Annotated in this window: 54 protein-coding genes and 1 tRNA gene; 26 read left to right on the forward strand and 29 right to left on the reverse strand. The window is 63.2% G+C overall.

Annotation, left to right across the window (positions count from 1 at the left end; all coding sequences use genetic code 11):
• Nucleotides 1–1294 (forward strand): terminase large subunit domain-containing protein (locus BZL41_RS13090; protein ID WP_218224511.1); only part of this gene is annotated, 1294 nt, incomplete at its 5' end.
• Nucleotides 1206–2051 (forward strand): phage portal protein, encoded by an 846-nt coding sequence (locus BZL41_RS29075; RefSeq protein ID WP_256578153.1) that lies wholly within the window; start codon nucleotides 1206–1208, stop codon nucleotides 2049–2051. The genes BZL41_RS13090 and BZL41_RS29075, both read left to right, overlap by 89 nt.
• A gap of 21 nt (nucleotides 2052–2072) precedes the next feature.
• On the opposite strand, the gene BZL41_RS13100 is transcribed toward BZL41_RS29075, so the two are convergent.
• A complete protein-coding gene (locus BZL41_RS13100) occupies nucleotides 2073–2339 on the reverse strand; it encodes a hypothetical protein (protein WP_095599702.1) in 267 nt (88 codons plus the stop codon).
• Nucleotides 2340–2541: 202 nt separating this feature from the next.
• Here BZL41_RS13100 and BZL41_RS13105 point away from each other — a divergent pair, with 202 nt between their 5' ends.
• Nucleotides 2542–2802 (forward strand): ogr/Delta-like zinc finger family protein, encoded by a 261-nt coding sequence (locus BZL41_RS13105; RefSeq protein WP_095599703.1) that lies wholly within the window; start codon nucleotides 2542–2544, stop codon nucleotides 2800–2802.
• 643 nt (nucleotides 2803–3445) lie between these two features.
• Here BZL41_RS13105 and BZL41_RS13110 read toward each other — a convergent pair.
• From BZL41_RS13110 to BZL41_RS13145, 8 genes are all read right to left on the reverse strand, one after another.
• On the reverse strand, nucleotides 3446–3661 hold the full coding sequence (locus tag BZL41_RS13110; protein ID WP_174706166.1) for a hypothetical protein: 216 nt from the start codon (nucleotides 3659–3661) through the stop codon (nucleotides 3446–3448).
• A gap of 97 nt (nucleotides 3662–3758) precedes the next feature.
• The gene (locus tag BZL41_RS13115; protein ID WP_095599704.1) at nucleotides 3759–3965 is read right to left on the reverse strand and encodes a hypothetical protein; all 207 of its coding nucleotides are present in this window, start codon (nucleotides 3963–3965) and stop codon (nucleotides 3759–3761) included.
• Nucleotides 3966–3977: 12 nt separating this feature from the next.
• Nucleotides 3978–4292 (reverse strand): hypothetical protein, encoded by a 315-nt coding sequence (locus BZL41_RS13120; protein WP_143518079.1) that lies wholly within the window; start codon nucleotides 4290–4292, stop codon nucleotides 3978–3980.
• The gene (locus BZL41_RS13125) at nucleotides 4289–4642 is read right to left on the reverse strand and encodes a hypothetical protein (RefSeq protein ID WP_095599706.1); all 354 of its coding nucleotides are present in this window, start codon (nucleotides 4640–4642) and stop codon (nucleotides 4289–4291) included. Before BZL41_RS13125 ends, BZL41_RS13120 begins: the two co-directional genes overlap by 4 nt.
• Before the next feature lie 13 nt (nucleotides 4643–4655).
• A complete protein-coding gene (locus BZL41_RS13130; protein WP_095599707.1) occupies nucleotides 4656–5042 on the reverse strand; it encodes a hypothetical protein in 387 nt (128 codons plus the stop codon).
• Nucleotides 5039–5218: a hypothetical protein gene (locus tag BZL41_RS27995; protein ID WP_143518080.1), complete on the reverse strand. Its 180-nt coding sequence runs from the start codon at nucleotides 5216–5218 to the stop codon at nucleotides 5039–5041. The genes BZL41_RS13130 and BZL41_RS27995 overlap by 4 nt, the downstream gene beginning before the upstream one ends.
• Nucleotides 5219–5681: 463 nt before the next feature.
• Nucleotides 5682–8336: a toprim domain-containing protein gene (locus BZL41_RS13140; RefSeq protein WP_095599709.1), complete on the reverse strand. Its 2655-nt coding sequence runs from the start codon at nucleotides 8334–8336 to the stop codon at nucleotides 5682–5684.
• Nucleotides 8337–8347: 11 nt separating this feature from the next.
• On the reverse strand, nucleotides 8348–8584 hold the full coding sequence (locus BZL41_RS13145; RefSeq protein WP_095599757.1) for a hypothetical protein: 237 nt from the start codon (nucleotides 8582–8584) through the stop codon (nucleotides 8348–8350).
• A gap of 89 nt (nucleotides 8585–8673) precedes the next feature.
• On the opposite strand from BZL41_RS13145, the gene BZL41_RS13150 reads away from it, so the two are divergent.
• Genes BZL41_RS13150 through BZL41_RS13160 form a run of 3 tightly spaced genes read left to right on the forward strand, consistent with a single transcriptional unit; the run spans nucleotide 8674 to nucleotide 10581 of the window.
• A complete protein-coding gene (locus BZL41_RS13150) occupies nucleotides 8674–8913 on the forward strand; it encodes a helix-turn-helix domain-containing protein (protein WP_095599758.1) in 240 nt (79 codons plus the stop codon).
• 5 nt (nucleotides 8914–8918) lie between these two features.
• Nucleotides 8919–9977 carry a tyrosine-type recombinase/integrase gene (locus tag BZL41_RS13155; RefSeq protein ID WP_095599710.1) on the forward strand — a complete coding sequence of 353 codons (1059 nt, stop codon included), beginning with the start codon at nucleotides 8919–8921 and terminating at the stop codon, nucleotides 9975–9977.
• The gene (locus BZL41_RS13160) at nucleotides 9970–10581 is read left to right on the forward strand and encodes a hypothetical protein (protein WP_095599711.1); all 612 of its coding nucleotides are present in this window, start codon (nucleotides 9970–9972) and stop codon (nucleotides 10579–10581) included. The genes BZL41_RS13155 and BZL41_RS13160 overlap by 8 nt, the downstream gene beginning before the upstream one ends.
• A 35-nt stretch (nucleotides 10582–10616) precedes the next feature.
• On the opposite strand, the gene BZL41_RS13165 is transcribed toward BZL41_RS13160, so the two are convergent.
• The 5 genes from BZL41_RS13165 to rpsU form a co-directional block, all read right to left on the reverse strand.
• A tRNA-Ile gene (locus BZL41_RS13165) sits at nucleotides 10617–10693 on the reverse strand.
• Between the two features lie 16 nt (nucleotides 10694–10709).
• On the reverse strand, nucleotides 10710–14444 hold the full coding sequence (locus tag BZL41_RS13170; protein ID WP_095599712.1) for a bifunctional diguanylate cyclase/phosphodiesterase: 3735 nt from the start codon (nucleotides 14442–14444) through the stop codon (nucleotides 10710–10712).
• Nucleotides 14445–14594: 150 nt separating this feature from the next.
• Nucleotides 14595–16448 carry an RNA polymerase sigma factor RpoD gene (gene rpoD / locus BZL41_RS13175; RefSeq protein ID WP_095599713.1) on the reverse strand — a complete coding sequence of 618 codons (1854 nt, stop codon included), beginning with the start codon at nucleotides 16446–16448 and terminating at the stop codon, nucleotides 14595–14597.
• 67 nt (nucleotides 16449–16515) lie between these two features.
• Nucleotides 16516–18465: a DNA primase gene (gene dnaG / locus BZL41_RS13180; protein WP_095599714.1), complete on the reverse strand. Its 1950-nt coding sequence runs from the start codon at nucleotides 18463–18465 to the stop codon at nucleotides 16516–16518.
• A gap of 359 nt (nucleotides 18466–18824) precedes the next feature.
• Nucleotides 18825–19040, reverse strand: coding sequence for a 30S ribosomal protein S21 (gene rpsU, locus BZL41_RS13185; RefSeq protein WP_003085057.1), 216 nt, complete (start codon nucleotides 19038–19040; stop codon nucleotides 18825–18827).
• Between the two features lie 204 nt (nucleotides 19041–19244).
• Between rpsU and tsaD the strand changes: the two genes are divergently transcribed.
• Nucleotides 19245–20270: a tRNA (adenosine(37)-N6)-threonylcarbamoyltransferase complex transferase subunit TsaD gene (gene tsaD, locus BZL41_RS13190; protein WP_095599715.1), complete on the forward strand. Its 1026-nt coding sequence runs from the start codon at nucleotides 19245–19247 to the stop codon at nucleotides 20268–20270.
• Between the two features lie 15 nt (nucleotides 20271–20285).
• Here the strand turns inward: tsaD and plsY are convergent, their stop codons facing one another.
• The gene (gene plsY / locus BZL41_RS13195; RefSeq protein ID WP_095599716.1) at nucleotides 20286–20855 is read right to left on the reverse strand and encodes a glycerol-3-phosphate 1-O-acyltransferase PlsY; all 570 of its coding nucleotides are present in this window, start codon (nucleotides 20853–20855) and stop codon (nucleotides 20286–20288) included.
• Between the two features lie 75 nt (nucleotides 20856–20930).
• On the opposite strand from plsY, the gene folB reads away from it, so the two are divergent.
• Both folB and folK read left to right on the forward strand, forming a co-directional pair.
• A complete protein-coding gene (gene folB, locus BZL41_RS13200) occupies nucleotides 20931–21284 on the forward strand; it encodes a dihydroneopterin aldolase (RefSeq protein ID WP_095599717.1) in 354 nt (117 codons plus the stop codon).
• Nucleotides 21275–21817: a 2-amino-4-hydroxy-6-hydroxymethyldihydropteridine diphosphokinase gene (gene folK, locus BZL41_RS13205; protein WP_095599718.1), complete on the forward strand. Its 543-nt coding sequence runs from the start codon at nucleotides 21275–21277 to the stop codon at nucleotides 21815–21817. Before folB ends, folK begins: the two co-directional genes overlap by 10 nt.
• A gap of 10 nt (nucleotides 21818–21827) precedes the next feature.
• Here folK and BZL41_RS13210 read toward each other — a convergent pair whose 3' ends face one another.
• The 12 genes from BZL41_RS13210 to BZL41_RS13265 all read right to left on the reverse strand — a co-directional run bounded on the left by BZL41_RS13210 (nucleotide 21828) and on the right by BZL41_RS13265 (nucleotide 36414).
• A complete protein-coding gene (locus BZL41_RS13210) occupies nucleotides 21828–23063 on the reverse strand; it encodes a multifunctional CCA addition/repair protein (RefSeq protein WP_095599719.1) in 1236 nt (411 codons plus the stop codon).
• Nucleotides 23064–23125: 62 nt separating this feature from the next.
• Nucleotides 23126–23635, reverse strand: coding sequence for a DUF4136 domain-containing protein (locus BZL41_RS13215; RefSeq protein WP_095599720.1), 510 nt, complete (start codon nucleotides 23633–23635; stop codon nucleotides 23126–23128).
• Between the two features lie 61 nt (nucleotides 23636–23696).
• Nucleotides 23697–25262 carry a SpoVR family protein gene (locus BZL41_RS13220; RefSeq protein WP_095599721.1) on the reverse strand — a complete coding sequence of 522 codons (1566 nt, stop codon included), beginning with the start codon at nucleotides 25260–25262 and terminating at the stop codon, nucleotides 23697–23699.
• Entirely contained in the window at nucleotides 25259–26530 is a 1272-nt protein-coding gene (locus BZL41_RS13225; protein ID WP_095599722.1) for a YeaH/YhbH family protein, read from the reverse strand. The genes BZL41_RS13220 and BZL41_RS13225 overlap by 4 nt, the downstream gene beginning before the upstream one ends.
• A gap of 109 nt (nucleotides 26531–26639) precedes the next feature.
• A complete protein-coding gene (locus BZL41_RS13230; protein WP_095599723.1) occupies nucleotides 26640–28562 on the reverse strand; it encodes a PrkA family serine protein kinase in 1923 nt (640 codons plus the stop codon).
• 269 nt (nucleotides 28563–28831) lie between these two features.
• The gene (gene glpE, locus BZL41_RS13235; protein WP_095599724.1) at nucleotides 28832–29161 is read right to left on the reverse strand and encodes a thiosulfate sulfurtransferase GlpE; all 330 of its coding nucleotides are present in this window, start codon (nucleotides 29159–29161) and stop codon (nucleotides 28832–28834) included.
• 48 nt (nucleotides 29162–29209) lie between these two features.
• Complete coding sequence (locus tag BZL41_RS13240) at nucleotides 29210–30031, reverse strand: symmetrical bis(5'-nucleosyl)-tetraphosphatase (protein ID WP_095599725.1); 822 nt, start codon at nucleotides 30029–30031, stop codon at nucleotides 29210–29212.
• Nucleotides 30031–30411: a Co2+/Mg2+ efflux protein ApaG gene (gene apaG, locus BZL41_RS13245; protein ID WP_084335977.1), complete on the reverse strand. Its 381-nt coding sequence runs from the start codon at nucleotides 30409–30411 to the stop codon at nucleotides 30031–30033. The genes BZL41_RS13240 and apaG overlap by 1 nt, the downstream gene beginning before the upstream one ends.
• Before the next feature lie 40 nt (nucleotides 30412–30451).
• Complete coding sequence (gene rsmA, locus BZL41_RS13250) at nucleotides 30452–31258, reverse strand: 16S rRNA (adenine(1518)-N(6)/adenine(1519)-N(6))-dimethyltransferase RsmA (protein ID WP_095599726.1); 807 nt, start codon at nucleotides 31256–31258, stop codon at nucleotides 30452–30454.
• Nucleotides 31259–31374: 116 nt separating this feature from the next.
• Entirely contained in the window at nucleotides 31375–32364 is a 990-nt protein-coding gene (gene pdxA, locus BZL41_RS13255) for a 4-hydroxythreonine-4-phosphate dehydrogenase PdxA (protein ID WP_095599727.1), read from the reverse strand.
• On the reverse strand, nucleotides 32361–33668 hold the full coding sequence (locus BZL41_RS13260; RefSeq protein ID WP_168190994.1) for a peptidylprolyl isomerase: 1308 nt from the start codon (nucleotides 33666–33668) through the stop codon (nucleotides 32361–32363). Before BZL41_RS13260 ends, pdxA begins: the two co-directional genes overlap by 4 nt.
• Nucleotides 33649–36414: an LPS-assembly protein LptD gene (locus BZL41_RS13265; RefSeq protein ID WP_095599729.1), complete on the reverse strand. Its 2766-nt coding sequence runs from the start codon at nucleotides 36412–36414 to the stop codon at nucleotides 33649–33651. Before BZL41_RS13265 ends, BZL41_RS13260 begins: the two co-directional genes overlap by 20 nt.
• A gap of 126 nt (nucleotides 36415–36540) precedes the next feature.
• On the opposite strand from BZL41_RS13265, the gene BZL41_RS13270 reads away from it, so the two are divergent.
• From BZL41_RS13270 to BZL41_RS13280, 3 genes are read left to right on the forward strand one after another with little or no spacing between them, the layout of a single operon-like run.
• A complete protein-coding gene (locus tag BZL41_RS13270; RefSeq protein WP_095599730.1) occupies nucleotides 36541–37566 on the forward strand; it encodes an aminoglycoside phosphotransferase family protein in 1026 nt (341 codons plus the stop codon).
• Nucleotides 37563–38234: an N-acetylmuramate alpha-1-phosphate uridylyltransferase MurU gene (gene murU / locus BZL41_RS13275; RefSeq protein ID WP_095599731.1), complete on the forward strand. Its 672-nt coding sequence runs from the start codon at nucleotides 37563–37565 to the stop codon at nucleotides 38232–38234. The genes BZL41_RS13270 and murU overlap by 4 nt, the downstream gene beginning before the upstream one ends.
• Nucleotides 38235–39002, forward strand: a complete 768-nt coding sequence (locus BZL41_RS13280) for a TerB family tellurite resistance protein (protein ID WP_095599732.1) — start codon at nucleotides 38235–38237, stop codon at nucleotides 39000–39002. It abuts the gene before it with no gap.
• Between the two features lie 109 nt (nucleotides 39003–39111).
• Here the strand turns inward: BZL41_RS13280 and BZL41_RS13285 are convergent, their stop codons facing one another.
• Nucleotides 39112–40158, reverse strand: coding sequence for an alpha/beta hydrolase family protein (locus tag BZL41_RS13285; protein WP_095599733.1), 1047 nt, complete (start codon nucleotides 40156–40158; stop codon nucleotides 39112–39114).
• A 132-nt stretch (nucleotides 40159–40290) separates the two neighbouring features.
• Here BZL41_RS13285 and BZL41_RS13290 point away from each other — a divergent pair, with 132 nt between their 5' ends.
• The 13 genes from BZL41_RS13290 to trpC all read left to right on the forward strand — a co-directional run bounded on the left by BZL41_RS13290 (nucleotide 40291) and on the right by trpC (nucleotide 54721).
• Nucleotides 40291–42687 carry a PAS domain S-box protein gene (locus BZL41_RS13290; RefSeq protein ID WP_095599759.1) on the forward strand — a complete coding sequence of 799 codons (2397 nt, stop codon included), beginning with the start codon at nucleotides 40291–40293 and terminating at the stop codon, nucleotides 42685–42687.
• Entirely contained in the window at nucleotides 42684–43313 is a 630-nt protein-coding gene (locus BZL41_RS13295) for a response regulator transcription factor (RefSeq protein WP_084335968.1), read from the forward strand. Before BZL41_RS13290 ends, BZL41_RS13295 begins: the two co-directional genes overlap by 4 nt.
• A 241-nt stretch (nucleotides 43314–43554) precedes the next feature.
• Entirely contained in the window at nucleotides 43555–44673 is a 1119-nt protein-coding gene (locus BZL41_RS13300) for an ABC transporter ATP-binding protein (protein ID WP_084335967.1), read from the forward strand.
• 41 nt (nucleotides 44674–44714) lie between these two features.
• Entirely contained in the window at nucleotides 44715–45746 is a 1032-nt protein-coding gene (locus tag BZL41_RS13305) for an ABC transporter substrate-binding protein (RefSeq protein ID WP_095599734.1), read from the forward strand.
• Between the two features lie 91 nt (nucleotides 45747–45837).
• Nucleotides 45838–47085, forward strand: coding sequence for an ABC transporter permease (locus BZL41_RS13310; protein WP_095599735.1), 1248 nt, complete (start codon nucleotides 45838–45840; stop codon nucleotides 47083–47085).
• Between the two features lie 76 nt (nucleotides 47086–47161).
• Entirely contained in the window at nucleotides 47162–47989 is an 828-nt protein-coding gene (locus BZL41_RS13315) for an ABC transporter permease (RefSeq protein WP_084335964.1), read from the forward strand.
• Nucleotides 47990–48061: 72 nt separating this feature from the next.
• Nucleotides 48062–49102: an ABC transporter substrate-binding protein gene (locus tag BZL41_RS13320; protein WP_095599736.1), complete on the forward strand. Its 1041-nt coding sequence runs from the start codon at nucleotides 48062–48064 to the stop codon at nucleotides 49100–49102.
• 84 nt (nucleotides 49103–49186) lie between these two features.
• Nucleotides 49187–49861, forward strand: a complete 675-nt coding sequence (gene rpe, locus BZL41_RS13325) for a ribulose-phosphate 3-epimerase (protein ID WP_095599737.1) — start codon at nucleotides 49187–49189, stop codon at nucleotides 49859–49861.
• A complete protein-coding gene (locus BZL41_RS13330) occupies nucleotides 49858–50547 on the forward strand; it encodes a phosphoglycolate phosphatase (RefSeq protein WP_174706167.1) in 690 nt (229 codons plus the stop codon). The genes rpe and BZL41_RS13330 overlap by 4 nt, the downstream gene beginning before the upstream one ends.
• Before the next feature lie 198 nt (nucleotides 50548–50745).
• Nucleotides 50746–52227, forward strand: a complete 1482-nt coding sequence (gene trpE, locus BZL41_RS13335) for an anthranilate synthase component I (RefSeq protein ID WP_095599738.1) — start codon at nucleotides 50746–50748, stop codon at nucleotides 52225–52227.
• Nucleotides 52228–52238: 11 nt separating this feature from the next.
• Nucleotides 52239–52832 carry an aminodeoxychorismate/anthranilate synthase component II gene (locus BZL41_RS13340; protein ID WP_095599739.1) on the forward strand — a complete coding sequence of 198 codons (594 nt, stop codon included), beginning with the start codon at nucleotides 52239–52241 and terminating at the stop codon, nucleotides 52830–52832.
• Nucleotides 52833–52841: 9 nt separating this feature from the next.
• Nucleotides 52842–53888 (forward strand): anthranilate phosphoribosyltransferase, encoded by a 1047-nt coding sequence (trpD, locus tag BZL41_RS13345; RefSeq protein WP_095599740.1) that lies wholly within the window; start codon nucleotides 52842–52844, stop codon nucleotides 53886–53888.
• Nucleotides 53885–54721 (forward strand): indole-3-glycerol phosphate synthase TrpC, encoded by an 837-nt coding sequence (gene trpC, locus BZL41_RS13350; protein WP_095599741.1) that lies wholly within the window; start codon nucleotides 53885–53887, stop codon nucleotides 54719–54721. Before trpD ends, trpC begins: the two co-directional genes overlap by 4 nt.
• Before the next feature lie 60 nt (nucleotides 54722–54781).
• Here the strand turns inward: trpC and crp are convergent, their stop codons facing one another.
• Nucleotides 54782–55426, reverse strand: coding sequence for a cAMP-activated global transcriptional regulator CRP (crp, locus tag BZL41_RS13355; protein ID WP_084335956.1), 645 nt, complete (start codon nucleotides 55424–55426; stop codon nucleotides 54782–54784).
• A 238-nt stretch (nucleotides 55427–55664) separates the two neighbouring features.
• Between crp and BZL41_RS13360 the strand changes: the two genes are divergently transcribed.
• Nucleotides 55665–56087, forward strand: a complete 423-nt coding sequence (locus tag BZL41_RS13360) for an OsmC family protein (protein ID WP_084335955.1) — start codon at nucleotides 55665–55667, stop codon at nucleotides 56085–56087.
• The last annotated feature ends 149 nt before the right edge of the window (nucleotides 56088–56236 follow it).

A 56236-nucleotide genomic window follows, 5' to 3' on the forward strand; every position in this document is an offset into this window, starting at 1 on the left:
CAGCAGCACCGCCCAGGGCCACCATGGGCACGTCTACATCGACGAGTATTTCTGGATCCGCGACTTCGAAAAGCTGAACAACCTGGCCGGCGCCATGGCATCGCATGCGAAGTGGCGCAAGACCTACTTTTCCACGCCGAGCGCCGTCACCCACCAGGCCTATCCGTTCTGGACGGGCGAAGAGTTCCGCAACAGCAAGCGCGGGAAGAAGACGGCCCAGGATTGGCCGAGCGAGGCCGCCATTCACCAGGGCGCGCTGTGCCCGGATGGGCAGTGGCGCAAGGTGATCACCGTCGAGGACGCGGCGGCGGGCGGGTGCGACCTGTTCGATATCGACCGCTTGCGCCTGGAGAACGACGAGGACCGCTTCGACCAGCTCTATATGTGCAAATTCATCGACAGCACACAGAGCGTTTTCACCCTGGCCGACCTTGAGCGCTGTTACTCCGACCAGACCCTATGGAAGGACTTCGACCCGGACCCGAAGGCCCTGCGTCCCTTCGGCAACAGCCCGGTCTGGTTGGGCTACGACCCGAGCCGGACCCGCGACGACGCCACCTGCGTGGTGCTCGCCCCACCCCTGGAGCAGGGTGGCCGGTTCAGAATCCTGGAGAAGCATTCCTGGCGGGGCCACTCGTTCACCTACCAGGCCGCCCAGGTGAAGAAGCTCTGCGAGCGCTTCAACGTCCAGCACATCGGGATCGACGTCACCGGCGTGGGCTATGGCGTCTTCGATCTGGTGCGCGACTTCTTCCCCCGGGCGACGCCGATCCACTACAGCCTGGAAACCAAGAACGCCTTGGTGCTCAAAGCCCAGGACACGATCCAGGCGGGCCGCATCGAATGGGACGCGGGCTGGAACGACATCGCCGCCGCCTTCCTGACTATCAAGCGCGGCGCTACTGCCAGCGGACAGATCACCTACAGCGCGTCCCGTACCGACGCCACCGGCCACGCCGACGTGGCCTGGGCCGTGATGCACGCGCTGGCAAACGAACCCCTCAACACCAACAAGAAGCGGCGCAGCCGCTGGTCGACACTCCCACAAGGTAGCTATGGCAACGCACGCACCGGAAACAGCACCGCAGCAATCACCGCGAACTCGGGTCTTTTCGTTCGGGGCGCCAGAGTCCGTCCTGACCGGCAACATGGGCGAGTACCTGGGCGTGTTCGCCAGCGACGACGGCAGCATCTACACGCCGCCGGTGTCCCGCACCGGGCTGGCCAAGCTGCTGCGCGCCAACCCGCACCACGGCACCATCCCGCGCTTCAAGCGCAACCTGCTGTTGCGTGACTTCCGCCCCTCCAGCGGCTGCAGCGCCCACACCATGGGGCGGGCAGCCTTGGATTTCATGGTGTTCGGCGAGGCCTACCTGCAGCGGCTGCGCAACATCATCGGGCAGGTGGTCGAGCTGCGGCACCTGCCGGCCATCAACATGCGCCGCAAGGTCGGCGGCGGGTTCGTCATGCTGCTGCCGAAGGGGCAAGAGCTTCACTTTGCCGAGGACGAGGTGGAGCACATCATGGAGTACGACGTGGAACAGGATATCTACGGCGTGCCGGACTACCTGGGCGGCATGCACTCGCTGTTGCTCAACGAGTCGGCCACGCTGTTCCGGCGCCGCTACTACAACAACGGCGCCCACGCCGGCTATGTGTTCTACACGAACGACCCGGACCTGACGGAAGAGGACGAAGAGGCCCTGAAAGCCCAGATCAGTGCGAGCAAGGGGGTGGGCAATTTCCGGTCGATGTTCGTCAACATCCCGGGCGGCAGCGAGAAGGCGATTCAGATCATCCCGGTGGGGGACATTGCCACCAAGGACGAGTTCGAGCGGGTGAAGAACATCACCCGGGCGGACGTGATCGCGGCGTGGCGCATGAACCCGGCCCTGGCCGGGATCATGCCGGAGAATGCCGGCGGCTTCGGCGATATCGAGAAGATCGACCGGGTGTACACCAACAACGAAATCCGGCCGATCTGCCAGCTATTCCTGCAGGTGAACGCGACGCTGCGCGGGGATCGCCAGATAGCGTTCAACCTGGCGTGACGCCGGGAAGAAATCACCTGATCACATTTCACACAGCGCCATGCAGCCGGACAGATTCTGGATGAAGTCCAGGCGGTCAGCGGGGGGAAGACCTTGAATCAGCTGCTCTTGTTTCGCTGTGACTTCCACGACCCACCAGCGGACTGGGCGGGCCGGATCCGTGCGATGGATCAGGATGCGGCGATTGGGTGGGCTGAATTGAGCGGCGGCGAAGTGTTCGTTATGAGCGTCGCAGAAGCGAACGAAAAGACCGGAGCAGACGACGTAACGCCTTGTTGGCAAGTGCATGGCTTCCATTCCATCGGGGTAAGACAGAGGGCACCGTATCAGGCAGGCCACGGGACTACTGCGAAACCTCTGGCTTCCAGAGGGTGACATTGATCTAGAAATGGGACTTTCCAATCAAGCCGGATCGGGGCTGCGCTTCCTCGGCGGCACAAGATGTTGTGGCAAAATAGGTGTACGTTCGGACACCTTGGAGAAAGCAACAGTGCGGATTTACTGCAAGGAGTGTGGCGGCAAGGCCCGGATCGGTTCGCGTGATGAGCTGTCGGTGGAGTTCGCCCGGCTGTATTGCCAGTGCCTGGATCCTCGGTGCGGCCACACGTTCGTCATGAACCTGACCTATTCGCATCCGCTTCGGCCAGCGGCGGGGGCAATCGATCAGCTGCTGTTCGACCGCCTCCGCGAACTCCCCGTGGCGAAACAGCGTCAGCTGTTCGATCAACTGGGATCGTTGCCGTCAGCGTAACTTCGTAACTTTTCCTCCACAGCGATAATTCGCTGTTGGCTGTAATGACCAAACTCTAACAGGCCAACTTGCCCGCGCTCGGATAGTGTAATCCCGGAGCCTATGACATCCACCAGCAGCGCTAGCGAATTCGCGAACTCTTGAATCTCTCCCCGTAACTCGGTTACGTCAATTGCAATTGCAGCCATAACTACGTACCTCCCTATCTGGCCGTTACAACGGGGCGGGAGTTTAGGTAGTGGCATTTTGATTCGTCAAGTGCCTTTCCGACGAAAAGTTTTGAGACACGTTTTTGAGAAAAACCCCCTTGGCACAAGGCTGTCCGTAAACTAAGACGTTTTACGGACCGATCCTGTCTCTGTATTCAGAGAATGTGGGTTTACTCATTTCTTTAAATGAAGAATTCTTTAACACCGCTTTATTCCACAAAAACCAACAGGTACTTAGGAACAAAACTCCTTTTGTACAAAAGTACCATTGCGAGGCGATTAGCTTAATAACCAGACTTGTGATATATCTCATGGACAAATGCATATCTAAGTTAGATGAAAGGCATTGTGATTGGATATAAATTGGATTCGTTTTTCATATGAAAACGGTGTAAAAAAGGGCGCCGAAGCGCCCTTTGTTTCGTATCAAATTTTCAGTTTTGAGCCCATCCCTCCGAATCGGGCAATCCTTCAAAGCGGACGACGCCGTACCGACGAACGCCGACCGAATCCTGCAGCGCTACCAGGAATTCGCCCGGCGGCAGCGCCACCTGGACCACCCCGAAACCGGTATAGAGGTCCAGGGCCTGGGAGGCTTCGAACAACTGAAATGCCGAGCCCAGCCCCAACTGCTCACGGATCTGGCGCATCCGCTCGGCGCTAGCCGGTATGGGTGGGCTGGTTGGTCGGCCCGCCTCGCGGCACAGTTGGCAGAAATCGCAGCTGTCCGAGCCGCAGAAAAAGCACTTATCCATGGGTTTGGATCTCCACGCCCAGTCTCCGCCCGTGGTGAGTATTGCGGGCCGCCAGGCCGACCAGGTGCAAAAAGGCAGCGCGGATTTGCTGGCCCAGGAGGCCCCACATAGAATGCGTGCGGGGCCGGCGCATCAGTTGGCAATGCAGCAGGATCAGTGCTTCGGAGCGCCGCAGGCGCTGCTGTTGGTAATGGTTCATGTTGTGCTCCTCTTAGTTGCTCTCTGGTGCCGTAGGGAGGGTGGCCGGCAAGCTCACTCCCTCGGCCCCACCTTTCCCGGCCTGCCCCAGCAGGGTGGCCGTGAAGACTGGGCGCATATCGCGCCGTACCTCGAAAATTCCCAGGTCCGCCCCGTCCACGTCCTGCAGGTGGATAAGCGTCATCAGCGACGGGGTTTCGGTGGGGCGATGGCGCCAGAAATCGCTGGCAACCAGCTCCGCCAGATCCTCGGCGCGGCAATCCTCGACAAAGCTGGACGGCAGCGACAACTGGCCGCTGATACCGTTGGCGCTGTAGTACAGGATCATTTCGTCACCGCCGCCGGTGCCCACAGGGCGATCAGCCGCTGCCAAATCGCAGTGCCATTCGGAACGCGCTCATGCACGTTCACTTCGGGGCTGTAATCCAGCATCAACACCCGCAGGCTGTCCTCGAACAGTTCCAGGTCCAGCAGACGAAGCTCGGTCAGGTCGAACGGGTAAGCGCTTCCGTCGTAGAGGTTCAGCAAAAGGCGACCGATAACCCTGCTCTGACCGCTGTCCCGCAGGGCGACGGGGATAAGTCGGTGCAGCGCCTGCTCGCCGGCAATGACGATGGCAGGGCGTTGCAGTTGGTAGGCCAGGGCCTTGGCCAGTGTTGCGCTAATGGATCTGCCCATGGTTGCTCTCCTTTCAGTTGCTTGGGGTTTCGCGGTAGCTGGCCAACAGCCCCACCACCACGGTGAAAATCTCATCGCCCAGGTGCGTCGCGCAGAAGTGGCCGTAATGCAGGCCGAACTCACGCTGCAGCCAAGTTGCCCAACCCGGGTTGGCGAGGCAGGCCATGGTCAGCAGAAGGGTCCGGCGCTGGACATCCAGGACGTGCATGGCTTTCAGCAGGTGCGGCATGCTCGCCAGTTGCAGGTCCGCCCAGGTGTTGGCGGTTGGCGACAGCATGGGGAAGGCCACCGCGCCGATCAGCTCGGCGCCTTGCCGCCACCAGTCCAGAAAGTCGGCGGATTGGCCCGTAATCCCGGGGGCGTCTGCCGGTGGGGTGTGGGGTTGGTAATAGCTGGTCACTGTCGTTTCTCCTGTGTTTTCAATCGGTTCAGGCGGCCCCGCATGTCTTCGCGGAAGGCTTCACCATGCTTCGGGTTGTTCAACCACTCGACGATGTCTGTTCGGCACCAGTTGCTCAGCAGGTGGCGCGCCAGGCAGTCGCGGCGGCTGGCTTCGGCGGGGCTCAGCTCGGCCATGGCCGGCACCTCGGCGGCTGGCAGATGGACGCGGAAAACCAAAAAACCGCGTACCCCGTCGAAACGTCCAGAACATTCGGAACAGCCGGCCAAGCGCATGGCTGGAGGCCGCGTATTCCGGGGCTTGCAGCGGTTTGAAAGTGTTCCGGTGCAGGCGGAACATTCTGGACGGGCTTTTTCTGCGAGCGCCTTGTAACCCGCGTGGCACTAGGGCGACGGCGATTTGCCGAGTGTTCCGGTAAAAGCGGAATGGCAAGAACAAGGGCGCCCGAATCTGTTCCTGTGCTGGCGGGTTTGTTCCGGCTCAGGGGGAACGCTTTTTCTGTTGTAACCTTCTGTATTTCTTGATGTTTTTCTTCACTATTCTCAATGTTCCGAATGTTCTGGACAGATTGAGGCAGTACACGCAAAACATCCCGGACATAGCCAGGCCTACCCAGGCCCACTTTCACCCCGCTGTTCATCACTCCAGCCCCCGCTTGGCGAACACCCAGCAGTTGAGGGGGCGCTTCTCCAGCCTGGAGCGCACCTTGCGCACTTCGATAAAGCGGTGGGTGGTGCTCTGCGGCAGCACGCGGCGCAGGGTCACGGCGGGGATCACCTCCAAACCGGCCTGGCGGCAGGCCTGCTGGAAGTGCTCCAGGTTGATGGCGATCAGGTCACGGTCGTTGCTGTGATTCAGGCGCTCGCGGATCTCTTCGCGGGTGCCGTCGCTGTCAGTGATGGTCACCACGTCCTCGTTCAGGAAGTGGTAGCTCTGCCAGAACTGGGCGGCGCTGCGGTTCTCCGCGCTGATGCTTTGCTGGCGCTCCAGGGCGCAGCCTTCCAGATGCTTGGCCAGGGCCTCCAGGTCGTTGTCCGTCCAGGCCGGGAACAGCGCCTGGGTGGCCCGGGCGGCGGCCATTACCTGGGCATGGCATTGCACGATGCGGCTGTGCTCCAGCCCGTTCAGCGCCTGAAAGCGCTGCTCGTAGCGTTCGTAGGCGGCGAAGTAGCGTTCCAGCCAGCCTCGCTCGTCGCACAGTATGGCGCGCAAGAAGCCGGCCAAGCCCTCCACTGCCATACCGCGCAAGCGCTGAGCCAGCGGCTGGAGCGCGGGGCGATGGTGAGCGCGGGTCATGTGCAGGTAGACGATACGGGTGATGATCGACTCATGCCCTTCTACCTTGGTGTTCTGGGAAATGCAGATCGCCCCGCGAAACAACAGCGCCTCGGTGTCGCTGTTGGTGCTCTTGACGCCGGTCACACGCAGCTTGGCGTTGTAGTCGAACAGTGACTTGATCTCTTCCCAGTTGTACTGCACCACCACCTCGCGGCCCAAGGCGTCGGTGGTGGTCTTGTCCGACTCCAGCAGCACAACCGGCAGGTTGCTGACGGCCGCCATGGCACGCAGCAGGCCGATAGCCGAGGCGCCGCCGCCGCTGGGCTTGATGCCTTCTTCGTTACGCCGGCCGACCAGCATCCATAAAAAGCGCAGCAGGGTGGACTTGCCCGCGCCGGCAGTTCCGGTCAGCTCCAGGAATGGCCAGGACGCCTGCGCGGCGCGGATCTGCTGGGCGAACAATGAGCCCGACCACCAGGCCAGTGCCGCCAGGCCGTTGAGGTCGAACACGGCGCGGAAGTCGGCGAACCATTCTGGGTCGAAGTCGCCACCTCGTGTCACTGGCAGGGTACGGATGGAGGTTTTCAGGCCTTCGCCGTTGATGTCCAAGTAGCCGTGTTCGTTGCTTATCAGTTCTTTCCCTTTGTGGAAGCCGAAGGTCGGATAGCAATAGGTCGCGGTGTCGTCGTCGTAGCCGATGAAAGGCAAGGTGCGCACGGTACGGGCGTCGCGCTGCCATTCCTTGCGCAGCATCGACAACACCTTTTCGCCGCCGTCGAAGGTGCCGAAGGGGGTTTTCTCGATCAGGGCCTTGGCGAAGTTGCGCGGGTCGTTGACGGAACTGGGCGGTAACGCCTCGCGGCAGCTGCGTCGGGCATTGGGGAACTCGAAGCTGAAAAAGAACCGCTGTTCGCCGGTGACGGCATCGCGCTCGATGTATTCGAAGCGCGGCACACAGTTGGCCACCTCCACGATGGTGGTGTGCTTGGCGAACGCGGGCTGATGCCCTTCGATGTCGTCGCCCTCGATGTCCTTCTGCAGCTCGGTGAGGTTCACCCGCGCCGCGTACAGGCAACTGCCGAACTCCAGCAGGTAGAACCCGGTGCGCTTTTTCAGATAGACCAGATAGGCCTTCTTCATCGGCGTGGTGGCGCAGAACAGGCGGCCCTGATAGCAGGCTTCCTGCAGGTAGGCGTCGTCCAGCTGGCCGTCGCGATACACGTCATCCCAGTCTCGGTCGGGATCACCCAGCGCTACCCAGCCGATTTCCTTCATCTTGCGGATCTGTGCCAGATACTTGGCCACCACGGCGCGCCCGGCTGTGTCGTTGTCCAGGGCGATCACCCAGGTGATCAGCTTCCCTTTGTTGGCCTCGATGATCTGCCACGGGAAGTTGTTGCAACTGATGGCGGCGATGGCCTTGTAGCCCGCCAGATGTAGGGCGATGGCGTGGAATATCCCTTCCACGATGTACACCCGATCGTTCGTCTCGAAGGTTTGCCCTGGCGGCTCCCAGCCCTGGCCCTTGTAGCTCATGCCGTACTTGATGCCAGCTTTATCGCCGTTGTTGCGAGCCACCGCTCGGGCATCGATCAGGCGCTCCCAGTAGCCGTTGCATACCGGGAAGCGCACGGTGTCACCCCAACTGTCATCGGCCAGTTGGCGACGCCCCTGGGAATACCAGCCTTGCATCTTGCTGATGTCGAAGCCGCGGTTGCGTTGCAGGTAGGCGTCAGCGGTAGCGGTAGGGTTGGCCTCTGTGCGCGGGAAGCGCTCGCTCAGGTTCTCGAACAGGTAGCTGTAGCGCTCGCGGGTTTTCTCGGTGTGCCGGCACTCGTTCAGCCGGTTGCAGGCCAGCTGATAGGGCTGCTTGCGGCTGATGTACAGGGTGCGGTGGCCGCACTTCGGGCAAACGCCCTTCTGCAGGTAGGTGTCGCCAACGTCCTTAAAGTCCAGGTCCCGGTCGTGCTCCAGGGCCTGGAGCACGTCCAGCCGGTAGATGTCCTCGAAGTTCATGCCGCCGTCCCTTAGCGCTGGGCGGCGGAGTTGTTGCCGTTCTGGCCGCGCACGCGCTCGGCTTGTTCGGCAGCCTCTATGGCCAAGTGGATCATGTTGATGAAGACCGTGCCCTTCTCCCCGGCCGTCTTCTCCCGAACCAGAATCACCCCCTGTTCAATCTTGTGGCGGACGGACCGCTCACTGAGCCCTGCCCGGCGCGCAAACTCGTTCGGCGTTACATAGGGCGTGTCGATGGTGATCTGCATTTTGATAAGCTCCCCGTAAATATTTTCGGAAAAGGTGTACATACGCGACTAAGGTTATGGTCGCGTTCGTACACCTGTCAAGGGGGCATATGGAACTGTTCGAGAAGCTGAAAGCGATCCGTTTGTGCGAAAAGCTCACGCAGGCTGAGCTGTGTGAAGCAACGGGTATCAATCTGTCGACCTGGAAGAGCTATGAGCTGATGCGAAGGAAGGAAGTCAGTTCGCTGGAGCTGCTGAAGCTCACCATGCACCCCCGCTTCATGAAGTACGCCTTGTGGCTTGTCACTGACACAACTGCGCCGGAGTGCGGGCAGATCAGCCCTGTTTAATCACTATGACGATCAAGAAACTAGACGATGGCCAGTGGCTGGTGGACTGCCGGCCGGAGGGGCGCAACGGCCCGCGAATCCGGAAGAAGTTCCGTACCAAGAACGAGGCAATGGTTTACCAAAACCGGATCATGGGGGATGGTGCCAAGGGCGAGTTTGAGAAGAAGCCGAAGCGAGATGAGCGTCGGCTCAGCCAACTAATTGACCTCTGGTACAAGCTCCATGGGCAAAACTTAAAAACGGGAGAGCAACGCCTAGCATTGTTGCTTGCTATGGCGGAGCGAATGGGCGATCCGGTGGCCCACCGTTTTACGGCGAACCACTTTGCCACCTACCGGGCCGAGCGTGCCGAGGGAAAACACACCAGGGCTAAGCCAGGCCGTGGCCGCAGCAAGGGCGACGAGAAGCCCAAGCCGATCAGCGCCAATATGCTGAACCATGAACTGGCCTACCTGCGGGCGGTATTCAACGAGCTGGAACGCCTGGGCGAGTGGGCAGGCGACAACCCGCTGGCCAAGGTGCGCGCGCTGAAGTTTGACGAAGCCGAGATGGCTTACCTGTCGGCCGAGCAGATCCAGGATCTGTTGCAGGCCCTGGCCGCAGAGGATTCGGACGCCGCGTTGATCGCCGAGGTGTGCCTTGCCACCGGTGCCCGCTGGGGTGAGGCCGAGGCGCTGCAGTCGCGCCAGGTGCGCAACTGCCTGATTCACTACAGCAAGACGAAATCCAGCAAGAACCGCACGGTGCCGATCAGCGCCGACCTGCAGGCGCGTCTCGACAAAGCCCTGCCATTCCGGCCTGGCTACAACCTGTTTCGCAAGGTGGTGGAGAAAATCGGCCTGGAGCTGCCGGACGGCCAGCTGACGCACGTCCTGCGCCACACCTTCGCCAGTCACTACATGATGAACGGCGGCGACATCCTGACCTTACAGCGCGTCCTGGGCCACGCCACCCTGGCGATGACTCAGAAGTACGCCCACTTCAGCCCCGGCCACCTGGCTGATGTGGTGAACCTGAACCCTATGGCCGTTGCTGGCCCAGCTGTGAGTGCAGACGATGATTGATGCGGTGGATTGGACTGCTGTAATCACGGGCGTGGATTGGACAACCGTTCTTGTGGCCCTGGTAACGGGTCTAACAGCTGCTGGCGGCCCTTATCTTATATGGCTCAAACAGGCAAAAAGCGAGCGCCGCAGCGTTCGCGCTGCGCTACTTGCCGAGGTGTCGGCACTGATTGAGATAGTGGAAATTAGGGGTTACTTGCGGGATCTGCGGGCTGCAGAGGCTACCCTGTCGAACCTCGAGCAATGGCAGCTCGACACGCTTTCCTCGGACGACTTTCAATTCCAGGTGCCCATTGGTGAACACTACAACCGGGTGTACCAGTCGAATGTAAATCGCTTGGGTTCGTTGAGTGCTCGGGAAGCGCGGATGGTTGTTCGCTTCTACCAGTTGGCAGATAGCGTTAAGGCGGATATCAGTGAGGGCGGCGTGCTGTTCAGTGGGTCGCTGGGCGCCGAAGATTTCAAGGATGCCGCAGACATTCTGGAGACTGCGATGGAGCTGGGGAGGCAGTTCGTAGACTCCACGCCATGGTGGCAATTCTGGCACCGTGGACATTTTGTGGACGCTGGTAGTGATGTGAAGTCGGGTGGTTCTAGCCAGTAGAAATGAAAAAGCCGCGCAGTGCGCGGCTTTGAAGGTGGTGGGCCCGCAGGGACTCGAACCCTGGACCAAAGGATTATGAGTCCTCTGCTCTAACCGACTGAGCTACAGGCCCCCAGAAGGCCGGCGGATTATAGCGAGGTGGTTTCCGCAGCGCCAACGGTCTGGCGCGGTTCGAGGAAGCGGTTGGCAAATGCGTCGGCGGGCAGGGGGCGGCTGAAGACGTAGCCCTGGATCTGTTCGCAGCCCTGGAGGGCGAGAAATTGTTCCTGGGCCTTGGTTTCCACGCCTTCGGCGATGACGGTGAGTTGCATGCTGCGGCCCAGGGCGATGATGGCGCGGGCGATGGCGACGTCGTGCGGGTCGTCGGGCAGGCCGCGGACGAAGGAGCGGTCGATCTTCAGGGTGTCGAGGGGCAGGCGCTTGAGGTAGCTCAGGGAGGAGTAGCCGGTGCCGAAGTCGTCGATGGCCAGTTGTACGCCCAGGCGCTTGAGTTGATGGAGGATGGCCAGGGCTTCTTCCGTCTGGCTCATGATGAAGTTTTCGGTGATTTCCAGTTGCAGCCGCGCCGGCTCCAGGCCGGACTCTTCGAAGAGTTGTTCGATGCGGGCGAGCAGTTGCGGTTGGCGTAGTTGCGCGCCGGCGAGGTTCACCGAGAGCGGGCCGAAGGGGGCGTGGTGGTCCTGCCAGGCGCGCATTTGCCGGCACGCTTCCTGGAGGACCCAGTCGCCCAGCGGGAGGATCAGGCCGTTCTCTTCGGCCAGGGGAATGAAACGGTCCGGAGGGATTTCGCCGTAGATCGGGTGGTTCCAGCGGATCAGCGCTTCGGCGCCGGCCAGCCGGCGTTCGGTGAGGCTGAATTTCGGCTGGTAGCAGAGGCTCAGTTCCTGCCGTTCCAGGGCCCGGCGCAGTTCGTGTTCCAGGGCGACGCGTTCGGTGGCTTCGAAGGTCAGGTCGCGGGTGTAGAACTCTGCGCGGTTACGTCCCTTGGCTTTGGAGCGGTACATGGCGGCGTCGGCATTTTTCACCAAGGTGGCGACGTCTTCGCCGTGCTCCGGGAACAGGCTGATGCCGATGCTGGCGCTGATGAAGAAATCATGGTCGGCGGTGTGGAAGGGGGCTTCGAAGCAGGCGAGCAGTTTGTCGGCCACGTGTCCGGCGTCGCTTGGTTGCTGCAGGCCGGGGAGCAGGATGATGAATTCGTCGCCACCCAGGCGGGCCACGGTGTCGATGTCCCGAAGTTGTTCCTTGAGACGCAGGGCGATGCTCTTCAGCAGCAGATCGCCGACCGGGTGGCCGAGGCTGTCGTTGATGTGTTTGAAGCGATCCAGGTCGAGGAAGAGTACGGCGCCGCGCCGGCCTTCGTCCTGTGCATCGGTGATGGCGGTGTGCAGGCGGTTTTCGAACAGCAGCCGGTTCGGCAGGCCGGTGAGCGGGTCGTGGTGCGCCTGGTAGTCGAGCCGGGCCTGGGCGTGCTTGAGGCTGGAAATGTCGGCGAACACTCCGACGAAGTGAGTGATCGGGCCATCCGGGGCATGTACGGCGCTGATGGTCAGCCAGCTCGGGTAAAGCTCGCCGCTCTTCCTCCGGTTCCAGATCTCGCCCTGCCAGTGGCCCTGCGCGGCCAGTTGTTGCCACATGGCGGTGTAGAACGCCATGTCGTGCTGGCCCGAGGAGAGTATGCGCGGCGATTGGCCCAGGGCCTCTTCCTCGCTGAAGCCGGTGATCTCGCTGAAGGCACGGTTGACCGCGGTGAGCCGTTGCTGGGTGTCGGTGATCATCACGCCTTCGGCGGTGCTCTCGAAAACGATGGCGGCCTGGCGCAGACGCTCCTGCATTTTTTCCTGCTCGGTGACGTCGCGGGCGATGGTCAGCATGCAGGGTTCGCAGCCGATGGGCATGGCCTGGGCGGACAATTCGCAGATGCGTATGTCGCCGCTGCGGGTCCGAATGGGCGCCTTGAAGTCGCGGAGCAAACCACGCTCGTTGATCTGGCGGACCATCCTCTGGCGATCTTCCGTGCTTGCCCAGACACCCAGTTCCAGGGTTGTGCGTTGTGCCGCCTCCTTCAGGCTGTAGCCGGTAATGCGGCTGAAGCCCTCGTTGGCTTCCATGATCATGCCGTCGTTCAGGCGGGTGATCAGCAGCCCGTCGGGAGAGGAGTGGAAGGCCTTGGCGAATTTCTCTTCGGAGGTCTGCAGGCGCTGCTGGGTTTCTTTCAATTGGCTGATGTCGCGCACGATGACTACCAGCGCCGGTATGTCCTCGAGCTGGACGGGTTGAGCGGAGATCAGGCCGGTGAACAATTGGCCGTTGCGGCTGCGGAAGGGCATTTCCAGGTTGTGCAACTGCTCGCTTTGCAGGCTCTGCAGCAGGCGAGGCCCGATGTCGGGGATACCCCAGATGTCCAGTTCGGTGGCCGTCTTGCCGATCGCCTCGCTGGCGCTGATGCCGATGTGCTGCTCGAAGGTCCGGTTGACGGCCAGTAGACGACCGTCCTCACGCCGGGCGATAACCAGGATGTCCGGGCAATGATGGAAGATCATGGCGAACTTCTGCTCGGACAGGCGCAGCGCCTGTTCGGTCTGCTTGGCGGCGGTGATATCGATCATCAGGCCACGCAGGATGGGTGCGTCGCCGTGCTGGATGAGCGTCACGATGTCGTGAATCCAGATTGACCGGCCGTCGGCGTGGTACATGCGGTAGTCGAGGCTGTGGTCGCGTCCGGCTTCGCGCTCCTGCTGGCAGTGCGCCAGGACCATCGGCGCATCGTCCGGGTGGAGGTGACTCAACCAGAAACCGGGTTCCATCCAGGCCTTCGGCGGGTAGCCGAGCAGTTTCTCCGCATGCGGCGAGACGTAGGTGTAGGTCAGGTCGCTCAGCCGGGCTTCCCAGGCAATTGCGGACAGGCTCTCCACCAGGCCGCGGTAATGCCGCTCGCTGCTTCGGAGTTGTTGTTCCAGGGCGTTGCGATGTGCCATCTCCCGACTGAGGCGCCGGTTGATGTTCAGGACGATGGCGAGAATGCCCAATAGCGCGAAGAAAGCGGGCAGGCCATAGAGCAGGATTTCATGCCAGCGGCTGGGGAGGGCCAGGTCGGCGCCCACCCAGCGCTCTTCGAGGGCAGAGACCTCACGTTGATCCAATTCGGCGAAGACCTTGTCGAGGATGCCGGCGAGGATTTCGTGGTGCTTCGGTACGGCCATGGCCAACTGGTAGCGATAGGGCGTCTCGCCGCTGACTTGCAGACCCTCCAGCTTGAGTTCGCGGATGGTCCAGGCACTGGAGGCCAGATCGCTCACCATGGCATCGGCCTGGTGGCTGGCCAGTGCCGCCAGGGCGGCGCTGACGCTCGGCAGCGGTACGAGACTCAGGTCGGGATGGGAGTGGCGCAGCAGTTCGTGGGGCGCATAGTTGGCGACGACGGCGATCTTCAGGCCATACAGGTCATCCATCGAGCGCGGCTGGGGGCCGTCGCGATGCGCCAGGATGACGATGGGGAAATCGAGGTAGGGGCGGGTAAAGGTCAGATACGCGCGGCGCTCCGGCGTCGACATCACGCCGGGGAGAAGGTCCAGTTCGCCGGCCCGGGCCTGTTCCAGTACGCCGCTCCAACTGCTCGATTCCACTGGCGTCAGATGAATGTCGAGACGCTGTTCGATCAGCTTGGCGTAATCCGCGGCGAGCCCTTGATAGTTGCCCTTTTCGTCGAGGAACTCGAAAGGTGGCCAGGAGGCATCGATACCGAGACGCAATTCGGGGTGGGTTGCCAGCCAGTCGCGTTCCTCTTTGCTGAGTTCCAAGGCGTTGACGGCCATCGCCCAGAACGCCAGACACGACAAAAGAATGGCCGGCATTCGTGGCATAGCAGGCCCCTGCTTGGATTCAGGCGGGTGTATTTGAGCGAAGTGTAGACGGGGATAGTGGCAAATTGGTAGGTCGCGGGTCTGGCCGTGGCCGAAAAAAAGCCCGTCACCAAAAGGGACGGGCTTTTTCATACCGCACTGCGCCGACGATCACTCGTCGAGGAAGGAGCGGAGGTGCTCGCTACGCGACGGGTGGCGCAGCTTGCGCAGCGCCTTGGCTTCGATCTGACGGATACGCTCGCGGGTGACGTCGAACTGCTTGCCGACTTCCTCGAGGGTGTGGTCGGTGTTCATGTCGATGCCGAAGCGCATGCGCAGTACCTTGGCTTCACGGGCGGTGAGGCCGGCCAGCACTTCGCGGGTGGCTTCCTTGAGGCTTTCGACCGTGGCCACGTCGATCGGAGACTGCATGGTGCTGTCCTCGATGAAGTCGCCCAGATGCGAATCTTCGTCGTCACCGATCGGCGTTTCCATGGAGATCGGCTCTTTGGCGATCTTCAATACTTTGCGGATCTTGTCCTCTGGCATTTCCATGCGCTCGCCCAGTTCTTCCGGGGTGGGCTCGCGACCCATTTCCTGGAGCATCTGGCGGGAGATGCGGTTGAGCTTGTTGATCGTCTCGATCATGTGCACCGGGATACGGATGGTCCGCGCCTGGTCGGCGATCGAGCGGGTGATCGCCTGGCGAATCCACCAGGTGGCATAGGTCGAGAACTTGTAGCCGCGACGGTATTCGAACTTGTCCACCGCCTTCATCAGGCCGATGTTGCCTTCCTGGATCAGGTCGAGGAATTGCAGGCCGCGGTTGGTGTACTTTTTGGCGATAGAGATCACCAGACGCAGGTTGGCCTCGACCATCTCCTTCTTCGCCCGGCGGGCCTTGGCCTCGCCGATGGACATGCGGCGATTGATGTCCTTGATCTCGGCGATGTTGAGTTCGACTTCGTTCTGCAGGTCGATCAGCTTCTGCTGGTTGCGCTTGATATCGTCCTGCAGGGCGGCGATCGCTTCGGCGTACTTGCTCTTGCCTTTGGCCAGAGAATCCGCCCAGTCGAGGTCGACTTCGTTGCCGGGGAACTGGCGCAGGAAGTCGGCACGCGGCATGCGGGCATCGCGCACGCAGAGCTGCATGATGGCGCGTTCCTGGGCGCGGACGCGCTCCAAGGCGCTGCGCACGCGTTCTACCAGGGCGTCGAACTGCTTGGGCACCAGCTTGATCGGCATGAACAGATCGGCCAGGGCTTGCAGTTCCTCGTTGGCCTGCTTGCTGCCACGGCCATGTTTCTTCAGGGCCTTGTTGGCTTTCTCGAGCTGCTCGGCCACGGCGCCGAAGCGTTGGCGGGCGACTTCCGGGTCCGGGCCGCCATCGCCTTCATCTTCGTCGCTGGCTTCTTCGCCGCTTTCCTCTTCGTCGTCTTCCGGCTCCTCGGCTGCCGCAGCGGTGCTGCTCTTCAGCTCGACGGGCACTTCCTCGGCCGGCAGGGTGCCGTCGTCCGGGTCGATATAGCCGCTCAGCACGTCGGACAGGCGACCGCCTTCCTGGGTGACGCGTTCGTATTCGGAGAGGATGCTTTCGACGGTGCCCGGGAAGTGCGCGATGGCACTCATGACCTCGCGGATGCCTTCTTCGATGCGCTTGGCGATCTCGATCTCGCCTTCGCGAGTGAGCAGCTCCACGGTGCCCATTTCACGCATATACATGCGGACCGGGTCGGTGGTGCGACCGATGTCGGTTTCCACCGCGGCCAGGGCAGCAGCGGCTTCTTCCGCGGCGGCCTCGTCGGTGTCGGCTTCGGCCAACAACAGGGCATCCGCATCCGGAGCGCTCTCGAATACGTTGATCCCCATGTCGTTGATCATGCGGATGATATCTTCCACCTGTTCCGGATCGGAAATATCCTCCGGCAGGTGGTCGTTGACTTCGGCGTAAGTCAGGTAACCCTGCTCACGGCCACGGCTGATCAACTCTTTAAGGCGAGACTGCTGTTGCGCTTTTCCGGACATAACACCCTATCCACTGACGGTTCTGGCGGGCTAAAAACAAGCTGAGCATTATAGCCGAGCATTGACCTCACGCGCCAGTTGAGGTCGGGGAGATGGGAGAACTGTTGCGGTTGAGCAGGTTGCGCAGCTGATCTTTTTCCTCTGCGCTCAGTTCACTTTGACGTGCCTTGCGAAGCAGATGTTCAAGACTGCGCTCGCGCTGGCGAGCCGCAAGACTAGTTATAGTGTCGAAAAACTGTTGTTCAAGGTTGTCCGCCGAAATCAGCCATTCCTTTTCCGCCAGGGCGCGCAACAGGCGGCCCTGGTCGGTGCCGTGCCAGCGGGCGATGAGCTGCAGCGAGCGCATCCGGGGGTTCTTCTGCAGGGCTTCCAGCAGGGCGACCAGCAATTGGGCATAGGTGTCGTCTTCTGCCGCGAAGTGGCTGGCATCTTCGACCTTCTGCGCCAGCTCAGGATGATGCAGCAGGGTGCGTAGCGCGCTCAGATTGGGCGGCTCTACGCTGACGGCGGTTCGCGGAGCGCGGGGCTGGAAATCGCCTTGGCCTTTCTTGCTCCACTTCTTGCCGTCCGCTTTCCAGCTTCCCTTTTCTTTCGGTTTATGCTCGAAGGCGGGCTGCGGCGAGGGCGGTTCGTCGTAATCGCCATAGGTGGGAGCGGCTTCGTAATAGGCATCGTCGCCGAAATGGGCGTATTCGTCGGCTGGGTGGGCAGACGCTTGCGTATGCTGAGGCGACGGTTCGCCGCTCAGGCCGGTGATTTCCTTCAGGCGCTGGCGCATCAGAGCGCGCAGGTTGGCGCCCGGTATCCGCTCGATCAGCGGCGTGGCCAGGGTGGCCATGTGTGCCTTGCCCTCCAGGGAGCGCGGGTCGGCTTCTTCGGTCAATTGCTGGAAGAAGTACTCGGCGAGCGGCAGCGACTGTTGTTGAATCCTGGCGCGGAAGGCGTCGGTTCCCTCTGCGCGGACCAGGCTGTCCGGGTCTTCGCCTTCCGGCAGGAACAGGAAGCGCGCGCGGCGCCCGTCCTGCAGGCTCGGCAGGGTCGCTTCCAAGGCGCGCCAAGCGGCCTTGCGTCCAGCCTGGTCGCCGTCGAAGCAGAAAAGAATGCTCGGGACGAGGCGGAACAATCGCTTGACGTGTTCCTCGCTGGTGGCGGTGCCGAGGGTGGCGACGGCGTTGCGCAAGCCCTGCTGGGCAAGCGCGATGACGTCCATGTAGCCCTCGACCACCATCACCTCGTCGAGGTCGCGGTTGTTCTTGCGGGCTTCGTAGAGGCCGTAGAGTTCCTGCCCCTTGTGGAAAACCGGGGTTTCCGGCGAGTTCAGGTACTTCGGCTTATCGTCGCCGAGTACCCTGCCGCCGAAAGCGATGACGCGGCCGCGGCTGTCGCGGATCGGGAAGATCACACGGTCGCGGAAGCGGTCGTAGCGTTTGCCGGTCTCGGCATTCTCGATCAGCAGGCCGGCGTCGATCATGGCCTTCTGCTGGAGGGCATCGCCGCCAAGATGCTTGAGCAGGTTGTCCCAGCCGGGGGGCGCGAAGCCGAGGCCGAAGTCACGTGCGATTTCGCCGGTCAGGCCGCGTCCCTTGAGGTAATCCACGGCGGCTTTGCGTGCCGGGTGGCTTTTCAGCGCCTGGCGGTAGAACTCGGCGGCGCTCGTGAGCAGGGGATAGAGCGGCGAATCGGTGGGTTGCCTTGGCATGTTGTTGCCGCGGCCCTCTTCGCGAGGGACATCCATGCCGGCGCGTTTGGCCAGTTCTTCGACCGCCTGGGGGAAGTCCAGGCGGTCGTGGTCCATGATGAAGCCGAGCGCGTTGCCGCCAGCGCCGCAGCCGAAACAGTAGTAGAACTGTTTGTCCGGGCTGACGCTGAACGAAGGGGTCTTTTCGTTGTGGAACGGGCAGCGCGCGGTGAAGTTCTTGCCGGCCTTCTTCAGTTGGATGCGCGAGCTGACCACTTCGACGATGTCGGTGCGGTTCAGCAGGTCATCGATGAAGGATTGCGGGATCAGGCCGGCCATGACGTTCTCGGTGGCTGCGAGTCGCCAGCATAATGCTGCCGCATCCGCCTGGACAGGTGGGCGATCACATACTGCCGAAGGCTTCGTCGTGCTGGCGTGGGTCTAACGATTTCGACAAGACCAGAAGCTATCTGGATCGTAGCAGGTGCCGGCGTCGCTGGATCGCGGGTCCGCCGGGCCTGGAGTCATGCTGCTCGGAATTCGAGTCGGCATGCACGCCCCGTGCGACAGGAACCGCTGTCTGGAGACCGGAATACATGAAGCATTCGCGGCGATGCGGTCGGGCGGGGCTGATGCGTGCAGTCTTGCCGGGTGCCCGGTTTGTGGCCGGGCGTGGCAGAACTGGCAGCGCCTGTAACTTAGTACAGACGCTCGCGGCGGCGCTGCTCGCGCTGCACTTTCTTGGCGTGACGCTTGACGGCGGCGGCCGCTTTGCGCTTGCGCTCTGCAGTGGGCTTCTCGTAGAACTCGCGGCTGCGGACTTCGGCCAGAACGCCGGCTTTTTCGCAGGAGCGCTTGAAGCGACGCAGGGCTACGTCGAAGGGTTCGTTCTCTTTAACTTTGACGGCGGGCATCCAGGGCGTACCTTCACAATTGACCGGTGGTGAACGCGCTCCTGGCAATCGGCACGGGAGAGCGTCGGTTTTTAAGGGTTGCGGATGTTACCGCCTCGCGGCCCGGAATGCAAAGCCTCTGATCGAAAACCACTGGTCGCGGCGCCGGGGCGGCGATTATCATGCGCGCCTTCGAATTTGCCCACCCTCTAAAGGCGCGAACCCATGCTTGTATTGGGGTTGGAAACCTCCTGCGACGAAACCGGTGTTGCCCTCTACGACAGCGAGCAGGGCCTGCTGGCCGACGCCCTGTTCAGTCAAATCGACCTGCACCGTATTTATGGCGGCGTGGTACCCGAACTGGCCTCGCGGGACCACGTGAAGCGCATGCTGCCGCTGATCCGCCAAGTGCTGGGGGAGTCCGGCCGTTCGTCGGGCGACATCGATGCCATCGCCTATACCGCCGGTCCCGGACTGGTCGGCGCATTGCTGGTCGGCGCCTCCTGCGCCCAGGCGCTGGCATTGGCCTGGGGCGTTCCGGCCGTCGGCGTCCATCATATGGAAGGGCATCTGCTGGCGCCGATGCTGGAAGAGCAGCCGCCGACCTTTCCTTTTGTCGCCCTGCTGGTTTCCGGCGGCCATACGCAGTTGGTACAAGTGGACGGCATTGGGCATTACCAGTTGCTCGGCGAGTCGGTGGACGATGCCGCCGGCGAGGCCTTCGACAAGACCGCCAAGCTGATCGGCCTGGGCTATCCCGGTGGGCCGGAGATCGCATGGCTGGCGCAGCAGGGGGCGCCGGGGCGCTTCGTCTTCCCACGGCCGATGACCGATCGTCCGGGGCTGGATTTCAGCTTTAGTGGCCTCAAGACCTTCGCCTTGAACACCTGGCAGCAATGCCGCGACGCCGGAGACGACGGCGAGCAAACCCGTTGCGACATCGCCCTGGCCTTCCAGCAGGCCGTGGTGGAGACTCTCACCATCAAATGCCGTCGCGCCTTGAAGCAGACCGGCCTCAAGCGTTTGGTGATCGCCGGTGGTGTCAGTGCCAACCAGGCATTGCGACAGTCGCTGGAAAAGATGCTCGGCGAGTTGAAGGGCCAGGTGTTCTATGCAAGGCCGCGTTTCTGTACCGATAACGGTGCGATGATCGCCTACGCGGGCTGTCAGCGGTTGCTGGCCGGCCAGCACGAGGGGCCGGAGATCAAGGTGCAGGCCCGTTGGCCGATGGAGAGCCTGCCGGCGATCTGATCGCCTTCAAGAAACTCAGAAATGCCGCTCGCGCCCGGCGAGGAGATCGCGCAGGTTGCCCCGGTGCCGCCAGACGATCAGCCCGGTCAACGCACACATCGGCAACAGGGCCGCGGGTTGCTGCCAAGCCAACAGGGGCAAGGTCAGCGGTGTGGCGATGAGTGCGGCGAGGGAGCTGGTACGGGTGAGAACGAAGGTCAGTAGCCAGGCGGCGAGGGCCAGCAGGGCGGCCGGTGGATACAGGCCGAGCAGCATGCCGGCGGCAGTGGCCACACCCTTGCCGCCACGGAAGCGGAAATACAGTGGATAGAGATGGCCGACCACTGCGGCCAGGCCGATCCAGGCCTGTTGTTGCAGAGGAAGGCCGGCCTGTTGTGCGACCAGCACGGGGAGCAGCCCCTTGAACAGGTCGCCCAGCAGAGTGAGGATGGCCATCTTCCGGCCTGCGACCCGTAGCATGTTGGTGGCGCCGGGGTTGCCCGAGCCACTGGCGCGCGGGTCCGGCCCGCCCATCAGGCGGCTGAGCAGGATGGCGAAGGACAGTGAGCCGAGCAGGTAGGCGAGAATCGCCAACAGCCAGAACATGGGTATCCATTCCAGGGCGGTGACGCCCGATTCTAACGGGGCATGACGCCCTTGTCGTGCCGCGGGGAGCAGTACTTGGACAGAGTGTTTATCGAAGGGCTGGAAGTCGACACCGTGATCGGCGTGTATGACTGGGAGCGCGGTATCCGCCAGTGCCTGCGTCTGGATTTGTCGATGGCCTGGGACAACCGGCCGGCCGCGGATGGTGACGACTTGAGCAAGGCTCTCGATTACGCGGCGGTGACGGCGCGCATCCAGGCCTTCGCCGCCGAAGCGCATTTCCTGCTGGTGGAAACCTTCGCCGAGCGCCTGGCCGAGGTACTGATGACTGAGTTCGGGATTCCCGGCCTGCGTCTCAAATTGACCAAGCCGGGGGCTGTCCCGGCCGCCAGCGGTGTGGGCGTGGAGATCGTACGCGGATGTCTCTGACCCAGGTCGTGCTCGGGCTCGGCAGCAACATCGAGCGCGAGGCTCATCTGACTGCCGGCCTGGATGCCCTGGCGGCGTTCCTGACCGATCTGCGCTGCTCGCCGGTGTTCGAAAGCCAGGCCGTGGGCATCAAGAGCGGTCCCTTCATCAATCTCGTGGTGTCGGCTTATACCGACCTGCCTTTGGGTGAGCTCGATCGGCGATTGAAGTTCATCGAGGCGGACAACGGCCGCTACGCCCCGGATCGCAAGGGGTTGCCGCTGGATATCGATGTCCTGCTCTACGACGATCTGGTCGGCAACTTCGATGGGTTGGTGCTGCCGCGGGCCGAGGTGCTGAAGAATGCCTTCGTGCTTTGGCCGCTGGCCTTGTTGATGCCGGAGTCTGTCCATCCGGGTGTTGGCAAGACCTTCGCCGAGCTGTGGCGGGAGGCCTCGATCGACCAGCGACTGTGGCCGGTGTCCTTCGTCTGGCGTGGCCGGGAGCTGACACCCGAGGCGTTGCTCCAGACCCTGTCTTCCGTCGAGGAATAGGCTTGGCGCCCTATTCCTCCGCTACCTGGCCGGCCTTGTAGGTCTTGAGTGCGTTCAGGCGTTCCCGCCTCAAAGCCTCGCCCAATTCGGCACCCTGCAATCCCCTTTCCAACAAGGGTTTCACCGATACAGCCCGCGCCGCATCCGCAGCTCCCCGAAGATAGGGCGCCTGGGGGTAGTCGCGCTGCTCCAGTCCGCGCCGGCCACGGGCGTCCATTTCGCAGGCGGCGATGAACTCTTCGAAGCGCTGCGGGCGACGGTAGATATCGAAATGCTGCAGTAGCTCCAGCAGGGTATTCGGGCGCAACTCCAGGGCCCGGTGGCCATGGGTGTGGTATTCGCCGACCAGCACGGCCAGTTCCTGGCAGTCGCGAGGCGCCTTGCAGCGTGCGTTCACCGCTTCGATCAAGGGACGACCGTTGTGCTCGTGGCCGATATGGCGGGGCCACTCGTTTTCCGGGGTCGTGCCTTTTCCGACGTCGTGCAGCAGGCAAGCCCAGCGCACGGTCAACGGTTGTTCGCGCTCGGCGCACAGGCGCAGGACGCGGAGGATGTGGTCGCCGGTGTCGATTTCAGGGTGATGGGCAGCCGGTTGCGGCACGCCGAACAGGGCGTCGACCTCTGGCAGCAACTCTGCCAAGGCACCGCACCCGTGCAGCACGCTGACGAAGACATCGGGGCGTGGCTCCATCAGGGCGCGGGAGATTTCCTTCCAGGCACGCTCCGCCGTCAGGTCCTTGAGTTCGCCGGATTGGCTGAGCTGGCGCATCAGAGCCTGGGTCTCGTCGGCGACACGAAAGCCCAGCGGCGCATAACGGGCAGCGAAGCGGGCGACACGCAGCACGCGCAGCGGGTCTTCGGCGAAGGCAGGGGAAACGTGGCGCAGTAGGCGGTCCTGGAGATCGCGCTGCCCGCCATAGGGATCGATGACTCGGCCCTGCTCGTCCTCGGCCATGGCGTTGATGGTGAGGTCGCGGCGGATGAGGTCGTCTTCCAAGGTGACGTCCGGGCTGGCGTAGAAGGTGAAGCCGCCGTAGCCGCGTCCGCTTTTTCGCTCGGTGCGCGCCAGGGCGTATTCATCGCCGGTCTCGGGATGCAGGAAGACCGGGAAGTCCGCGCCGACCGGGCGGAAGCCTTTCGCTTGCATTTCTTCGGCGCTGGCGCCGACCACGACCCAGTCGACTTCGGTGACGGGCCGGCCCAACAAGCGATCGCGTACCGCACCGCCTACTTTGTAGATCTGCATGTTTACCTCCAATCGGCACAGGATACCGACTGGAGCACTGGGCGTCGCGGCGGTTTATGGGCTCAGCGTGCGGCCGGCAGGCGCTGGAGCAGTGCCTCGACGGCGTCTTCGAGGCGTTCGGAGCTGGTTCGGGAGGGGCTCAGGCCAGTGCTGACGAGCCCTTCCCATAGAGAGCGGCCGTCGGGATCGGTCAGGCGAACGCGAAGCGTGCCGGTTTCGTCACGCAGGCGATGGATGGCGAGATAAGGGCCGAGGGTATCGGGCGGCGGCACGTCGACCCGGAATTCCAGCGGTGCGTCGTTCGCGGCCAGCCAGTAATAGATGTGCATCTGTGGCGCCGGGCTTTCCCGGTAGCCGCGCGCAGCCAAGCCTTGGCGCAGCGAGGTCGCGAGCTGAATGTAGTCGTCGCCGAACGGCAGTTCGCCCTGTACGGCCAGATCAGGCGGTATCAGCCGGTAATCCCGTAACTCGCCCAGGTCCTCGGCGGCCGGCTGCACCAGGTGAACTTGCGGTAACTGGCGAGTGCAGGTGGCGAGTGCGAGGCACAGCAACAGCACGAGAAACAGACGCATGGACAGGGCTCGGAAGGGCGTTCCCGACATGCTCCGTGGCTATCCGGCGCGGGTCAACCGATCAAATGGGCGGGATTGCCAGGTCGAGCCGGGGATAGTCGCCCTCGTTGTCACGGTCGCCCTTTGGTGGGACATGCTGGACGCCGACCACTTGGTCGCCCTGCAGGGTTTCCAGGTGTACGTCGAAGCCCCACAGCCGATGCAGGTGTTTGAGCACGTCTTCGGTGGAATCGCCCAGCGGTTTGCGATCGTGTTGCTGGTGACGCAGGGTAAGCGAGCGATCGCCGCGGCGATCCACGCTCCAGATTTGCACGTTGGGCTCCCGATTGCCGAGGTTGTATTGCGACGCCAGCAGTTCGCGGATCGTGCGGTAGCCGCTTTCGTCGTGGATGGCCGACACTAGCAGTTCGTCCTTCTGGTCGTCGTCGAGGATGCTGAACAGCTTGAGATCGCGGATGACCTTGGGCGAGAGGAATTGCAGGATGAAGCTCTCGTCCTTGAAACTCTTCATGGCGAACTTGAGGGTGGACAGCCAGTCGCTGCCGGCGATGTCCGGGAACCAGCGCTTGTCTTCCTCGGTCGGGGCTTCGCAGATGCGGCGAATGTCGCGGTACATGGCGAAGCCCAGGGTGTAGGGGTTGATACCACTGTAATAGGGGCTATCGAACGACGGCTGATAGATGACGCTGGTGTGGTACTGCAGGAACTCCATCATGAAGCCATCGGTGACCAGGCCTTCGTCGTACAGGTCGTTGAGCAGGGTGTAGTGCCAGAAGGTGGCCCAGCCTTCGTTCATCACCTGGGTCTGGCGCTGCGGATAGAAGTACTGGGCGATCTTGCGCACAATGCGCACGACCTCGCGCTGCCAGGGTTCCAGCAACGGGGCGTGCTTCTCGATGAAATACAGGATGTTTTCCTGCGGTTCGGCGGGGAAGCGCTTGTCGTCGCGCTCGCGGTGCTTGCCGGAGCTTTTCGGGATGGTGCGCCACAGATCGTTTATCTGCTTCTGCAGGTGTTCCTCGCGGTCCTTCTGCCGCCGCTTCTCTTCTTCGGCGGAGATGGGGTAGGGGCGTTTGTAGCGGTCGACGCCGTAGTTCATCAGGGCGTGGCAGGAGTCCAGCAGGTCTTCCACCGCGTCGATGCCGTGGCGTTCCTCGCACTGCATGATGTACTGCTTGGCGAACACCAGATAATCGATGATCGAGCTGGCATCGGTCCAGGTGCGGAACAGGTAGTTGCCCTTGAAGAAACTGTTGTGGCCATAACAGGCGTGGGCGACCACCAGTGCCTGCATGCACATGGTGTTTTCTTCCATCAGGTAGGCGATGCAGGGATCGGAGTTGATCACGATTTCGTAGGCCAAACCCATCTGCCCGCGGCTGTAGGACTTCTCCGTGCTGAGGAAGTGCTTGCCGTAGGACCAGTGGTGATAGCCGATGGGCATCCCGACCGATGCGTAGGCGTCCATCATCTGTTCGGCGGTGATGACTTCGATCTGGTTCGGATAGGTGTCCAGCGCATAGCGCTCGGCGATGCGGCTGATCTCGCGGTCGTAGGCGCGGATCAGCTCGAACGTCCATTCCGAACCGGTGGAGAGCGGCTGGCTTCTCTTTTCACGGGGACTCATGTGGTCATCCTCCGCTGGAACAGTTCGCGGAACACCGGGTAGATGTCCGCCGCCGAGACGATCTGCTGCTGGGCAAAGGTGTCGGCAAAGGCCTCGCGGACTTGCTCGTATTCGAACCACAGCGCCTGGTGCTCGCGCGGAGTGATCTCGACGTAGGTGTAGTACTGCACGAACGGCATGATCTGCTTGACCAGAATATCGCGACAGATGGGCGAGTCGTCATTCCAGTTGTCGCCGTCCGACGCCTGGGCGGCATAGATGTTCCATTCGTTGATCGGATAGCGCTCGGCCATGATCTCCTGCATCAGCTTGAGCGCGCTGGAGACGATGGTCCCGCCGGTTTCCCGGGAATAGAAGAACTCCTCCTCGTCCACCTCGCGGGCGCTGGTGTGATGGCGGATGAACACCACTTCGATCTTGTCGTAGTTCCGCTTGAGGAACAGGTAGAGCAGGATGAAGAAGCGCTTGGCGATGTCCTTGGTCGCCTGGGTCATGGAGCCGGAAACGTCCATCAGGCAGAACATCACTGCCTTGGAGCTGGGGTTCGGCTGCTTGGTCAGCAAGTTGTACTTGAGGTCGAAGGTATCGAGGAAGGGAATCCGCTCGATTCGCGCTCGAAGGCGGGATATCTCCGACTCCATGCGCTGAATATCGCCGATATTGTCGGGTTCTTCGCGCTTCAGTCGATCCAGTTCCACCAGCGCCACGCGCAGCTTGGCACGGCTGCTGCCGGACAGCGCGATCCGCCGGGCGTGGGCGGAACGCAGCGTGCGGACGATGTTGATCCGCGAAGGGTTGCCTTCGTTGCTGATCCCGGCACGGACGGTCTTGAAGGTGTCGGTCCCGGTCAGGTGCCGCTTGACCAGGTTGGGCAGCTCCAAGTCCTCGAACATGAAGTCGAGGAACTCTTCCTGGGTAATCTGAAAGACGAAGTCGTCCATGCCTTCGCCGGTATTGCTCGCCTTGCCGGCGCCGCGTCCACCGCCGCCCCCTGACGGGCGGGGGATCCGCTCGCCGGTGGTGAATTCCTTGTTGCCGGGATGGACGATGGTCTGCTTGCCGCCCCGGCCATGGTGAAGAATGGGCTCGTCGATGTCGCGCCCGGGAATACTGATCTGCTCGCCGTGCTCCATGTCGGTAATGGAGCGCCGGCTGACGGCCTCCTCCACGGCCTTCTTGATGTGTTCGCGGTACCGCCGCAGGAAGCGCTGGCGGTTCACCGTGCTCTTGTTCTTGCCGTTCAGGCGTCGGTCGATCACATAGCTCATAGCCCCTCCGTGGCAGCTTCAAGCCACAAGTCACACGCCGCAAGCAAGAGCGAGGCCGTGAGCGCACTCGTTCTTGCTTGCCGCCTGCCGCTTGTCGCTTGCGGCTGCGTTACTGCGATTTGCGCACCCGCAGATACCACTCGGACAACAGCCTGACTTGCTTCTCCGTATAGCCGCGCTCGACCATGCGCTTGACGAAGTCGTTGTGCTTCTGCTGATCCTCCTTGCTTGCCTTGGCATTGAAGCTGATCACCGGCAGGAGATCCTCGGTATTCGAGAACATCTTCTTCTCGATGACCACGCGCAGCTTCTCGTAGCTGAGCCAGGTCGGGTTCTTGCCGTTGTTGTTGGCCCGGGCGCGCAGCACGAAGTTGACGATCTCGTTGCGGAAATCCTTCGGGTTGCTGATGCCGGCCGGTTTCTCGATCTTTTCCAGTTCCTCGTTGAGGGCGACACGGTTGAGGATTTCGCCGGTTTCCGGGTCGCGGTATTCCTGGTCCTGAATCCAGAAGTCGGCGTAGAGCACGTAACGGTCGAAGATGTTCTGGCCGTACTCGCTGTAGGACTCGAGGTAGGCGGTCTGGATTTCCTTGCCGATGAACTCGATATAGCGCGGTGCCAGGTATTCCTTGAGGTAGCGCAGATAGCGCTCGCGTACTTCCGGCGGGAACTGTTCCTGTTCGATCTGCTGCTCCAGGACGTACAGCAGATGCACCGGGTTGGCGGCAATCTCGTGCGGGTCGAAGTTGAACACCTTGGACAGGATCTTGAAGGCAAAGCGGGTCGACAGGCCGTTCATGCCTTCGTCGACGCCGGCGTTGTCGCGGTATTCCTGGATCGACTTGGCCTTGGGGTCGGTGTCTTTCAGGTTCTCCCCATCGTAGACGCGCATTTTCGAATAAATATTGGAGTTGTCCGGCTCCTTCAGGCGCGACAGCACCGAGAACTGGGCAAGCATGCGCAGGGTGTCCGGGGCGCAGTGGGCCTTGGACAACGAGCTGTTGGTCAGCAGCTTGTCATAGATCTTGATCTCGTCGGTGACGCGCAGGCAGTACGGCACCTTGACGATATAGATGCGGTCGATGAAGGCCTCGTTGTTCTTGTTGTTGCGGAAGCTGTGCCACTCGGATTCGTTGGAGTGGGCCAGGATGATCCCGCTGAACGGAATGGCCCCGAGGCCTTCGGTGCTGTTGTAGTTGCCTTCCTGGGTAGCGGTGAGCAAGGGGTGCAGGACCTTGATCGGCGCTTTGAACATCTCGACGAATTCCATCAGGCCCTGGTTGGCCCGGCACAGCGCGCCCGAGTAGCTGTAGGCGTCGGCATCGTTCTGCGGGAACTCCTCCAGCTTGCGGATATCCACCTTGCCGACCAGGGCGGAGATGTCCTGGTTGTTCTCGTCGCCCGGCTCGGTCTTGGCCACCGCGATCTGGTTGAGGATCGAGGGGTAGAGCTTCACAACGCGGAACTGGCTGATGTCGCCGCCGAACTCGGTCAGACGCTTGGTTGCCCAGGGCGACATGATGGTGTTGAGGTAGCGGCGCGGGATGCCGTAGTCCTCTTCGAGGATGGCGCCGTCCTCGTCGGCGTTGAACAGGCCCAGGGGTGATTCGAAGACCGGAGACCCCTTGATCGCATAGAAAGGGACCTTCTCGATCAGTTGCTTGAGCTTTTCAGCCAGCGACGACTTACCGCCACCGACCGGACCCAGCAGGTAAAGGATTTGTTTCTTCTCTTCCAGGCCCTGGGCGGCATGGCGGAAGAACGCGACGATCTGGTCGATGCATTCCTCCATGCCATGGAAGTCCGCGAAGGCCGGATAGCGGCGGATCACCTTGTTGGAGAAGATCCGCGACAGCCGCGGGTCGATGGATGTATCCAGCAGCTCGGGCTCGCCGATGGCCATGAGAATGCGCTCGGCGGCCGTGGCATAGACACTGCGATCCTGTTTGCACAGATCGAGGTACTCCTGAAGGGAATACTCCTCCTGACGTGTCGTCTCGAAACGCTGCTGGAAGTGGCTGAAAATACTCATGACGTCACCTCGCTCGATGCATAGGAGCCGGCGCGGGGTCGGTCGAGCGCGTGCTGGAAGGCTGCCGACGAGTCGGCCGATTTGGAAATCCCCCAGAACACCTAAAGGTCGCTACCGATGGCCCCGTTGCCGGTACGCCGGCTTCCCTGTTTTGGATGGCCTGTGACTAAGGATAGTTCGTTCTGGAGAAGCGCAAGGGCAAAGGAGTGGGAATAGCGCGTTGTCGGGCGAGTCCGGCCAGGGGCGGCAGGGGTTGCCGCCGGAAAAATTTATTCTTCCTGGCCCGTGGCCGTCTCGTTGGGGTAGGTCGCGCGCCAGAGTTCGAAGCCGCCGTCGAGGCTGTAGACCTCGGCGAAGCCTTGGTGGGCGAGGTAAGCGGCCGCCCCCTGGCTGGAGTTGCCGTGGTAGCAGGCGACGATCAGCGGCCGGTCGAAGTCGGCGTGGGCAATGAAGTCGGCCAGGGAGTGGTTGTCCAGATGCCGGGAACCGGCAATGTGGCCATTGGCGAAGCTCTGAGGGTCGCGGATATCCACTATCACGGCGCCCTGCTCGCGGAGCGCCTGGGCTTGTTGCGGTGGGATGCGTTTGAAATCGCTCATGGGGGTTCTCCGGTCTACCGGAGCGGTCTGGCCGCCCGGCTTCGTTCGTTATCGTTGCGCCGGGCAATCGCAGCGGTACTTCCGGCCGCTGTCCACATCCAGCAGCGTCATGGCGCCGCCCCAGACGCAGCCGGTGTCCAGTGCGAACAACCCGGGTTCGTCACAGCGGCCTTCGAGGGCGGCCCAGTGGCCGAAGATCAGTTTCTGGCCGCGGGCTTTGCGGTTCGGATGGCTGAACCAGGGGGCATAGCCGGGCGGGGCGCTGCCGACGCCTTCCTTGCTTTTGAGGTCCAGCGTGCCATCGGCGGTGCAGAAGCGCATGCGGGTGAAATAGTTGGTGATGACCCGCAGGCGCGTCACCCCGTGCAAGTCTTTGTCCCATTTGGCTGGCTCGTTGCCGTACATGCCGTCGAGAAACAGCGGCAGGCGGGCATCATCCAGCAAGACCTCTTCCACCTCGGAGGCGCGCCTGAGGGCTTTTTTCAGGCTCCACTGCGGGGGGATGCCGGCATGCACCAGGACGATGTCGCGCTCGGCATCGTAATGCATCAGTTTCTGGCGGCGCAGCCAGTCGAGCAGATCGTCGCAGTCCGGGGCGTCGAGGATTTCGCGCAGGGTGTCGCCTTTCTTCAGGCGTTCGATATTGTGCGCCACCGCCAGCAGATGCAGGTCATGGTTGCCCAGTACGGAGGTCACCGATTCGCGCATGGCATAAAGAAAGCGCAGGGTTTCCAGGGATTGCGGGCCGCGGTTGACCAGATCGCCCACCAGCCACAAATGGTCGCGGGCCGGATCGAAATTCACCCCTTCGAGCAGGCATTTGAGCGGGTCCAGGCAACCCTGCAGGTCACCGACGGCATACAGCGCCATCAGTGCAGGGCTCCCGGTACGGCGAGGCGGAACGGGGCGATGGGCGCTTCGAAGCGTTTCCCGTCGTCGGCGAGCATCTGGTAGCTGCCGTGCATGTTGCCGACGCGGGTGGCCATGACCGTCCCGCTGCTGTAGGTGTGGCTCTGGCCCGGCTCGATCCGGGGCTGCTGACCCACCACACCGGCACCGCGGACTTCCTGGATGCGGCCGTCGCCATCGGTGATGACCCAGTGCCGCGACAGCAACTGCGCCGCAAGCTCGCCGCTGTTGTGGATCGTGACCGTGTAGGCGAAGGCGAAACGGTTCTGGTCCGGTTGCGACTGTTCCGGGAGATAGCGGGTGACGACGCTGATGTCGATCTGATAACGAGGGTCGGACATGCGAATGAAACTCGGAAAGCTGATAGTCGAGTCTAGGAGGTCAGCCGGAGCTTGTCTGCCCGGCCAACTGATCGGCCAGACGGACGAAGGCCGCGAGGTCCAGTTGTTCGGGGCGCAGACTGCCGTCCACTCCGGCGGCTTCGATGGCTTCCTTGTCGAGCAGGCCTTTCAAGGTATTGCGCAGCGTCTTGCGGCGCTGGTTGAACGCCTCGCGGACCACCCGCTCAAGCTGGCGGACGTCCTTGGCCGGGTGCGGCAGCGTCTCATGGGGGACCAGGCGGACGATGGCCGAATCGACCTTCGGCGGCGGGTTGAAGGCGCCCGGTCCGACGTTGAACAGATGCTCGACCCGGCAGTGGTACTGCACCATGATCGACAGGCGACCCCAGTCGCCGCCGCCTGGCTCGGCGGCCAGACGCTCAACCACTTCCTTCTGCAGCATGAAATGCATGTCACGGATCAGCCCGGCATGTTCCAGCAGGTGGAAGATCAGTGGCGTGGAGATGTTGTATGGCAGATTGCCGACCACCCGCAGGCTGCGCGGGGTGGCTTCTAGACTGGCGAAGTCGAATTTCAGCGCGTCGCCCTGGTGCAGCGTAAATCCCGGATGGATGCCGAACTTGAGCTTGAGCAGCGGAATCAGGTCGAGGTCCAGCTCGATCACATCGAGACGGGCGCCACTGGCCAGCAGCCCTTCGGTCAGGGCACCCTGACCCGGACCGATCTCCACCAGGCGATCCCCCTCGCGGGCATTGATCGAGCGGAGAATCCGGTGGATCACGCCGGCGTCGTGCAGAAAGTTCTGGCCGAAACGCTTGCGCGCGCGGTGTTGGTATAGCTCGGACACGAAGAAGGCTCCAAGCCTCGAGCAGCCCGCATCAGGCCGGCTCGAAGCGTAAACAAGAAGGTGCGCAGCTTATCAGTTGAGGCCGCGGCCGGCATCCGGATTGGTTCCCGGCTGCCCTAGGGGCGGCTGCCGGTCATTTCGTAGGCAGTTTCCAGCGCCACGGCGAGGCTGCCGGTGTCGACCTTGCCGGTCGCGGCGAGATCCAGGGCGGTGCCGTGGTCCACCGACGTACGGACAATGGGCAGGCCGAGGGTTACGTTGACCGCTGCACCGAAGCCCTTGTATTTGAGCACCGGCAGGCCCTGGTCGTGGTACATCGCCAGGACCGCGTCGCAATACTCCAGATATTTCGGGGTGAACAGGGTATCCGCCGGTAGCGGGCCAATCAGGTCGAGGCCCTCCTGGCGCAGGGTTTCCAGAGTGGGCTCGATCACCTCGATTTCTTCGCGTCCGAGGTGGCCGCTCTCTCCGGCGTGCGGATTGAGGCCACAAACCAGGATACGCGGCCGGGTGATGCCGAATTTGTCGCGCAGGTCGGCATGCAGAATGCGCGCGACACGGCTCAGACGCTCGGCAGTGATGGCCGAGGCAACATCCTTCAGCGGCAGGTGGGTAGTCACCAGGGCGACGCGCAAGCCACGGGTCGCCAGCATCATCACCACCTGCTCGGTGCCGGTCAGTTCGGCGAGGAATTCGGTGTGCCCGGAAAAGGCGATGCCCGCCTCGTTGATCACACCCTTGTGTACCGGGGCGGTGATCATGCCGGCGAAATGACCGTCCAGGCAGCCCTGGCCGGCCCGGGTCAGGGTTTCCAGCACATAGGCGGCGTTGGCTTTGTCCAGGCGCCCAGGAGTGACAGGGGCGCGTAGCGGCGTATCCCAAACGTACAGGCTGCCGGCTTCCGCTGGCTTGTCGGGCCAGGCTTCCGGTGTCACGGGCAGGAGACGGACCGAGAGGTTCAGCTGGGTGGCCCGCTGTTTCAACAGGTCCAGACTGGCGACGGCGATGAGGGGGTAGGGGTGGTGCTGCCCGGCGAGCAGCAGGCACAGGTCGGGACCTATGCCGGCCGGCTCGCCGGGCGTCAGGGCGAAGCGCCGTGGCGTCACAGTTTGACTTCCACGTAGGCCTCGTCGCGGATCTGGCGCAACCAAGCTTGAAGTTCTTCGTCGTACTTGCGGTTACGCAGCAGGTTCATCGCCTGTTGCTCGCGGAACTGCTCGCTGCTGTCGGTGGCGCGGCGCCCTAGTACCTGCAGGACGTGCCAGCCGTACGGGCTCTTGAAGGGCTTGGAGATTTCACCGCTCGCGGTATTGGCCATGACCTCGCGGAACTCCGGCACCAGCGCATTCGGATCGATCCAATTGAGATCGCCGCCATTGAGTGCCGAACCCGGGTCTTCGGAGAAGCTCTTCGCCAGCTCAGCGAAGTCCTCGCCGGCCTGGATACGCTCGTACAGGCGCTCGGCCAGACGACGGGTCTCTTCTTCGCTACGGATTTCGCTGGGCTTGATCAGGATGTGGCGGACATGCACTTCGTCGCGCACCTGAGTGCCACCACCGCGCTTGTCGAGCAGCTTGAGGATGATGAAGCCGCCCGGGGTGCGCATCGGTTCGGTCACTTCGCCAACCGACAGGGCGCTGATCATGCTGTCGAACGGCGGCGGCAGTTGCGCAGCCTTGCGCCAGCCCATGTCGCCGCCTTCCAGGGCCGTTTCGCTGGCCGAGCGAGCGATCGCCAGCTGGGCGAAGTCGGCGCCCTGGCGGAGCTGCTGGTACAGGTCCTGGGCCTGGCGCTCGGCAGCCTGGATGGTGTCCGATGGAGCACCGTCCGGTACCGGGATCAGGATATTGGCCAGGCGGAACTCTTCGGACAGTTGCATCTTGCCGAGATCGGAGGCGAGGAAGTTCTGGACTTCCTGGTCGGTGACCTGGATGCGCTCGGCGACCCGGCGCTGGCGTACGCGGCTGATGATCATCTCGCGGCGCACTTGGTCGCGGGCATCGGCGAAGGACAGGCCATCCTGGGCGAGGGCGGCGCGGAACTGCTCGACCGTCATGCCGTTGCGCTGGGCGATGGTGCCGATGGCCTGGTTCAGTTCTTCATCGGTGATGCGGATGCCGGAGCGTTCGCCGATCTGCAACTGGATGTTCTCGATGATCAGCCGCTCCAGTACCTGCTGGCTCAACACATGCTCGGGCGGCAGCGCGGCGCCGCGCTTGGCGATGGTCTGCTGCACTTCGTGCAGGCGCTGATCCAGTTGGCTCTGCATGATCACGTCGTTGTCGACGATGGCCACGACCCGGTCCAGCGGGCGCACCTCGGCCGTTGCCGTGGTGCTGAGCGTTGCATTCCCCAGGAGGAGGGCGCCCAGCAGCAGCGGGCGCAGACAATCAGAAAGCTTGGTCTTCACGTTCACGGTAACCTTGAATGCCTTGGTCGAGGAAAGACTCTACCTTGTTGCCAACGACCCCACCGAGGCCCTTCAGCACGATCTGCAGGAAGATGCCGCGGTCGGCTTCTTCGTTGAGATCCGGGTTCAGGCTGTTTTCGTCGTAGTCGACCCAGTAGCGGTTGATCAGGCGCAGCTTCCAGCAGCAGCTGTCGTATTCGAAGCCACCGAAGGCTTCCAGGGTGCGGCTGCGGTTGTAGTCGAACTGCCAGCGGGCGATGGCGCTCCACTGCGGGACCAGCGGCCAGATGACCGAGAAGTCATGCTGGTCGATCTTGTAGTAGTCCTTGATGTAGTTGGGGTTGCCGGGTGTGCCGAAGTCGCCGCCGAACTTCCAGGTGCCGGTGGCCTGGTCGTAGCGCACCGTGTCGTTGCGATAGCGGTAGCCGACGTTGACCACCTTGTTCGGGTTGTCTTCCGGCTGGTAGTGGAACATCAGGCTGCCGGAACGGGTGCTATGGCTGTCCGGATCCCAGTTATAGGTGGAAGACAGGCGCCAGTCGCGATTGAATCGGTACAGGTATTCCAGGGCATAGGGCGACACGTCGCTCTGTGCGTCGTCGCGTGTGCGGTAGTCGATGCCTGGCATCTGTACCTTGCGGTCGGCGAAGTAGAATGCCTGGCCGAGGCTGACGCGCTGGCGCTCGAAGCCATTCGGCTCGATCCAGCGGCTGGTCACGCCCAGGGACAGGCGGTTTTCGTCGCCGATGCGATCCTTGCCGGAGAAGCGGTTGTCACGCCACAGCGAAGAATAGCTGAAGCTGCTTTCGCTGGTGTCGAACACCGGGATGTCGTCCTGATCCTCTTTCGGCACGTAGAGATAGAACGCGCGCGGCTCGAGGGTCTGGCGGAAGGCGTTGCCGAAAAGCTGGGTGTCACGGTCGAAGTACAGCCCGCCGTCGAGTCCGAAGATCGGTACGCTGCGGTCCGGGGAGTCTTCGAAGCTGCCACCGACCTGGCTCTTGCCGATGGAGTCCAGGGTCAGGTCGTACTGGGTGTAGGCGTACTTGAGCGAGGGCTTGAGGAAGCCCCAGGTCCAGTTCAGCGGCAGGCTGATGCCCGGCTCCAGGTGGATGCGATCGCCATTGGCGCGGGCGATGCCGCGGACGTTGTTGTCGTACCAGCTCTCGGCCACACCGTCTTCGTTGATGAAGTTGCCGCTGCGCAGGTCGCGGTCGAAACGCACGAACTCGGTGCCGTAGCTGAAGTTCAGCCCGCCCGGCTGGAACGGCAGGGCACCGTTGAAGGTGACCTGCGGCAGACGCTCATACGGGGTGATGTCGGTCACCGTGGCCATTTCATAGGCATGCGCATTGAGGCGAGCGGTGTAGTTGTCGCCGCGCCAAGTAAGCGTGCCGCGCTGGTTCACGAAGGTGTTGGAGCTGATTTCCAGGTCGCTGTCGAGATCCTGGAAGTAATAGGGGTCGCTGATGTCGGTGTAATCGACTTCGGTCAGCAGGCGGGAGTTCAGGCCACCCTTGTGCTGCCAGGTGTACATCCAGCGCTGGTCTTCGTATTCGGACTGCAGCTTGCGCTCGTCGTCCTTGTCGTCCAGCCAGGCGCCGCCTACCGTGCCTTCGCTGCTCTTGGTCAGGTAGCGGAACTCGCCTTCCATCAGCAGGCCGCGCTTGACCATGTAGGTCGGATAAAGGGTGGCGTCGTAGTTCGGTGCCAGGTTGAAGTAGTACGGCGTCTGTAACGAGAAGCCGGTATCGCTCGACGTGCTGAGGCTCGGCGCCAGGAAGCCGGATTGGCGACGGTCGTCGATCGGGAAATAGATGTATGGGGTGTAGAAGACCGGGATGTCCTTCACCCGCAAGGTCACGTTGGTCGCGGTACCGAAGCCGGTGGCCGGGTTCAGGGTGACATTGTTGCCTTTCAGGTGCCAGGCGTTGCTGCCCGGCTCGCAACGGGTGTAGGTACCGTCCTTGAGCCGGATGATCGCGGTTTCCTCGCGCTTGGCGTACAACGCGCTGCCGCGAACGTGGCCCTGGTGGATGACGTACTCGGCGTTGTCGATCTTGGCTTCGCCGTTGTCCAGCTGCAATTCGGCTCGGTCGCCGACCACCAGCGTGCCCTTGTCACGCAGACGAACGTTACCCACCAGTTCGCCACGGTTCTCCGCCTGGCGCAGGTTGGCCTCGTCGGCTTCCACCTGCATGCTGCCCTGGCGCATCACCACGTCCCCGGCGAGCGTCGCGACCTGTTGTTCCTGCTCGTAGCGCGAGGCTTTGGCCGAGAGGTACATCGGTGCTTCGTTCAGCGGGGTGGTGTCGTCCATGCCTGGACGGACCGGCTCTACGTAGGCGCCGGCGCAGTAAGGACCGGCCTCTGCCAATTGAGCGGGTGTGAGGTTTTCGCGCGGGACCCAGTCCAGATGGCTATAGTCGGCGCTACGGGACGCCAGGCCCTTGCCCTTGCTCTCGGTGACCAGCGTGGGCGCGGCGGCCTGCTGTCGGGCGCCGTTCCCCTGGACTGTACCGGAGGCGATGCCGGAGCTGACGGCAGTGGCACTGTGTACCGGGCGTGGCGGCAGCGCTGCGGCCGGTGCGCTCGGTGTGCAGTCCCAGCCGCCGGTAGCGGAGGCCTTGCAGTCGAACTGCTCGGCGGCGAAAACAAAGGGAGCGGCTACGGGCTGCATGGCCAGCAGACTGCCGGTAACCAGCAGAGGGAATTTCTTACGAAACGCGGGAGAATGTACTGCCATCTTGTTAGTCCGGGCTTCCTGCGCGCCATCGGCCCGGGGGGCCGCACGCCTCTCGATGGGCTGAAAAAGATGCTGGATAATAAAGCATGACCCGTATAACGGCTAGCGCCGTCGGAGACCCTGTAAATGCCTGATGAAGATGTACGCCTCCAGCAACTGACCGGCTGGCTGGATCAGCAGTTGCCTGCCTTGTTCGCCGCCGAAGGTTGGGGGGCGGTGATGTCCGGCCGTCTGACACCCGCCAGCAGCGATGCGAGCTTTCGCCGTTATTTCCGCTGGGAGGACGGTACTCGTAGCCTGATTCTCATGGATGCGCCGCCGCCGCAGGAAAACTGCGCGCCCTTCGTCAAGGTCGCCGGCTTGCTGGCTGGCTCCGGGGTACATGTGCCGCGGATTCTCGCAGCAGACCTGGAGCGGGGTTTTCTGCTGCTCGACGATCTGGGGCGGCATACCTACCTGGATGTGATCGATGCGGACAACGCCGAGGCGTTGTTCGAGGATGCCGTCAAAGCCTTGCTGGCGTTCCAGCGCCTGCCGCTGGACGCCGGCCTGCCCTGCTACGACGACGCCCTGTTGCGGCGTGAATTGCAACTGTTCCCCGACTGGTACCTGCAACGCCATCTGGGCATCGGCCTGGAAGGAGAGATGCTGGCTGCCTGGCAGCGGGTCTGCGATCTGCTGGTCGAAAGCACCCTGAGCCAGCCCCAAGTATTCGTGCACCGCGACTTCATGCCGCGCAACCTGATGCTGAGCCGACCCAATCCGGGCATCCTGGATTTCCAGGACGCGGTGTACGGGCCGGTCACCTATGACATCACCTGCCTGTTCAAGGATGCTTTCCTCAGTTGGCCCGAGCCGCGTATCCAGGATTGGCTGCTGCGTTACTGGCGCCGTGCGACCGAGGCCGGTGTACCGGTACAGGAAAGTTTCGACGCCTTCTATCGCGCCAGCGATCTGATGGGCGTGCAGCGGCACCTGAAGGTGATCGGCATCTTCGCCCGCATCTGCCATCGCGACGGCAAGCCGAAGTACCTCGGCGACGTGCCGCGCTTCTTCCGTTATATCGAGGCGGTGATCGCGCGTCGGCCCGAGCTGGCCGAGCTTGGGCGGTTGCTTGCCTCCCTGCCGCGTACCGAGGCGGTGACGCCATGAAGGCGATGATCCTGGCCGCCGGCAAGGGCGAACGGCTGCGCCCGCTGACGCTGCATACCCCTAAACCCCTGGTGCGGGCGGCCGGCGTGCCGCTCATCGAATATCACCTGCGCAGCCTCGCTGCGGCTGGCTTTCGCCAGTTGGTGATCAACCATGCCTGGCTCGGCGAGCAGATCGAAAACCACTTGGGTGACGGTGCGCGCTTCGGCCTGGAGATCGCCTATTCCGCCGAAGGGGAACCGCTGGAAACCGGCGGCGGCATTTTCCGCGCCTTGCCGTTGCTTGGTGATGAGCCGTTCCTGGTGGTCAACGGCGATATCTGGACCGATTACGATTTTTCCTCGTTGCGCCGTCCGCTGACCGACTTGGCCCACTTGGTACTGGTGGATAATCCGGCCCATCACGCCGGGGGTGATTTCCGCCTGTACGACGGCCAGGTGGAGGACGCCATCGCCGGTCAGCCCAGCCTGACCTACAGCGGCATTGCGGTGTTGCACCCGCGCTTGTTCGCCGGCTGCCGGGACGGTGTCTTCAAGCTGGCGCCTCTGTTGCGCGACGCCATGCGCGAGGGGCTGGTGAGCGGCGAGCACTTCCGTGGCCGCTGGGTCGATGTGGGCACCCACGAGCGGCTGGCCGACGTCGAGCGCCTGTTGGCGTCGGAGGTCTGATTGTTCTGGCCGACCACTCTGCTCGGTGCGCTGGTCGGCCTGGCCCTGGCCAGCATTCCGGGTGCCTTGCTGGGCGGGTTGCTCGGGCAGGTCCTGGATCGACGCCTCCAGCTCGACTCCTGGGCGAGCCTGCGGGAGCGCCTCGGCGGCACGCCGGCCCTTCGTTCGGATGAATTGCTGTTTATCCTGCTCGGCCGTCTGGCCAAGAGCGACGGGCGTGTGAGCGAGGCGCATATCCAGCAGGCGCGGGCTGAGATGCGCCGCTTGGGCCTGAGCGAGACGGCCACGCGTGCGGCCATCGAAGCCTTTTCCAGGGGCAAGGCCGGTGAGGATGGGCTGCGAGCTCCACTGCGGCGGCTGCGCAGCCAGCGTATGGAGGCGGAACGACTTTTGCGCTGTTGCTGGCGTATGGCCGCGGCCGATGGTCGGGTTGGAGCGCGTGAGCGGGAGCTGATCCTGCTCTGGGGCAAGTGGCTGGGGTGGACCACACCGGAGGTAGAGGCGCTGGAAGTGCGCTGCGAATCGCCCAAGGCGCCTCCCGCCACGGCCGGCAGCGCCTACCTGGAAGCGCTTCGCCTGCTGGCGGTCAGCCCCGACAGCGAGCCAGAGACCATCAAACGGGCTTATCGCCGGCTGCTCAGCCGTCACCACCCGGACAAGCTGGCCGGCGCCGGAGCGAGCCCGGCGCGGGTACGCGAAGCCACCGACAAGACGCGCGAGTTGCACAATGCCTATGCGTTGATCCGTGAGCGCCACGGATTCCGCTGAGAGCCTTTTCAATGTCTGCTGCGCGTCGACCCGGCCTGTTTTCGCGGGGCTGCCGAGGCCTTGCATGGCTCTAGCTCGCGAGACTTTGAACAGGCTCTGAGAGCCGCCGTTATCCCTTGGCCCGGACGTGCAGCATCAGCCAGCCCTTGATGCGCCGGTAAAGCTGTTCCTGTTCCGCAGCCGAATTTCCGGGCAGGGCTTTCATCGCGATCTGAATGTAGGCCGGGTGCTGCTGGCGCTTGCCGGCCTGCATGCGTTGCGCCGCGGCGTTGCGGTCGGCGGGTTGGTCCTTGTAGTAGAAGTCGCCGGTGGCCAGCTTCAGTGCTGGCACCAGTTCCTCCAGTTCTGGCGCGAAGCCGCTCGGGACGCGTGCAGCCACTATCAGTAGGTTGTGAATGCGCTCCGGCTTGCGTTCGGCGAGGTACTGGGCTGCCCAGTAGGCGCCCGTGCCGTGGCCGAGCAGCACGATCTCGCTGGCGTTCTGTTCCAGGGCGAAGTCGACGCCGCTCTGGATACGCGCCAACACCTTTTCCATATGAGCCTGTCGACGAGCCTCCGGGGTTTCTGTGGGTGTCGTCTCGGCCGGGGTGGTGGCCGTTTCCGGGGCCTGCATGCCACCAGCTTCGGCGGGGTTCGTCGGCGCCTCCGGGACGGGGGCCTCGGCTTCTTCCTTCGAGGTCGCCTCGTCTGCCTCGCCGCTTTCCGTCGGTTCTGCCGGTTGCTCGACGGGGCGGGGCGGCGGCAGGTCGTCCAGCGGGTCGGGCAGGGTCAGGCTCAGGGTGTGCCAGCCGGCATCCGGCAACTTGCGCCGCAGCGGACCGATGGCCTGAGGGGCATCGGCGCTCTTCGAGTCGCCGGGAAGCAGGATCACCACCCCCCTCGGTGTACCGGTATTGGCCGGTTGCCAGAGCGCGAGGAAATCATCATTGCCGGCCTTCAGACGCTGCTGTTCCTTGTGTGGTAGCTGGCGTTCCAGTCCGGCAGCCTCGTCCTGGCTGCGCTCTGGCAACGGACTGCGCTGCGTCGCTTGCGGTTCTGCGGGAGCTTCCTCGGCAGACGGTTCCGCCGGCGGGGACTGCTCCTCGGCATGCAAGGCCGCGTAGGGCAGCAACAGACCCAGGCAGAGAATGGCGAGAGGGCGAGCGGTGCGAGGCATCGATGTATTCCTGTCTTGACGACATTGGCAGCCTAAACGGCTGTTCCGCATTTGTCAGGCTTCGCCAGGGCGAGGCGGCTGGAGTAAGGTATGCCAGCCCTCTATCGAACTGCCGGCCGCGCGGTGTGCTGCATGATCCGTCCGTTATCCGTTGTTCTGCTCCTGGCCTGGCTGTTGCCGGCCGGGGTGTTCGCCGCGCCGCCGCCCGCTCCCCTGGCTCTCGAGCCGGCCCAGCGCAACTGGCTGGAGGAGCATCGTCAACTGCGTGTCGGGGTGGTGTTGCAGGCTCCGTATGCGCAGTACGATCGGCGTCTGCAGCAGCTCGCCGGCGCCAATGTCGAGTTGATGGAGAGTCTCGCCCGGCTGTTGCAGGTGGAGCTGGTCTGGTACCGCTATGACGATCTGGCCGCGCTCGAGGCTGCCGCACGTGACCGGCGTATCGACCTCGCGCCTGGCCTGAGTCAGACACCGGCCGGCCTGCGCCTCTGGCTGTTTTCCGATCCTTATATGCGAGTACCGCATTTGCTCGTGGGTGAGCGCAATGGAGGCGGGGCCGTCGAGTTGGAGCAGCTCGGCATGACCGATCCGGTGGCGGTGCGCATGCCCGGCCCGGTGGCCGACTACCTGCGTGGCAACTATCCGAACCTGGCCCTGCGGGCGGCCGCGTCGGAACGGCAGGCCTTGCAGAGCTTGTTGCGCGAGGAAGTACGCTATGCGGTACTCGACGAAGCGCAGTTCGGCCGCCTGAGCCGTGAGCCGGAATTCGCCGGGCTGGGGATGGTTGGCGATATCGGTTTCCCTCAGTTGCTCCGTGTCGCCTCCCGCCGCGATTGGCCGCAGTTGGCCGCCGTTCTGGATGTGGCCTTGCGGGCGCTGCCGGCGAAAGAGCTGGAAGCCCTGCGCGAACGCTGGCTGCTGCCCAGGTACCCGAGCCTCGGCGAGTCGAGGGGCTTCTGGCAGAACCTCAGCCTGCTGCTTGCCGTGCTGCTGCTGGCGACCATGGCCATCGTCGCCTGGCTGCGTCGTCAGCAGCATGTGTTGGAGACCCGGTTGGCCGAGGCGCGCCATGCCATCGAGTTGCGCGACGCCGCCGAAGAGGCGTTGCAACTGACCCAGTTTTCCATCGACGAGAGCACCGTCGGCATCCTCTGGGTCAACTGGGACAGCCGGGTGCGCTATGCCAACCGTGCGGCCGAGGACATGCTCGGCTATCCCCGGGGCGCGCTGTTGGAGCGGCCGCTGTCCGATTTCGAGGCGAGCCTGAGCATGGATCGCTGGCTGGGGCTGTGGAAACGGGCACGCGCCGCGGAAGGTCCCCTCAGTTTCGAGACGCAGTGCCGTCGCGCCGATGGCAGCGAACTGCCGGCCGATGTCTCCTTGAGTTTCCTGCGCTTTCGCGAAAGCGAGTACCTGCTGGTGTTCCTCACTGACGTCACCGAGCGCCGTCGTGCCCGCGCCGCGCTGGAGGAAAGCGAGGCCCGGCTGAAAGGCATCGCGGCCAACGTGCCGGGGCTGGTGTTCCGTCTGGAACGGCCGCACATCGACGCTCCGGTGGTGTTCGCCTTCATCGGCGAGGGCAGCGAAAGCCTGGTCGGTTATTCGGCGAGCACCCTGCTGCAGCCGGATCGTGGCATTCGCAGTCTGGTCCATCCGGATGATCGGGCTTCCTACGAAAGCACCCAGGAACAGGCTTTGCGCGAAGAGCGCGACTGGCACTGGCAGGGCCGCATCCTGACCCAGGCCGGCGAGCCGCGCTGGGCGGACATCAAGGCCACCGCCCGGCGCTTCGACAATGGGCGCGTGGTGTGGGACGGCATCGTCTGGGATATCAGCGCGAACAAACGGATCGAGCTGGAACTGGCCGACTCCCGTGCGCAGTTGCGCGAGTTGTCGGCGCATCTCGAGACGGTGCGCGAGGAGGAGAAGGCGCGCATCGCCCGCGAGGTGCACGACGAACTGGGCCAGGTGCTGACCGTGCTCAAGCTGGAGACCTCGATGTGCGAGCTGGCCTATGCCGAACTCGACTCCGGCCTGGGCGAGCGCCTGGACAATATGAAGCGGCTGATCGCGCAGTTGTTCCAACTGGTGCGCGACGTGGCCACTGCGCTGCGCCCGCCGATTCTGGATGCCGGTATCGCCTCGGCCATCGAGTGGCAGGCCCAGCGCTTCGAGGCGCGGACGCAGATTCCCTGCCTGGTAGAGGTGCCGGAGAGCGTGCCGCCCTTATCGGACGCCAAGGCCATCGGCCTGTTCCGCGTGCTGCAGGAGGCGCTGACCAACGTGATCCGGCATGCCGAGGCGCATACTGTGACGGTGCGCCTGAGCCTCGAAGCCGGGGAGTTGTGCCTGTACATCAGCGACGACGGGCGCGGGTTCAGCCCGAGCGAGCGCCGGGGCAGTTCGTTCGGGTTGGTCGGCATGCGCGAGCGGGTGCTGATGCTCGGCGGTACGCTGAGCATCGACAGCCAGCCGGGCGAGGGCACCACGCTGCGGGTATGCATGTTTCTGGATAAGGAGGAAGCCGCGTGATCCGGGTTCTGGTAGCGGAAGATCACACCATCGTCCGCGAGGGCATCAAGCAGCTCATCGGCATGGCCAAGGATCTCAAGGTGGTGGGCGAGGCCTGCAACGGTGAGCAATTGATGGAGACCCTGCGGCAGACCCCTTGCGAGGTGGTATTGCTGGATATCTCCATGCCGGGCGTGAATGGCCTGGAAGCGATTCCGCGCATCCGCGCCTTGACCCAGCCGCCAGCGATCCTGGTGCTGTCGATGCACGACGAGGCGCAGATGGCGGCGCGCGCGTTGAAGATCGGCGCGGCGGGCTATGCGACCAAGGACAGCGACCCGGCCCTGCTGCTCACTGCGATCCGCAAGGTGGCTTCGGGTGGGCGCTACATCGATCCGGAGCTGGCCGATCGCATGGTCTTCGAGGTCGGCCTGACCGATTCGCGACCGCCCCATGCCACCTTGTCCGAGCGGGAATTCTCGGTCTTCGAGCGGCTGGTGCAGGGAGAGGGCGTCAACGAGATCGCCCAGCACCTGGCGGTGAGCAGCAAGACCGTGAGCACCCACAAGGCCCGCCTGATGCAGAAGCTGGGCGCTCATTCGGTCGCCGAGCTGGTGCGCTATGCGGTGGAGCACAAGCTGATCTGACGCACCCACCGGGAGGACTACAGGCAGGCGTCAGATCGGACTTGTCTATTTGCGACCTGCCTGCTGCCGCGACTCCGATGGTTGTGCTGGCGGCTTATCCAAAAACGACAAGCGTGTAGGGCGAGCCCTACACGACATTCTCGCCGCCCCCTATAGCAATCTCTCCCCAGCGCCGATTTGCGCGCCGTTTCGCCTTATCTAGGCTTATTGACAACGGCAACCATAACAACAAGGTGCGGTGATGGTCGGGACTACAACGACTGGGGCGAGCGACGTGCTGGTCAGCTTCCGTGGTGTGCAGAAGAGCTACGACGGCGAGACGCTCATCGTCAAAGACCTCAACCTGGACATTCGCAAAGGCGAATTCCTCACGCTGCTGGGGCCGTCCGGTTCCGGCAAGACCACCAGCCTGATGATGCTGGCCGGCTTCGAAACCCCCACTTCCGGGGAAATCCTTCTCGCTGGCCGCTCCATCAACAATGTGCCGCCGCACAAGCGCGACATCGGCATGGTGTTCCAGAACTATGCGCTGTTCCCGCACATGACCGTGGCGGAGAACTTGGCGTTTCCCCTGACGGTACGCGGCCTGGCCAAGCCGGACATCGGCGAGCGGGTCAAGCGCGCGCTGTCCATGGTACAGCTCGATGCGTTCGGCGGCCGTTATCCGGCCCAGCTTTCCGGTGGCCAGCAGCAGCGCGTGGCCCTGGCCCGCGCCCTGGTGTTCGAGCCCCAACTGGTGCTGATGGACGAACCGCTTGGCGCGCTGGACAAGCAACTGCGCGAACACATGCAGATGGAGATCAAACATCTCCACGAGCGGCTCGGCGTCACTGTGGTCTACGTCACCCACGATCAGGGCGAGGCGCTGACCATGTCCGACCGCGTCGCGGTGTTCCACCAGGGCGAAATCCAGCAGATCGACGCGCCGCGCAATCTGTACGAACACCCGAAGAACAGCTTCGTCGCCAACTTCATCGGCGAAAACAACCGGCTCAGCGGCCAGTTGCTCAGCCGCGAGGGCGAACGCTGCGTGATCGGCCTGCCGCGTGGCGAGAAGGTCGAGGCGCTGGCGGTGAACGTCGGCCAGCCGGGCGATCCGGTGACCTTGTCGATCCGCCCCGAGCGCGTTCGCCTCAACGGCGGCAGCGACGCCTGTACCAACCGCTTCTCCGGAAGGGTGGCGGAGTTCATCTATCTGGGCGACCACGTGCGCATCCGTCTGGAGGTCTGTGGTCAGTCCGACTTCTTCGTCAAACAACCCATCGCCGAGCTCGATCCGGCGTTGGCGGTGGGCGACGTTGTGCCGCTGGGCTGGCAACTCGAACACGTCCGCGCCTTGGACGCACTCCCAGCAAACTGACTCGCGTTCCAAATCTGCCAAACACAAGAAAGGAGAACACTATGTCGTTTCGCTTGAAAGTCGCCGCCCTGGCCGTCGCCATGGCTTCTTCCACTTCCTTGCTGGCGGCCGACCTGACCGTCATTTCCTTCGGTGGCGCGAACAAGGACGCCCAGGCCAAGGCCTACTACCAGCCTTTCGAAGCCGCCACCGGCAACAAGATCATCGCCGGCGAGTACAACGGCGAGATGGCCAAGGTGAAAGCCATGGTCGATACCAACAGCGTGACCTGGGACCTGGTCGAAGTGGAGTCGCCGGAACTGTCCCGCGGCTGCGACGAAGACATGTTCGAAGAGCTGGACTACAGCGTGCTGGGCGGCAAGGACAACCTCGTCCCCGGCGCCGCGCAGCTCTGTGGCGTGGGCTTCTTCGTCTGGTCCACCGTACTGGCCTACAACGCCGACAAACTGCAATCGGCACCGACCAGCTGGGCCGATTTCTGGGACGTGAAGAAATTCCCCGGCAAGCGTGGCCTGCGCAAGGGCGCCAAGTACACCCTGGAATTCGCCCTGATGGCCGACGGCGTCGCGCCGAAGGACGTCTACAAGGTCCTGGCGAGCAAGGACGGCCAGGAGCGCGCCTTCAAGAAACTCGACGAGCTGAAGCCGCACATCCAGTGGTGGGAAGCCGGCGCCCAGCCGCCGCAGTACCTCGCTTCCGGCGACGTGGTGATGAGCTCGGCCTACAACGGGCGCATCGCTGCGGTGCAGAAGGAAAGCAATCTGAAGGTGGTGTGGGACGGCGGCATCTATGACTTCGACGCCTGGGCCATCCCGAAGGGCGCGAAGAACAAGGATGAAGCACTGAAGTTCATCGCCTTCAGCCTCAAGCCCGAGCAGCAGAAGATCTACTCCGAGAACATCGCCTACGGTCCGGCCAACAAGCAGGCGGTCTCGCTGCTCGACCCGGCGCTGCTCAAGGACATGCCGACCACCCCGGAAAACATCGCCAACCAAGTGGCCATGGACGTGACCTTCTGGGCCGACTTCGGTGAGCAACTGGAACAGCGTTTCAACGCCTGGGCAGCGAAGTAAGCCTGCAGGCCCTCTCCCGGCGAGGGGGAGGGCCGATCCGATTTCCTAGTTTCCGGGTCGCCGTCGGGCGGCCCTCCTTGCGGAGTTCGCCATGGCCATCGCAGTGCCCCTGAACGAGGTCGCCGGCCCCAGCCTGAAGCAGCGTCTGGCGCGTGCCGAGCGCTTCAACCGGTTCAAGGCGCAGGCGCTGATCCTGCCCCTGCTGCTCTTCCTCCTTTTGACCTTCCTGGTGCCGATCGCCGCGTTGCTCTACAAAAGCGTGAAGAACCCGGAAGTGGTGACGGCGCTGCCGCAGACCGTAGAAGTCATCCGCGACTGGGATGGCAAGTCCCTGCCGCCGGAAGCGGTTTACCGTGCCTTGGCCACGGATTTGAGTGCCAAGGGCGCCAAGCAGGCCCTGGGCGACCTGTCCAAGCGTCTGAACATGGAGCTGGCCGGCTATCGCAGCCTGCTGAGCAAGACCGCGCGGGCGCTGCCGTTCGACAGTGAGCCGGCCTCGTACAGGGAGGCACTGGAAGGGCTCGACGAGCGTTGGGGCGATCCGGCGTACTGGCAGGCGATCCGCCGCAACACCCATGCGGTTACACCGTACTACCTGCTGGCCGCCCTCGATCATCGGATCGACGACCTCGGCGAGCTGGCGCCGGCCACGCCGGACCAGGCGATCTACCTGGATATCTTTGCCCGCACCTTCTGGATGGGGGCGGTGATCACCGCGATCTGCCTGGTGCTGGCCTACCCGCTGGCCTATTTGCTGGCCAATCTGCCGACACGCCAGAGCAACCTGCTGATGATCCTGGTGCTGCTGCCGTTCTGGACCTCGATCCTGGTGCGGGTCGCGGCCTGGATCGTGCTGCTGCAGTCCGGCGGCCTGATCAACGGTGCCTTGCTCAAGCTCGGTCTGATCGACCAGCCGCTGCAATTGGTGTTCAACCGCAGCGGGGTCTACGTCGCCATGGTGCACATCATGCTGCCGTTCATGATCCTGCCGATCTACAGCGTGATGAAGGGCATCTCGCCGACGTACATGCGTGCGGCGATCTCCCTGGGCTGCCACCCGTTCGCCAGCTTCTGGCGGGTGTACTTCCCGCAGACCGTGGCGGGTGTGGGGGCGGGTTGCCTGCTGGTGTTCATCCTGTCCATCGGCTACTACATCACCCCGGCGCTGCTGGGCAGCCCGAACGACCAGATGATCAGCTACTTCGTCGCCTTCTACACCAACACCACCATCAACTGGGGCATGGCCACGGCCCTTGGCGGGCTGCTGCTGTTCGCCACCCTGGTGCTCTACGTTGTGTACAGCTGGCTGGTCGGCGCCAACCGGCTACGCCTGGGTTGATCGGCGCGCCCCGGCCGTACGCCGGGGCTTCTGGAGGGTCCACGGACCCTAGACGATGCGTTTGGAGAAGTAGGCCATGCTGAGCCCCTATATGTCGCCCGCCGAGCGGGTCTGGTTCTATACCCTGCGCGGCATCTGCGCGCTGGTGCTGCTGTTCCTGGTGCTGCCGGTGCTGGTCATCGTGCCGCTGTCGTTCAACTCCGGTTCCTTCCTGGTCTACCCGTTGCAGGGTTTCTCCCTGCGCTGGTACGAGGCCTTCTTCACCTCGGCGGAATGGATGCGTTCGCTGAAGAACAGCATGATCATCGCGCCGGCCGCGACCCTGCTGGCGATGGTCTTCGGTACCCTGGCCTCCATCGGCCTGACCCGTGGCGAGTTTCGCGGCAAGGCGCTGATCATGAGCCTGGTGATTTCGCCGATGGTGGTGCCGGTGGTGATCATCGGTGTCGCCAGCTACCTGTTCTTCGCGCCCCTCGGCCTGGGCAACAGCTACCTGTCGCTGATCCTGGTGCACGCGGTACTTGGGGTGCCCTTCGTGATCATCACCGTCTCCGCGACCCTGCAGGGCTTCAACTACAACCTGGTGCGCGCCGCCGCCAGCCTCGGTGCCTCGCCGCTGACGGCATTCTTCCGGGTCACCCTGCCGCTGATCGCACCCGGCGTGATCTCCGGCGCGTTGTTTGCCTTCGCCACCTCGTTCGATGAAGTGGTGGTGACGCTGTTCCTCGCCGGCCCCGAGCAGGCGACCCTGCCGCGGCAGATGTTCAGCGGTATCCGCGAGAACCTGAGCCCGACCATCGCCGCCGCCGCGACGCTGTTGATCGGTTTCTCGGTCCTGTTGCTGCTGACCCTCGAATGGCTGCGCGGTCGCAGCGAGAAGATGCGTACCCAGCAGCCCGCCTGATCGCCGGGACCGTCAGGCGCCGGCATGACGGCTGCGCCCGGGCAGCCGTTCTCTCTACAAGGAAGACATTCGATGCTCAAGCACAGCTTGCGCTGGACTCTGGCCGCTCTCTGCCTCGGTGCTGCGAGCACCGGTCTCGCGGCGCAATTGATGGTGGTCTCGTTCGGTGGCGCGACGCGCGACGCCCAGCGCGATGCCTTCTACAAGCCGTTCAGGGCAGCCACCGGCACGGTGGTGATCAATGGTTCCTACAACGGCGACTTCGACAAGCTGCGGCGCATGCAGGCGGCCCAGCATGTCAACTGGGACGTGGTCGAGGTGGAAGCGCCGGAGCTGGTGCGCGGTTGCGAGACGGGCCTGTTCCAGCCCCTGGATGCGCAGGAGTTGGGCGACACCCAGGCGCTCATTCCCGGCGCGCTACGCCCCTGCGGCGTGGGCACGTTCGTCTGGTCGATGGTATTGGCCTACGACAGCCAGCGATTGCCGCAGGCGCCGCAGGGGTGGGCCGATTTCTGGGATGTGCAGCGCTTCCCTGGTAATCGTGGGTTGCGCAAGGGCGCCAAGTACAACCTGGAGTTCGCCCTGCTGGCCAGCGGCGTGCCGGCGGAGCAGGTCTATTCCCGTCTGGCGACCCGGCAGGGGGTGGACATGGCGTTCGACAAGCTCGATCAGCTCAGGCCCCACATTCGTTGGTGGCAGGCCGGTGAAGAGCCCATCCGGGGCTTGAATGACGGCAGCCTGCTGATGAGTGCTTCCTACAGCGGACGCATCGGAGCGGCCCAGGACCAGGGGGCCGCCCTGCAGTTGGTATGGCCAGGCAGCATCTACGACTTCGATTACTGGGCCATCCCCAGCGGCAGCTTCAACAGCCGCGAGGCACTTCAGTTCATCCGCTTCGCCAGTCAAAAAGAGACGCAGCAGGTCTTTGCCGAGCGCATTCCCTACGGGCCGGTCAACAGCCGGGCGCTGGCCGGCCTGGCGCCCGAGCGGGTGGCACGGTTGCCCACCGCGCCAGCGAACATGGCGCAGGCATTGCCCATGGGCGTGGAGTTCTGGATCGAACACGGCGACGAGCTGGAGCAGCGCTTCGAACGCTGGCTGGCACGCCCCTGACGGCGGGCGGTACGACGGCCGTCCGCGCGGCGAGCCGGCTCTCTCGGGTACAATGCGCGCCTCCGTGATTTCCCGAGGTGCGCCATGCAGCCCTTTGCCATTGCTCCGTCGATCCTTTCCGCCGACTTCGCCCGCCTCGGCGAGGAGGTGGACAAGGTCCTCGCCGCCGGGGCCGACATCGTCCATTTCGATGTGATGGACAACCACTACGTGCCCAACCTGACCATCGGTCCGATGGTCTGCGCGGCGCTACGCAAGTACGGCATCACCGCGCCGATCGACGCGCACCTGATGGTCAAGCCGGTGGACCGCATCATCGGCGACTTCATCGAGGCCGGCGCCAGCTACATCACCTTCCACCCGGAAGCCTCCGAGCACATCGACCGCTCCCTGCAACTGATCCGCGACGGCGGCGCCAAGGCGGGCCTGGTATTCAATCCGGCGACCCCGTTGGACGTGCTCAAGTACGTCATGGACAAGGTCGATATGATCCTGCTGATGAGCGTGAACCCTGGCTTCGGCGGACAGAAGTTCATCCCCGGAACCCTCGGTAAGCTGCGCGAGGCGCGCGCGCTGATCGACGCCTCGGGGCGCGACATCCGCCTGGAGATCGATGGCGGCGTGAATGTGAAGAACATCCGCGAGATTGCCGAGGCGGGTGCGGATACCTTCGTCGCCGGTTCGGCGATCTTCAACCAGCCCGACTACAAGGCGGTGATCGACGCGATGCGCGCCGAGCTGGCCCAGGCCAAGGCGTGAACGGACTCGCGCAACTGTTCCCCGGACGCCTGCCGCGTCTGGTGATGTTCGATCTGGACGGCACCCTGATGGATTCCGTCCCTGATCTGGCGGCAGCCGTCGACCGCATGCTGGCCGATCTCGGCCGGGCACCCGCGGGGCTGGAGCGGGTGCGCGAGTGGGTTGGCAACGGTGCCCAGGTGTTGGTGCGCCGGGCGCTGGCCGGAGGATTGCAGCATGAACATGTCGACGACGCCGAAGCCGAGCGGGCCTTGCAAATGTTCATGCAGACCTACGCCGACAGCCACGGCTTGACCACCGTCTATCCCGGCGTCCCGCCGACCCTGGACTGGCTCAAGGCACAGGGCATTCCCCTGGCCGTGGTGACCAACAAGCCGGAGCGCTTCGTCGCGCCGCTGCTGGAAGAAAAGGGGCTCGGCGGCTATTTCCGCTGGATCGTCGGCGGCGATACCCTGCCGCAGCAAAAGCCCGATCCGGCCGCCTTGCATTGGGTGCTGGACAAAGCCGGCGTGGCGCCGGCCGATGCGCTCTTCGTCGGCGATTCGCGCAACGATGTGCTGGCGGCCAGGGCGGCGGACGTGACTTGCGTGGCGATGAGCTATGGCTATAACCATGGACGTCCCATCGCCGAAGAAAATCCGGCGCTGGTTCTCGACGATCTGCGCCAGCTGCTGCCGGGCGGTTGATTCGGGCCGGCGCCTGCGCTAGTGTGGCCGGACGTCTTCAAACCCCGCCGAGAGATCAGATCGTGGTGGTCACCTGCAAACTCTGGATGAAGGTCATCAAGGCCCTGGCCCGTTGGCGCTGGCGCGCCTGATCTTGTCTGTCGCCGGACCGCCGGCGCGTTTGCACCCGACCGTTACCCTCAAGCCACGAGGCTGATCATGAACCGCGAAGAATTCCTGCGCCTGGCCGATGCCGGCTATAACCGCATTCCTTTGGCCTGCGAGACGCTGGCCGATTTCGATACCCCGCTGTCCATCTACCTGAAACTGGCCGACGCGCCTAACTCCTACCTGCTGGAGTCCGTGCAGGGCGGCGAGAAGTGGGGCCGTTATTCCATCATTGGCCTGCCCAGCCGCACCGTGCTCCGTGCCTATGGGCATCGTGTCAGCATCGCGACCGATGGCGTCGAGGTGGAGCGGCATGACGATTGCTCCGATCCACTGGCCTTCGTCGAATCCTTCAAGGCGCGCTATCGCGTGCCGACGCTGCCTGGACTGCCGCGCTTCAATGGCGGACTGGTCGGCTACTTCGGCTATGACAGCGTGCGCTACGTCGAGCCCAAGCTGGCCCAGTGTCCGAATCCCGATCCGCTGGGGACGCCGGATATCCTGCTGATGGTCTCCGATGCCGTGGTGGTGTTCGACAACCTGGCTGGGAAGATTCACGCCATCGTCCTCGCCGATCCGGCCGAGGAAAACGCCTACGAGCAGGGACAGGCCCGTCTGCAGGACTTGCTGGAGCGACTGCGCCAGCCGATCACGCCGCGACTCGGGGTCGACCTGAATGCCCCGGCCGGCCGCGAACCCGAGTTCCGTTCCAGCTTCAGCCGGGGGGACTACGAACGGGCGGTCGACGCGATCAAGGAATACATCCTGGCCGGCGACTGCATGCAGGTGGTGATCTCCCAGCGCATGTCCATTCCCTTCCAGGCGGCACCTATCGATCTCTACCGCGCCCTGCGCTGCTTTAATCCGACGCCCTATATGTACTTCTTCAATTTCGGCGATTTCCACGTGGTGGGCTCGTCGCCGGAAGTGCTGGTGCGTGTCGAGGACAATCTGGTGACGGTCCGTCCGATCGCCGGCACCCGACCGCGTGGCGCCAGCGAGGAGGCCGACGTGGCGCTGGAGAAGGACCTGCTCTCGGACGCCAAGGAGCTGGCCGAGCACCTGATGCTGATCGACTTGGGCCGCAACGACGTCGGCCGGGTCTCGGAGACGGGTTCGGTCCGCCTGACCGAAAAAATGGTCATCGAGCGCTATTCCAACGTGATGCACATCGTGTCCAACGTCACCGGCCAGTTGAAGGCTGGCATGAGTGCGATGGATGCACTACGGGCGATCCTGCCGGCCGGTACGCTGTCCGGCGCGCCGAAGATTCGCGCCATGGAAATCATCGACGAGCTGGAGCCGGTCAAGCGCGGTGTCTACGGCGGTGCCGTCGGTTATCTGGCCTGGAACGGCAACATGGACACCGCCATCGCCATCCGCACGGCGGTGATCAAGGACGGCGAACTCCACGTCCAGGCCGGCGCAGGAATTGTCGCCGACTCGGTGCCCGCGCTGGAGTGGGAGGAAACCCTGAACAAGCGGCGCGCCATGTTCCGTGCCGTCGCCCTTGCCGAACAGACCGCGAAGTGAAGGAGTCTGCCATGCTGCTGATGATCGATAACTACGACTCTTTCACCTACAACGTGGTGCAGTACCTGGGCGAGCTGGGTCAGGACGTCAAGGTGATCCGCAACGACGAGCTGAGCGTCGCCGATATCGAAGCGCTGAGTCCCGAGCGCATCGTCATTTCCCCCGGCCCCTGTACCCCGACCGAAGCTGGCGTTTCGCTGGCGGTGATCGAGCGTTTCGCCGGCAAATTGCCGATCCTGGGCGTCTGCCTGGGGCACCAGAGCATCGGTCAAGCGTTCGGCGGCGATGTGGTGCGTGCCCGCCAGGTGATGCACGGCAAGACCAGCCCGGTATTTCATGAGAACCAGGGCGTCTTCGCCGGCTTGAACAATCCCTTGACCGTCACCCGCTACCACTCGCTGGTGGTCAAACGCGAGACGTTGCCGGACTGTCTGGAAATCACCGCATGGACCCAGTTTGAGAACGGTGAGGTGGACGAAATCATGGGGCTGCGCCATAAGACTCTGAACGTCGAAGGCGTGCAGTTCCACCCCGAATCGATCCTGACCGAACAAGGGCATGAGCTGTTTGCCAACTTCCTGAAACAGACCGGCGGTCGCCGCTAAGGAGCAGTGATGGATATCAAGGGCGCGCTGAGCCGTATCGTCGGCCAACTGGACCTGACCACCGAGGAAATGCAATCGGTGATGCGGGAAATCATGACCGGGCAGTGCACCGACGCGCAGATCGGTGCCTTCCTGATGGGCATGCGCATGAAGAGCGAGACCATCGACGAAATCGTCGGGGCCGCCCAGGTGATGCGTGAGCTGGCGGCACCGGTGAACATCCAGGCCGAGCGTCTGGTAGACACCTGCGGCACCGGCGGCGACGGCATGAACATTTTCAATGTCTCCACCGCGGCGGCCTTTGTGGTCGCCGCGGCGGGCGGCAAGGTGGCCAAGCACGGCAATCGCGCGGTTTCCGGCAAGAGTGGCAGCGCCGATCTGCTGGAGGCGGCAGGCGTCTACCTGAACCTGACGCCGGAGCAGGTGGCGCGTTGCGTCGAGTCCGTCGGGGTCGGCTTCATGTTCGCGCCGGCTCATCACGGGGCGATGAAGCACGCCATCGGCCCGCGCCGGGAACTGGCGCTACGCACTATCTTCAACATGCTCGGCCCGATGACCAACCCAGCGGGTGTCAAGCATCAGGTCATCGGCGTGTTCAGCCAGGCGCTATGTCGACCGATGGCGGAGGTGTTGCAGCGCCTCGGCAGTGTGCACGTACTGGTGGTGCATGCGCAGGATGGGCTGGATGAAATCAGCCTGGCCGCACCAACCCATGTCGCCGAGCTGAAGGATGGCACCGTTAGCGAATACAGCATCCAGCCGGAGGATTTCGGTATCAAGAGCCAGAGCCTGATCGGCCTGACCGTGGAGACGCCGCTGGCATCGCTGGAGCTGATCCGCGACGCGCTCGGCCGTCGTAAGACGGAAAACGGGCAGAAGGCTGCCGACATGATCGTGCTCAACGCTGGCGCGGCCCTGTATGCCGCGGACCATGCCAGCAGTCTGAAGGAGGGCGTGCAGTTGGCCCATGATGCGCTGCACACCGGCCTGGCCCGCGAAAAGCTGGAGGAGCTGGTGTCCTTTACCGCGGTGTTCCGACAGGAGAATGAAGCGTGAGTCTGCCGACCGTTCTGGAGAAAATCATTGCCCGCAAGGCGGAAGAAGTGGCCGAGCGCCGGGCGCGCCTGGGGCTGGCGGAGCTTGAGCAACTGGCCCGTGACGCCGACGCGCCGCGCGGTTTTGCCCAGGCCCTGCTTGAGCAGGCCAAGCGTAAGCAGCCGGCGGTGATTGCCGAGATCAAGAAGGCATCGCCAAGCAAGGGTGTATTGCGAGAGAACTTCGTGCCGACGGAAATCGCCCGGAGTTACGAAGAGGGTGGGGCGACCTGCCTGTCGGTGCTGACCGATGTGGACTTTTTCCAGGGGGCCGACGCCTATTTGCAGGAAGCCCGTGTGGCCTGCAGCCTGCCGGTGATCCGCAAGGACTTCATGATCGACCCCTACCAGATCGTCGAGTCGCGGGCCTTGGGTGCCGATTGCGTGCTGTTGATCGTCTCCGCTCTGGACGATGTGCGCATGGCGGAACTGGCGGCCACCGCCAGGGATGTCGGCTTGGATGTGCTGGTCGAAGTGCACGATGGCGATGAGCTGGAGCGGGCGCTGAAGACGCTGGATACCCCCTTGCTGGGCATCAACAACCGCAACCTGCACACCTTCGAGGTCAGCCTGGAAACTACGCTCGACCTGCTGCCGCGGATTCCGCGCGACCGCCTAGTGGTCACCGAGAGCGGCATCCTCAATCGGGCCGATGTGGAGCTGATGGAAATCAGTGAGGTCTATGCCTTCCTGGTCGGAGAGGCTTTCATGCGTGCCGAGAACCCTGGCCTGGAATTGCAGCGCCTGTTCTTCCCGGAGAAAACGCGCGCGGTAATGGGCGCCGATCCGGGTTGATGGGTTCGGCTCGAATGGAAAAAAGCCGGCAATTTTGCCGGCTTTTTTCTTGTGCGCCCGTCAGCGGGTGCCGTAGACCACCATGGTCTTGCCCTTGACGTGTACCAGTCCCTGCTCCTCGAGGCTTTTCAGAACACGACCGACCATTTCCCGCGAGCAGCCGACGATGCGGCCGATTTCCTGGCGGGTGATCTTGATCTGCATGCCGTCGGGGTGGGTCATGGCGTCCGGCTGCCGGCACAGGTCCAGCAGGGTACGGGCGACACGGCCGGTGACGTCGAGGAACGCAAGGTCGCCGACCTTGCGCGTGGTGTTGCGCAGACGTTCGGCCATCTGACTACCGAGTGCGTAGAGGATATCCGGGTCCTGTTGGGTCAGTTCGCGGAACTTGGCATAGCTGAGTTCCGCCACTTCGCACTCGGTTTTCGCGCGCACCCAGGCGCTGCGTTCTTTCTCCGAGCCTTCCTTTTCGAACAGTCCCATCTCACCGAAGAAATCTCCCGAGTTGAGATAGGCGATGATCATTTCGCGCCCGTCGTCATCCTCGATGAGGATGGTGACCGATCCCTTGATGATGAAGTAGAGGGTTTCGCATCGATCGCCCGCATAAATGATGGTGCTCTTCGCCGTGTAGCGGCGGCGGTGACAATGCGCGAGGAGTTTATCGAGGTGCTTGATTTTAGGTGTAAGGGTGATCGCAACCATGCCCGAGTCCCGAAAAATAAAAGGATAAGCCTTTGTCCAACAGGCAATTTCTTATAGTTGTCCGGCCAAGTGTGCCAGTAATCCGGCGCCAGCTTAACAGACGCACCTGCTCAGTCCATGTGAAATTGCGATCCAGCTAACACCTGGGCGGCACTTTTTTGTCACTTCGCTGTCCTGCAGGGGGCCCGAAGTGTCTTGTGATAAGCTAGCGCACCTTTTCATATAGCGGAATCCAGCGATGAAAGCACGTATCCAGTGGGCTGGCGAGGCCCTTTTCGTTGGCGAGTCCGGTAGCGGCCATGCCGTTGTCATGGATGGGCCGCCGGAGAACGGCGGACGCAACCTCGGGGTGCGGCCGATGGAGATGCTGTTGCTCGGCCTGGGTGGCTGCACCAATTTCGATGTGGTGAGCATCCTGAAGAAGTCCCGGCAGCCGGTGGAAAGCTGCGAGGCGTTCCTAGAGGCCGAGCGGGCTAGCGAAGATCCCAAGGTGTTCACCAAGATCCATGTGCACTTTGTCGTCAAGGGGCGCGGCCTCAAGGAAGCCCAGGTAAAGCGCGCGGTAGAGCTGTCGGCGGAAAAATACTGCTCGGCCTCCATCATGCTGGGGCGTGCCGGCGTCGAGATCACCCACGATTACGAGATCGTCGAACTGGGCTGAGCCGATATTCCGGCCATCACAAAACGGGCGCAAACTCTGGCGGAGGACGCCACTCCTCTGCATAATGCGCCCCCATTTTCAGGGGGCTCGAGCCTCCGACCAAACGACCACAATCGCCAACGCGAAGAGGTGTTAACCGTCCTACGCAG

The sequence above is a fragment of the Pseudomonas sp. PIC25 genome (assembly GCF_002286785.1).
Lineage (GTDB): Bacteria > Pseudomonadota > Gammaproteobacteria > Pseudomonadales > Pseudomonadaceae > Pseudomonas_M.

Excerpts from the sequence above, each read along its gene's own strand:
- BZL41_RS13100 (WP_095599702.1), bottom strand. The coding sequence starts at position 2,339 with ATGCACTTGCCAACAAGGCGTTACGTCGTCTGCTCCGGTCTTTTCGTT.
- BZL41_RS13110 (WP_174706166.1), bottom strand. The coding sequence starts at position 3,661 with ATGCGCCAGATCCGTGAGCAGTTGGGGCTGGGCTCGGCATTTCAGTTG.
- BZL41_RS13115 (WP_095599704.1), bottom strand. The coding sequence starts at position 3,965 with ATGAACCATTACCAACAGCAGCGCCTGCGGCGCTCCGAAGCACTGATC.
- BZL41_RS13120 (WP_143518079.1), bottom strand. The coding sequence starts at position 4,292 with ATGATCCTGTACTACAGCGCCAACGGTATCAGCGGCCAGTTGTCGCTG.
- BZL41_RS13125 (WP_095599706.1), bottom strand. The coding sequence starts at position 4,642 with ATGGGCAGATCCATTAGCGCAACACTGGCCAAGGCCCTGGCCTACCAA.
- BZL41_RS27995 (WP_143518080.1), bottom strand. The coding sequence starts at position 5,218 with ATGGCCGAGCTGAGCCCCGCCGAAGCCAGCCGCCGCGACTGCCTGGCG.
- BZL41_RS13140 (WP_095599709.1), bottom strand. The coding sequence starts at position 8,336 with ATGAACTTCGAGGACATCTACCGGCTGGACGTGCTCCAGGCCCTGGAG.
- BZL41_RS13145 (WP_095599757.1), bottom strand. The coding sequence starts at position 8,584 with ATGCAGATCACCATCGACACGCCCTATGTAACGCCGAACGAGTTTGCG.
- BZL41_RS13150 (WP_095599758.1), top strand. The coding sequence starts at position 8,674 with ATGGAACTGTTCGAGAAGCTGAAAGCGATCCGTTTGTGCGAAAAGCTC.
- BZL41_RS13155 (WP_095599710.1), top strand. The coding sequence starts at position 8,919 with ATGACGATCAAGAAACTAGACGATGGCCAGTGGCTGGTGGACTGCCGG.
- BZL41_RS13160 (WP_095599711.1), top strand. The coding sequence starts at position 9,970 with ATGATTGATGCGGTGGATTGGACTGCTGTAATCACGGGCGTGGATTGG.
- BZL41_RS13170 (WP_095599712.1), bottom strand. The coding sequence starts at position 14,444 with ATGCCACGAATGCCGGCCATTCTTTTGTCGTGTCTGGCGTTCTGGGCG.
- rpoD (WP_095599713.1), bottom strand. The coding sequence starts at position 16,448 with ATGTCCGGAAAAGCGCAACAGCAGTCTCGCCTTAAAGAGTTGATCAGC.
- dnaG (WP_095599714.1), bottom strand. The coding sequence starts at position 18,465 with ATGGCCGGCCTGATCCCGCAATCCTTCATCGATGACCTGCTGAACCGC.
- rpsU (WP_003085057.1), bottom strand. The coding sequence starts at position 19,040 with ATGCCCGCCGTCAAAGTTAAAGAGAACGAACCCTTCGACGTAGCCCTG.
- tsaD (WP_095599715.1), top strand. The coding sequence starts at position 19,245 with ATGCTTGTATTGGGGTTGGAAACCTCCTGCGACGAAACCGGTGTTGCC.
- plsY (WP_095599716.1), bottom strand. The coding sequence starts at position 20,855 with ATGTTCTGGCTGTTGGCGATTCTCGCCTACCTGCTCGGCTCACTGTCC.
- folK (WP_095599718.1), top strand. The coding sequence starts at position 21,275 with ATGTCTCTGACCCAGGTCGTGCTCGGGCTCGGCAGCAACATCGAGCGC.
- BZL41_RS13210 (WP_095599719.1), bottom strand. The coding sequence starts at position 23,063 with ATGCAGATCTACAAAGTAGGCGGTGCGGTACGCGATCGCTTGTTGGGC.
- BZL41_RS13215 (WP_095599720.1), bottom strand. The coding sequence starts at position 23,635 with ATGCGTCTGTTTCTCGTGCTGTTGCTGTGCCTCGCACTCGCCACCTGC.
- BZL41_RS13220 (WP_095599721.1), bottom strand. The coding sequence starts at position 25,262 with ATGAGTCCCCGTGAAAAGAGAAGCCAGCCGCTCTCCACCGGTTCGGAA.
- BZL41_RS13225 (WP_095599722.1), bottom strand. The coding sequence starts at position 26,530 with ATGAGCTATGTGATCGACCGACGCCTGAACGGCAAGAACAAGAGCACG.
- BZL41_RS13230 (WP_095599723.1), bottom strand. The coding sequence starts at position 28,562 with ATGAGTATTTTCAGCCACTTCCAGCAGCGTTTCGAGACGACACGTCAG.
- glpE (WP_095599724.1), bottom strand. The coding sequence starts at position 29,161 with ATGAGCGATTTCAAACGCATCCCACCGCAACAAGCCCAGGCGCTCCGC.
- BZL41_RS13240 (WP_095599725.1), bottom strand. The coding sequence starts at position 30,031 with ATGGCGCTGTATGCCGTCGGTGACCTGCAGGGTTGCCTGGACCCGCTC.
- apaG (WP_084335977.1), bottom strand. The coding sequence starts at position 30,411 with ATGTCCGACCCTCGTTATCAGATCGACATCAGCGTCGTCACCCGCTAT.
- BZL41_RS13265 (WP_095599729.1), bottom strand. The coding sequence starts at position 36,414 with ATGGCAGTACATTCTCCCGCGTTTCGTAAGAAATTCCCTCTGCTGGTT.
- BZL41_RS13270 (WP_095599730.1), top strand. The coding sequence starts at position 36,541 with ATGCCTGATGAAGATGTACGCCTCCAGCAACTGACCGGCTGGCTGGAT.
- murU (WP_095599731.1), top strand. The coding sequence starts at position 37,563 with ATGAAGGCGATGATCCTGGCCGCCGGCAAGGGCGAACGGCTGCGCCCG.
- BZL41_RS13285 (WP_095599733.1), bottom strand. The coding sequence starts at position 40,158 with ATGCCTCGCACCGCTCGCCCTCTCGCCATTCTCTGCCTGGGTCTGTTG.
- BZL41_RS13290 (WP_095599759.1), top strand. The coding sequence starts at position 40,291 with ATGATCCGTCCGTTATCCGTTGTTCTGCTCCTGGCCTGGCTGTTGCCG.
- BZL41_RS13300 (WP_084335967.1), top strand. The coding sequence starts at position 43,555 with ATGGTCGGGACTACAACGACTGGGGCGAGCGACGTGCTGGTCAGCTTC.
- BZL41_RS13305 (WP_095599734.1), top strand. The coding sequence starts at position 44,715 with ATGTCGTTTCGCTTGAAAGTCGCCGCCCTGGCCGTCGCCATGGCTTCT.
- BZL41_RS13310 (WP_095599735.1), top strand. The coding sequence starts at position 45,838 with ATGGCCATCGCAGTGCCCCTGAACGAGGTCGCCGGCCCCAGCCTGAAG.
- BZL41_RS13315 (WP_084335964.1), top strand. The coding sequence starts at position 47,162 with ATGCTGAGCCCCTATATGTCGCCCGCCGAGCGGGTCTGGTTCTATACC.
- BZL41_RS13320 (WP_095599736.1), top strand. The coding sequence starts at position 48,062 with ATGCTCAAGCACAGCTTGCGCTGGACTCTGGCCGCTCTCTGCCTCGGT.
- rpe (WP_095599737.1), top strand. The coding sequence starts at position 49,187 with ATGCAGCCCTTTGCCATTGCTCCGTCGATCCTTTCCGCCGACTTCGCC.
- trpE (WP_095599738.1), top strand. The coding sequence starts at position 50,746 with ATGAACCGCGAAGAATTCCTGCGCCTGGCCGATGCCGGCTATAACCGC.
- BZL41_RS13340 (WP_095599739.1), top strand. The coding sequence starts at position 52,239 with ATGCTGCTGATGATCGATAACTACGACTCTTTCACCTACAACGTGGTG.
- trpD (WP_095599740.1), top strand. The coding sequence starts at position 52,842 with ATGGATATCAAGGGCGCGCTGAGCCGTATCGTCGGCCAACTGGACCTG.
- crp (WP_084335956.1), bottom strand. The coding sequence starts at position 55,426 with ATGGTTGCGATCACCCTTACACCTAAAATCAAGCACCTCGATAAACTC.
- BZL41_RS13360 (WP_084335955.1), top strand. The coding sequence starts at position 55,665 with ATGAAAGCACGTATCCAGTGGGCTGGCGAGGCCCTTTTCGTTGGCGAG.